At 58.2% G+C, this 56,595-nt stretch carries 56 protein-coding genes and 1 riboswitch (2 of these 57 only partly in view); of the genes, 26 read left to right on the forward strand and 30 right to left on the reverse strand.

What is annotated here, in order from left to right; genetic code table 11:
* From BXY66_RS13980 to BXY66_RS14020, 10 genes are all read right to left on the reverse strand, one after another.
* Positions 1-1,021: the 5' portion of a sigma-54-dependent transcriptional regulator gene (locus BXY66_RS13980; protein WP_132860938.1), read on the reverse strand. 362 nt of this gene lie to the left of the window's left edge; 1,021 of the gene's 1,383 nt are visible here — the first part of the coding sequence; its start codon is at positions 1,019-1,021; the stop codon falls past the left edge of the window.
* A gap of 4 nt (positions 1,022-1,025) precedes the next feature.
* Positions 1,026-1,151 carry a hypothetical protein gene (locus BXY66_RS20700; RefSeq protein WP_279432503.1) on the reverse strand — a complete coding sequence of 42 codons (126 nt, stop codon included), beginning with the start codon at positions 1,149-1,151 and terminating at the stop codon, positions 1,026-1,028.
* Positions 1,152-1,153: 2 nt separating this feature from the next.
* A complete protein-coding gene (locus BXY66_RS13985; RefSeq protein WP_132860940.1) occupies positions 1,154-2,452 on the reverse strand; it encodes a c-type cytochrome in 1,299 nt (432 codons plus the stop codon).
* Positions 2,453-3,664, reverse strand: coding sequence for a formate dehydrogenase subunit gamma (locus BXY66_RS13990; RefSeq protein ID WP_132860941.1), 1,212 nt, complete (start codon positions 3,662-3,664; stop codon positions 2,453-2,455). It lies immediately after the preceding gene.
* Between the two features lie 127 nt (positions 3,665-3,791).
* Positions 3,792-4,385 carry a formate dehydrogenase FDH3 subunit beta gene (fdh3B, locus tag BXY66_RS13995; RefSeq protein WP_054004314.1) on the reverse strand — a complete coding sequence of 198 codons (594 nt, stop codon included), beginning with the start codon at positions 4,383-4,385 and terminating at the stop codon, positions 3,792-3,794.
* Between the two features lie 12 nt (positions 4,386-4,397).
* A complete protein-coding gene (locus BXY66_RS14000) occupies positions 4,398-7,292 on the reverse strand; it encodes a formate dehydrogenase subunit alpha (protein WP_132860943.1) in 2,895 nt (964 codons plus the stop codon).
* 108 nt (positions 7,293-7,400) lie between these two features.
* Positions 7,401-7,595, reverse strand: coding sequence for a ubiquinol-cytochrome c reductase iron-sulfur subunit N-terminal domain-containing protein (locus tag BXY66_RS14005; protein WP_132860944.1), 195 nt, complete (start codon positions 7,593-7,595; stop codon positions 7,401-7,403).
* Between the two features lie 53 nt (positions 7,596-7,648).
* On the reverse strand, positions 7,649-8,257 hold the full coding sequence (locus BXY66_RS14010; RefSeq protein ID WP_132860946.1) for a TorD/DmsD family molecular chaperone: 609 nt from the start codon (positions 8,255-8,257) through the stop codon (positions 7,649-7,651).
* Entirely contained in the window at positions 8,254-8,880 is a 627-nt protein-coding gene (locus tag BXY66_RS14015; protein WP_132860947.1) for a DUF3306 domain-containing protein, read from the reverse strand. The genes BXY66_RS14010 and BXY66_RS14015 overlap by 4 nt, the downstream gene beginning before the upstream one ends.
* Positions 8,877-9,434, reverse strand: a complete 558-nt coding sequence (locus tag BXY66_RS14020) for a DUF3305 domain-containing protein (RefSeq protein WP_132860949.1) — start codon at positions 9,432-9,434, stop codon at positions 8,877-8,879. Before BXY66_RS14020 ends, BXY66_RS14015 begins: the two co-directional genes overlap by 4 nt.
* A 336-nt stretch (positions 9,435-9,770) precedes the next feature.
* Between BXY66_RS14020 and BXY66_RS14025 the strand changes: the two genes are divergently transcribed.
* Entirely contained in the window at positions 9,771-11,732 is a 1,962-nt protein-coding gene (locus BXY66_RS14025; protein WP_132860950.1) for a 4Fe-4S binding protein, read from the forward strand.
* Here the strand turns inward: BXY66_RS14025 and BXY66_RS14030 are convergent.
* Entirely contained in the window at positions 11,726-12,337 is a 612-nt protein-coding gene (locus tag BXY66_RS14030; protein WP_165929189.1) for a cytochrome c family protein, read from the reverse strand. The two genes, BXY66_RS14025 and BXY66_RS14030, sit on opposite strands and share 7 nt — an antisense overlap.
* A 200-nt stretch (positions 12,338-12,537) precedes the next feature.
* Here BXY66_RS14030 and BXY66_RS14035 point away from each other — a divergent pair, with 200 nt between their 5' ends.
* From BXY66_RS14035 to BXY66_RS14050, 4 genes are read left to right on the forward strand one after another with little or no spacing between them, the layout of a single operon-like run.
* Positions 12,538-12,738, forward strand: a complete 201-nt coding sequence (locus BXY66_RS14035; protein ID WP_132860953.1) for a DUF6494 family protein — start codon at positions 12,538-12,540, stop codon at positions 12,736-12,738.
* On the forward strand, positions 12,739-13,803 hold the full coding sequence (locus BXY66_RS14040) for an Mrp/NBP35 family ATP-binding protein (RefSeq protein WP_132860954.1): 1,065 nt from the start codon (positions 12,739-12,741) through the stop codon (positions 13,801-13,803).
* On the forward strand, positions 13,800-14,525 hold the full coding sequence (locus tag BXY66_RS14045) for a biotin/lipoate--protein ligase family protein (protein WP_132860955.1): 726 nt from the start codon (positions 13,800-13,802) through the stop codon (positions 14,523-14,525). Before BXY66_RS14040 ends, BXY66_RS14045 begins: the two co-directional genes overlap by 4 nt.
* Positions 14,525-15,004, forward strand: a complete 480-nt coding sequence (locus BXY66_RS14050; RefSeq protein WP_132860957.1) for a DUF6505 family protein — start codon at positions 14,525-14,527, stop codon at positions 15,002-15,004. The genes BXY66_RS14045 and BXY66_RS14050 overlap by 1 nt, the downstream gene beginning before the upstream one ends.
* A 37-nt stretch (positions 15,005-15,041) precedes the next feature.
* On the opposite strand, the gene BXY66_RS14055 is transcribed toward BXY66_RS14050, so the two are convergent.
* Genes BXY66_RS14055 through BXY66_RS14065 form a run of 3 tightly spaced genes read right to left on the reverse strand, consistent with a single transcriptional unit; the run spans position 15,042 to position 17,256 of the window.
* Positions 15,042-15,842 carry an ABC transporter substrate-binding protein gene (locus tag BXY66_RS14055; protein WP_132860958.1) on the reverse strand — a complete coding sequence of 267 codons (801 nt, stop codon included), beginning with the start codon at positions 15,840-15,842 and terminating at the stop codon, positions 15,042-15,044.
* Positions 15,839-16,558: an ATP-binding cassette domain-containing protein gene (locus tag BXY66_RS14060; RefSeq protein WP_132860959.1), complete on the reverse strand. Its 720-nt coding sequence runs from the start codon at positions 16,556-16,558 to the stop codon at positions 15,839-15,841. Before BXY66_RS14060 ends, BXY66_RS14055 begins: the two co-directional genes overlap by 4 nt.
* The gene (locus BXY66_RS14065; RefSeq protein ID WP_132860961.1) at positions 16,552-17,256 is read right to left on the reverse strand and encodes an ABC transporter permease; all 705 of its coding nucleotides are present in this window, start codon (positions 17,254-17,256) and stop codon (positions 16,552-16,554) included. The genes BXY66_RS14060 and BXY66_RS14065 overlap by 7 nt, the downstream gene beginning before the upstream one ends.
* A 336-nt stretch (positions 17,257-17,592) precedes the next feature.
* Here BXY66_RS14065 and BXY66_RS14070 point away from each other — a divergent pair, with 336 nt between their 5' ends.
* Positions 17,593-18,636 carry a TRAP transporter substrate-binding protein gene (locus tag BXY66_RS14070; protein WP_132860962.1) on the forward strand — a complete coding sequence of 348 codons (1,044 nt, stop codon included), beginning with the start codon at positions 17,593-17,595 and terminating at the stop codon, positions 18,634-18,636.
* Between the two features lie 60 nt (positions 18,637-18,696).
* Here the strand turns inward: BXY66_RS14070 and BXY66_RS14075 are convergent, their stop codons facing one another.
* Positions 18,697-19,620, reverse strand: coding sequence for a DMT family transporter (locus BXY66_RS14075; protein WP_132860964.1), 924 nt, complete (start codon positions 19,618-19,620; stop codon positions 18,697-18,699).
* Positions 19,621-19,739: 119 nt separating this feature from the next.
* On the opposite strand from BXY66_RS14075, the gene BXY66_RS14080 reads away from it, so the two are divergent.
* On the forward strand, positions 19,740-21,251 hold the full coding sequence (locus tag BXY66_RS14080) for a malonate--CoA ligase (protein WP_132860965.1): 1,512 nt from the start codon (positions 19,740-19,742) through the stop codon (positions 21,249-21,251).
* A gap of 31 nt (positions 21,252-21,282) precedes the next feature.
* Entirely contained in the window at positions 21,283-22,446 is a 1,164-nt protein-coding gene (locus tag BXY66_RS14085; RefSeq protein ID WP_132860966.1) for a cytochrome P450, read from the forward strand.
* Here the strand turns inward: BXY66_RS14085 and BXY66_RS14090 are convergent.
* Positions 22,443-23,096, reverse strand: a complete 654-nt coding sequence (locus tag BXY66_RS14090) for an HD domain-containing protein (protein ID WP_132860968.1) — start codon at positions 23,094-23,096, stop codon at positions 22,443-22,445. The genes BXY66_RS14085 and BXY66_RS14090 overlap by 4 nt on opposite strands.
* Positions 23,096-24,202: a chorismate synthase gene (gene aroC, locus BXY66_RS14095; protein ID WP_132861088.1), complete on the reverse strand. Its 1,107-nt coding sequence runs from the start codon at positions 24,200-24,202 to the stop codon at positions 23,096-23,098. The genes BXY66_RS14090 and aroC overlap by 1 nt, the downstream gene beginning before the upstream one ends.
* A gap of 150 nt (positions 24,203-24,352) precedes the next feature.
* A riboswitch (TPP riboswitch) is annotated at positions 24,353-24,457 on the forward strand.
* 35 nt (positions 24,458-24,492) lie between these two features.
* Here aroC and thiB point away from each other — a divergent pair.
* Genes thiB through thiQ form a run of 3 tightly spaced genes read left to right on the forward strand, consistent with a single transcriptional unit; the run spans position 24,493 to position 27,711 of the window.
* Positions 24,493-25,491: a thiamine ABC transporter substrate binding subunit gene (thiB, locus tag BXY66_RS14100; protein WP_132860969.1), complete on the forward strand. Its 999-nt coding sequence runs from the start codon at positions 24,493-24,495 to the stop codon at positions 25,489-25,491.
* The gene (locus BXY66_RS14105; protein WP_132860970.1) at positions 25,467-27,023 is read left to right on the forward strand and encodes a thiamine/thiamine pyrophosphate ABC transporter permease ThiP; all 1,557 of its coding nucleotides are present in this window, start codon (positions 25,467-25,469) and stop codon (positions 27,021-27,023) included. The genes thiB and BXY66_RS14105 overlap by 25 nt, the downstream gene beginning before the upstream one ends.
* Entirely contained in the window at positions 27,010-27,711 is a 702-nt protein-coding gene (thiQ, locus tag BXY66_RS14110; protein WP_132860972.1) for a thiamine ABC transporter ATP-binding protein, read from the forward strand. Before BXY66_RS14105 ends, thiQ begins: the two co-directional genes overlap by 14 nt.
* Before the next feature lie 87 nt (positions 27,712-27,798).
* On the opposite strand, the gene BXY66_RS14115 is transcribed toward thiQ, so the two are convergent.
* On the reverse strand, positions 27,799-28,668 hold the full coding sequence (locus BXY66_RS14115; protein ID WP_132860973.1) for a branched-chain amino acid aminotransferase: 870 nt from the start codon (positions 28,666-28,668) through the stop codon (positions 27,799-27,801).
* A gap of 168 nt (positions 28,669-28,836) precedes the next feature.
* On the opposite strand from BXY66_RS14115, the gene BXY66_RS14120 reads away from it, so the two are divergent.
* A complete protein-coding gene (locus tag BXY66_RS14120; protein WP_132860975.1) occupies positions 28,837-29,334 on the forward strand; it encodes a MarR family winged helix-turn-helix transcriptional regulator in 498 nt (165 codons plus the stop codon).
* A 9-nt stretch (positions 29,335-29,343) separates the two neighbouring features.
* Positions 29,344-30,045: a response regulator gene (locus tag BXY66_RS14125; RefSeq protein ID WP_132860976.1), complete on the forward strand. Its 702-nt coding sequence runs from the start codon at positions 29,344-29,346 to the stop codon at positions 30,043-30,045.
* Between the two features lie 5 nt (positions 30,046-30,050).
* Here BXY66_RS14125 and BXY66_RS14130 read toward each other — a convergent pair whose 3' ends face one another.
* On the reverse strand, positions 30,051-32,333 hold the full coding sequence (locus BXY66_RS14130) for a Hint domain-containing protein (RefSeq protein ID WP_132860978.1): 2,283 nt from the start codon (positions 32,331-32,333) through the stop codon (positions 30,051-30,053).
* A 206-nt stretch (positions 32,334-32,539) separates the two neighbouring features.
* Here BXY66_RS14130 and BXY66_RS14135 point away from each other — a divergent pair, with 206 nt between their 5' ends.
* From BXY66_RS14135 to dxs, 4 genes are read left to right on the forward strand one after another with little or no spacing between them, the layout of a single operon-like run.
* Positions 32,540-33,475 carry a histone deacetylase family protein gene (locus tag BXY66_RS14135; RefSeq protein ID WP_132860980.1) on the forward strand — a complete coding sequence of 312 codons (936 nt, stop codon included), beginning with the start codon at positions 32,540-32,542 and terminating at the stop codon, positions 33,473-33,475.
* A complete protein-coding gene (locus tag BXY66_RS14140) occupies positions 33,472-33,714 on the forward strand; it encodes an exodeoxyribonuclease VII small subunit (protein ID WP_132860982.1) in 243 nt (80 codons plus the stop codon). Before BXY66_RS14135 ends, BXY66_RS14140 begins: the two co-directional genes overlap by 4 nt.
* Before the next feature lie 36 nt (positions 33,715-33,750).
* On the forward strand, positions 33,751-34,620 hold the full coding sequence (locus BXY66_RS14145) for a polyprenyl synthetase family protein (protein WP_341785809.1): 870 nt from the start codon (positions 33,751-33,753) through the stop codon (positions 34,618-34,620).
* A gap of 15 nt (positions 34,621-34,635) precedes the next feature.
* A complete protein-coding gene (gene dxs / locus BXY66_RS14150; RefSeq protein ID WP_132860984.1) occupies positions 34,636-36,564 on the forward strand; it encodes a 1-deoxy-D-xylulose-5-phosphate synthase in 1,929 nt (642 codons plus the stop codon).
* 83 nt (positions 36,565-36,647) lie between these two features.
* On the opposite strand, the gene BXY66_RS14155 is transcribed toward dxs, so the two are convergent.
* Positions 36,648-37,499 (reverse strand): SDR family oxidoreductase, encoded by an 852-nt coding sequence (locus tag BXY66_RS14155; RefSeq protein ID WP_132860985.1) that lies wholly within the window; start codon positions 37,497-37,499, stop codon positions 36,648-36,650.
* A gap of 80 nt (positions 37,500-37,579) precedes the next feature.
* Between BXY66_RS14155 and BXY66_RS14160 the strand changes: the two genes are divergently transcribed.
* Complete coding sequence (locus BXY66_RS14160; protein ID WP_132860987.1) at positions 37,580-38,212, forward strand: class I SAM-dependent DNA methyltransferase; 633 nt, start codon at positions 37,580-37,582, stop codon at positions 38,210-38,212.
* On the opposite strand, the gene BXY66_RS14165 is transcribed toward BXY66_RS14160, so the two are convergent.
* From BXY66_RS14165 to BXY66_RS14185, 5 genes are all read right to left on the reverse strand, one after another.
* Positions 38,213-38,998: a carnitinyl-CoA dehydratase gene (locus tag BXY66_RS14165; RefSeq protein WP_132860989.1), complete on the reverse strand. Its 786-nt coding sequence runs from the start codon at positions 38,996-38,998 to the stop codon at positions 38,213-38,215.
* Position 38,999: 1 nt separating this feature from the next.
* Positions 39,000-39,608: a DJ-1/PfpI family protein gene (locus BXY66_RS14170; RefSeq protein ID WP_132860991.1), complete on the reverse strand. Its 609-nt coding sequence runs from the start codon at positions 39,606-39,608 to the stop codon at positions 39,000-39,002.
* Positions 39,608-41,626 carry an acetate--CoA ligase family protein gene (locus tag BXY66_RS14175; protein WP_132860992.1) on the reverse strand — a complete coding sequence of 673 codons (2,019 nt, stop codon included), beginning with the start codon at positions 41,624-41,626 and terminating at the stop codon, positions 39,608-39,610. The genes BXY66_RS14170 and BXY66_RS14175 overlap by 1 nt, the downstream gene beginning before the upstream one ends.
* Before the next feature lie 136 nt (positions 41,627-41,762).
* A complete protein-coding gene (locus BXY66_RS14180) occupies positions 41,763-42,038 on the reverse strand; it encodes an Rdx family protein (protein ID WP_132860994.1) in 276 nt (91 codons plus the stop codon).
* A gap of 66 nt (positions 42,039-42,104) precedes the next feature.
* Positions 42,105-43,268: an acyl-CoA dehydrogenase family protein gene (locus tag BXY66_RS14185; protein ID WP_132860996.1), complete on the reverse strand. Its 1,164-nt coding sequence runs from the start codon at positions 43,266-43,268 to the stop codon at positions 42,105-42,107.
* 54 nt (positions 43,269-43,322) lie between these two features.
* Here BXY66_RS14185 and BXY66_RS14190 point away from each other — a divergent pair, with 54 nt between their 5' ends.
* On the forward strand, positions 43,323-44,285 hold the full coding sequence (locus BXY66_RS14190) for a GlxA family transcriptional regulator (RefSeq protein ID WP_243694391.1): 963 nt from the start codon (positions 43,323-43,325) through the stop codon (positions 44,283-44,285).
* A gap of 3 nt (positions 44,286-44,288) precedes the next feature.
* Here BXY66_RS14190 and BXY66_RS14195 read toward each other — a convergent pair whose 3' ends face one another.
* Positions 44,289-45,284 carry a sterol desaturase family protein gene (locus BXY66_RS14195; protein WP_132860999.1) on the reverse strand — a complete coding sequence of 332 codons (996 nt, stop codon included), beginning with the start codon at positions 45,282-45,284 and terminating at the stop codon, positions 44,289-44,291.
* 34 nt (positions 45,285-45,318) lie between these two features.
* Positions 45,319-46,074 carry a class II aldolase and adducin N-terminal domain-containing protein gene (locus BXY66_RS14200; protein WP_132861001.1) on the reverse strand — a complete coding sequence of 252 codons (756 nt, stop codon included), beginning with the start codon at positions 46,072-46,074 and terminating at the stop codon, positions 45,319-45,321.
* 311 nt (positions 46,075-46,385) lie between these two features.
* On the opposite strand from BXY66_RS14200, the gene ade reads away from it, so the two are divergent.
* The 3 genes from ade to BXY66_RS14215 all read left to right on the forward strand — a co-directional run bounded on the left by ade (position 46,386) and on the right by BXY66_RS14215 (position 50,086).
* Positions 46,386-48,194: an adenine deaminase gene (gene ade, locus BXY66_RS14205; RefSeq protein ID WP_132861003.1), complete on the forward strand. Its 1,809-nt coding sequence runs from the start codon at positions 46,386-46,388 to the stop codon at positions 48,192-48,194.
* On the forward strand, positions 48,191-49,666 hold the full coding sequence (locus BXY66_RS14210; protein WP_132861004.1) for an AMP nucleosidase: 1,476 nt from the start codon (positions 48,191-48,193) through the stop codon (positions 49,664-49,666). Before ade ends, BXY66_RS14210 begins: the two co-directional genes overlap by 4 nt.
* A gap of 132 nt (positions 49,667-49,798) precedes the next feature.
* Complete coding sequence (locus tag BXY66_RS14215) at positions 49,799-50,086, forward strand: HU family DNA-binding protein (protein WP_132861006.1); 288 nt, start codon at positions 49,799-49,801, stop codon at positions 50,084-50,086.
* A gap of 145 nt (positions 50,087-50,231) precedes the next feature.
* On the opposite strand, the gene cysK is transcribed toward BXY66_RS14215, so the two are convergent.
* The 3 genes from cysK to BXY66_RS14230 form a co-directional block, all read right to left on the reverse strand.
* Entirely contained in the window at positions 50,232-51,299 is a 1,068-nt protein-coding gene (gene cysK / locus BXY66_RS14220; RefSeq protein ID WP_132861008.1) for a cysteine synthase A, read from the reverse strand.
* Between the two features lie 190 nt (positions 51,300-51,489).
* Positions 51,490-51,858 carry a VOC family protein gene (locus BXY66_RS14225; protein ID WP_132861010.1) on the reverse strand — a complete coding sequence of 123 codons (369 nt, stop codon included), beginning with the start codon at positions 51,856-51,858 and terminating at the stop codon, positions 51,490-51,492.
* Complete coding sequence (locus BXY66_RS14230; protein WP_165929190.1) at positions 51,855-52,511, reverse strand: potassium channel family protein; 657 nt, start codon at positions 52,509-52,511, stop codon at positions 51,855-51,857. Before BXY66_RS14230 ends, BXY66_RS14225 begins: the two co-directional genes overlap by 4 nt.
* 116 nt (positions 52,512-52,627) lie before the next feature.
* On the opposite strand from BXY66_RS14230, the gene BXY66_RS14235 reads away from it, so the two are divergent.
* The 4 genes from BXY66_RS14235 to BXY66_RS14250 all read left to right on the forward strand — a co-directional run.
* Positions 52,628-53,731 carry an AI-2E family transporter gene (locus BXY66_RS14235; RefSeq protein ID WP_132861014.1) on the forward strand — a complete coding sequence of 368 codons (1,104 nt, stop codon included), beginning with the start codon at positions 52,628-52,630 and terminating at the stop codon, positions 53,729-53,731.
* Complete coding sequence (locus BXY66_RS14240; protein ID WP_132861015.1) at positions 53,731-54,795, forward strand: HlyD family secretion protein; 1,065 nt, start codon at positions 53,731-53,733, stop codon at positions 54,793-54,795. The genes BXY66_RS14235 and BXY66_RS14240 overlap by 1 nt, the downstream gene beginning before the upstream one ends.
* Entirely contained in the window at positions 54,785-55,840 is a 1,056-nt protein-coding gene (locus BXY66_RS14245) for a DUF2955 domain-containing protein (protein ID WP_132861017.1), read from the forward strand. The genes BXY66_RS14240 and BXY66_RS14245 overlap by 11 nt, the downstream gene beginning before the upstream one ends.
* Before the next feature lie 152 nt (positions 55,841-55,992).
* Positions 55,993-56,595, forward strand: partial view of a DMT family transporter gene (locus BXY66_RS14250; protein WP_132861019.1) — the 5' portion only. 273 nt of this gene lie beyond the right edge of the window; 603 of the gene's 876 nt are visible here — the first part of the coding sequence; its start codon is at positions 55,993-55,995; its stop codon lies beyond the right edge, outside the window.

Below are 56,595 nucleotides of genomic sequence, written 5' to 3' on the forward strand. Positions count from 1 at the left end.
TCCGGTCTTTCAACTTCGGCATCTGCACGTTGAGAACATTGATCCGATGATAAAGGTCCGCGCGGAACCGACCGGCTTCAACTGCCCCGTCAAGATCTCCGTTTGTCGCGAAGATGAACCGAAGATCCAACGGCACTTCACGCGATGAGCCAACTGGACGTACGCGCTGATGTTCAATCACCCGCAAAAGAGATGCCTGAACCGGTAAGGGCAATTCGACAATTTCGTCCATGTACAGTGTACCGCCATTGGCATTCATGAACAGACCATCCTGACGCACGGTGCGTCCGGCAGGATCTTGCAGGATACGACCAAAAAGTTCGGCTTCGATTGTGTCTCCCGCAATCGTAGCGCAGTTGATGGGAACAAACGGCTTTTCAGCCCGATCGGACATCATATGAAGTGCCCGTGCGCCGACTTCTTTCCCCGTGCCTGTGTCGCCCGTCAAAAGAACAGGTGTCGGCAATGGCGCCGCCCGCCCCAATGTGCCACGAATCCGGTCAATCTCCGGTGAACTCCCGAGCAACCGGGAACGCACTTGTGCATTGCCACTCGCCAGTTCGTATTTCAGCAAATAGTTCTCGCGTCGCAGATTCACTCGATCCACACAACGCGCAACCGCATTCAGAATCTGGTTTGACCGAAACGGCTTCAGAACGAAATCAACGGCTCCGGCCCGCATCGCTTCGATTGCGGTGTCCATATCTGCAAAAGCTGTGATCAGGATCGTGTCCGCAAAAAAGCCGAGTTTGCGTTGTTCACTCAACCATTCCAGCCCAGTTGTACCGGGCATCACGTTGTCCAGTATGACTATGTCATAGTGATTGGCGTCCAAAAGGCGTGTAGCCGCATCGGTATTAGCCGCCTGTTCAATTCGGCCCACCACGGGCTTCAGGATTTTCACGATGAAGTTGCGGATACCCGGTTCGTCATCCACAACCAGAACCGAGGCCGTTGCCAGCCCAATTCCAAATTCCGACGCCGCCTTGTCTTGCGGGCGGGCGCGTACAGTCTGCGTCATTCCGTCAATCCAGTCGCACCGCCGGACCGCTGCCCTTGTCGCTGGCAGAGAAGCCAGCCGCGTGCAGGCCATAGTAGGCGGCGATGGCAATGCCGATGACGGCAACGCAGGCCATGAGAAATGCTTTCATTTTCAGTTTTCCCTGGTTTCGCTGTAGTGGCGCAGAAATTCGATCAGGTCGGCGCGGTCCTGCGGGGCCTTGATCCGCTGAACCGGCATCTTGGTCCCCCGAATATACACATCCGGCCCCAAATCAAAAAGCGCATCAATGGTTTGCGCATCCCATACGATCTCGCTTTGCAAAAGCGTATCGGAATAAGAGTAGTCAGAAACGGTCCCAGCCCGGCGCCCGAACAAATTCTTGAGCGTCGGTCCGGCTCGGCGTGCACTGTCGCCTGTCAACGTGTGGCAAATAGAGCATTTGCGCTGAAACTGCCTCTCGCCGTTAGAGGCAGTCTCGCTTCCGTTCAGAAAACTCCGTTCACCTTGCACCATCTTTGGCGCATCTCTGGGGTCGCTCATCGGCCAGCTGAACATCGCATCATCCAGTCCGCCCGCGTGAATATTTTCGCCGTCAGCCGAAAATGCGAGGGCCCAGATCGGCCCCCTGTGCGTGGCACGAAAATCCGCATGAATGGACCAGTCCGATGTATCCAGAAGCAAGATAAACCCCTCTCCATCGCCGATCGCGAGGTACCGGCCATCGCGACTTTGCGCCATAGCTAGTATAGGCCGTCTCTCGAGCGTCACATCCCGGATCGTCGCCACAGTTGTAACATCTACAATGCGGGTCACTCCGTCGACGGCTCCGAATGCCAACCAGCCCTTTGCCGGATCGTGAACCATCGTATTTACGCCAAAACCGTTGCTCAAAAGAAGGCGGTTCTGGGTGCCTGTTGCCGTGTCCCACTCGCGGATATGGCCATCCGATCCGGCGGATAAAACCGCTGTGCCACCACGCACAAAGACGACATCGTTGACGTTGCTATCAACCTTTATGCCACGCGGCTTACCACCGTTGAGCGGCCAAATCCCGATGGTGCCGTCCCAGCTTGCCGACGCGACGCTTTTCCCATCAGGCGAAAGTTTGAGAGAAACCACTTTGCCTTTATGGCGGCCCAGTTCTCTGCTCGTGCCAGCGGCCAAATCCCAAAGCCGCACAGCAAAATCGTCCCCCGACGACACCGCAAGGGTATCGTCAACAAAAACGACTGCGTTAACAGCGGCCTCGTGACCTTCCAGCCATTCCAACGTGCCCGCCTGCCAATGTCCGAGCGAATAGTCAAAACTTGCGGTCAGAATACTCTCGCCATCCGGTGAGACGGCGATGCCCTTGATGGGACCGCCATGCCCTTCAAGCGTGAAGAACTCTCCAGCCCATGCGACCGAAAACCAAGAAAAGGCCCAAAAGATCAGAAGCGCGCGCAGCATTCATTCCGCCGGAGTTGCCTGATCAGCGGATTGCGGGGCACCCTTGGCTTTGGCCATCTCTTCCTCGTACCAAAGCGAATGGTGTTCCTTGGCCCATTGTTCGTCGACTTCACCTGTGCCCATCGTTTCGATGGCACCTTCCATGCCGAACGAGCCCAAATAGATGTGGGCGATGATGATGCCCATGAAGACAAACGCGATGATCCCGTGCCAGATTTGCGCCAGTTGCATTTCGGCATACGGCGACAAAACTTCTGGCAACGGCGCACCGCTGATCAACTGCGGCAGCCCCGTGATGTTGATGATTTGGAACGTCTTGGCAAACATCGAAAATTCGAACGGGAACAAAAGCGCCAAACCGGACAGCGAAATCGATACCCCAAGGATGATAACCGACCAGAAAATGATCTTCTGACCTGCGTTGAATTTCTTGGCTGGAGGATGCACACCTTCAGAAAACAGTCCGCCGGCTTGCGCCATCCACTTGATGTCGCCGCGATCCGGAATGTTGTGTTTTATCCATAGGATGAAAACAAAAATCACGCTCAGCATGAACGCCCAGCTCATATTGTTGTGAGCCCATTTCCCGCCCTGTGCAATCACCGCATAGGCGTCGTGTCCCATCCACGGGATAAGGAATTTGCGTCCGGCGATCAGGAACAAACCACTGAGTCCAAGGATGACAAAACTGACGCCCATTACCCAATGAACAAACCGCTCAAAAGCATCAAAACGGATGATATTGCGTCCGGTTTTTGGTCCTTCAATCATGATCTTGCCGCGATACGCGTAGAACGCACCAATGATAACCACCATCGCGCCAAGGAAGTACAGACCATAGGTCAGAAGTGGCCCTTCTCGGAAAGTAAGCCAACGCATGCCCCCGTCCTGGATCAAAAGTCCGGTCGTGGGGCCGCGCGCCGAAGTGGACGTATCGGCGCTGCCGTAGCGAAGCGCGCGATAAACGTCGGAATCCGACGCCACACCACGCGTGCCAAGTTGGCCCATCAAGGCCTCCACATTGCCTTGCCCGGTGTTTTTACGACGCTCGGCGTCGTCAATTTTTTCGCCCCTTTGACGGGCCATGATGTCTTCAAGCGTTTGCGCACCGCCCGTGGCGGCACGAGGTTGCTCCGCATCTGCCGAGACGTCCTCGGCCGCGGCGGGAAACGCCAGCATCACACTCAAAACAATCCACAATAGCGCGCGCATCAGGAACCTCATCCTGTCGAAATCCAAACGGGCATTTGCGCTCCAGTACAAAGAGCGCCCCGAAATTTAGGTCGAGTTTGCAACAGAAGTGGCGGCAAAGAGTCTGCCGCCACTGTCATTAGCGGTCTTAGCCGCCTTTCTGTTCATAGGCTGTGCCCCAGCCCCAGGCTCCGGTACCGAAACCGCGCGCGACAACCCGCTCGCGATAAATGCCGGAGACAACGTCGCCGTCACCGGCAAGCAAGGCCTTTGTGGAACACATTTCCGCACACAATGGCAGCTTGCCTTCGGCAATCCGGTTGCGCCCGTATTTTGAGAACTCCGCGTTGGAATGGTTCTCCTCGGGACCGCCTGCACAGAATGTGCATTTGTCCATCTTGCCCCGGCTGCCAAAGTTGCCAGCCTGTGGATACTGCGGCGCGCCAAACGGACACGCATAGAAGCAATAGCCGCAGCCAATGCAAAGATCCTTGGAGTGCAACACCACACCTTCTTCGGTCTGGTAGAAGCAATCCACAGGACAGACCGCCATACAGGGCGCGTCCGAACAGTGCATACATGCCACCGAGATCGAGCGTTCACCCGGATTGCCGTCGTTGATCGTCACAACACGGCGCCGGTTGATGCCCCAGGGCACCTCGTGCTCGTTCTTGCAGGCGGTGACACAGGCGTTGCATTCGATGCAGCGTTCGCTGTCGCAGAGAAACTTACTTCGTGCCATTTCTCTTCCTCCTTATGCTGCCCAGATTTTGCAGAGAGTCGTTTTCGTCTCCTGCATCTGGGTCACGCTGTCATAGCCGTAGGTCTGCGCCGTGTTGGTGCTTTCGCCCAACACATATGGGTCGGCTCCGGCGGGGTACTTGCTCCGCAGATCCTCTCCCTCGAAATGTCCGCCAAAGTGGAAGGGCATAAAGGCAACGCCTTCGCCAACGCGATTGGTGACCATGGCCATAACCTTGACCTTGCCGCCTTCAGGCCCTTCGACCCAGACCTGCGCCCGGTCACGTACGCCAAGATTATTCGCATCGCGCGGATTGATCTCGACAAACATGTCCTGTTGCAGTTCTGCCAACCATGGATTGGAGCGGGTTTCGTCGCCGCCGCCCTCGTATTCCACCAGTCGACCAGACGTCAGAATGATTGGATAATCCTTGCTGAAGTCCTGCTTCTGGATCGAGGCATACATGGTCGGAAGACGATAGAACTTCCGATCCTCGTAAGTCGGATAGTCCTCCACCAGATCGCGACGCGGCGTATAGAGCGGCTCGCGATGCAGAGGGATCGGATCCGGGAAGGTCCAAACGACGGCCCGCGCCTTTGCGTTACCAAACGGCGCACACTCGTGCTTGATCGCAACCCTCTGGATGCCACCAGACAGGTCGGTCTTCCAGTTGGTCTTTGGACCGGCCACAGCGTCAATTGCCGCGCGCTCCTCATCCGTCAGGTCGCTGTCCCAACCGAGGTCCATCAGCATCTGCATCGTGAACTCTGGGTAGCCATCCTGAATTTCGGAATCTAGGCTCGCAACACCCTCCGCAAGAAGGTTTTGACCGTCCCTTTCCACACCAAAGCGGGCACGGAAGGTCAAACCGCCCTCGCTGACACGTTTGGACATGTCATAGAGGTTCGGGGTACCGGGGTGCTTCATTTCGGCTGTGCCCCAGCAAGGCCAAGGCATACCGTAATAGTCACCATCCGCCGGCCCGCCATTTGCGCGCAACGTGGTGCGGTCAAACGTGTGCTGGTTCGCCATATGCATTTTGATACGCTCAGGCGACTGACCGGTATAACCGATCGTCCACAATCCGCTGTTTAACTCACGGGTGACGCTTTCGACATTCGGCGTGTTTTCGTCATCCATTTCAATGTTACGGAAGAGCCGATCGCCAAACCCGAACTTGTTGGCAAGCAAACCAATAATTTCATGGTCTGTCTTGCTTTCGAAAAGCGGTTCCATGATCTGGTCACGCCACTGCAAGCTGCGGTTGGACGCGGTTACGGACCCACGGGTCTCAAACTGCGTAGAAGCTGGCAGAAGATAGACGCCATCGGTCCGGTCATGAAGCACCGCAGAAACAGTCGGGAACGGATCGATCACGACCAGCATGTCCAACTTTTCCATCGCGGTTTTCATTTCCCTGCCGCGGGTCTGGGAATTCGGCGCATGCCCCCAGAGAACCATGGCGCGAACCTTGTCGGGGTTGTCCATGTTGTCCGGGTCTTCCAAAACACCGTCGATCCAGCGAGACACCGGAATACCGGTGAGGTTCTGAAGCGACTTTTCCTTGCCGTCGGCACCGGTGGTCTTGGCGAATTGCCCCGCCAGCCAGTCGGGATCTTCACCCCACACCCGCGCCCAGTGTGCCCAGGCGCCGTTGGACAGGCCGTAGTAGCCCGGCAGTGTGTGAGACAGTACACCAAGGTCCGTTGCACCCTGTACGTTGTCGTGGCCGCGGAAAATATTGGTGCCACCACCCGAAGTACCCATGTTGCCAAGGGCCAGCTGCAGAATGCAGTACGCGCGGGTGTTGTTGTTACCGTTGGTGTGCTGTGTACCACCCATACACCAGATCACGGTGCCGGGTCGGTTGTTCACCATAGTACGGGCCACACGGCGCAATTGCTCGCCCGGCGTGCCTGTTACACGTTCAACTTCCTCAGGGTTCCACTTTTTCACTTCTTCACGGATCTGGTCCATGCCCCAGACACGGGTGCGAATGAACTCTTTGTCTTCCCAACCGTTCTCGAAGATGTGCCACAGAATTCCCCATACTAGAGCAACGTCTGTACCTGGACGGAAGCGCACATATTCATCCGCATGTGCCGCCGTGCGGGTAAACCGCGGGTCGCATACGATCAGGGGAGCGTTGTTACGCTCTTTCGCGCGGAGCACATGGAGCAGCGAGACAGGGTGCGCCTCAGCCGGGTTACCGCCGATGATGAAGATGGCTTTGGAGTTGTGGATGTCATTGTAGCTATTTGTCATGGCGCCGTAGCCCCATGTGTTCGCCACGCCGGCAACCGTAGTGGAGTGACAGATACGTGCCTGGTGATCCACGTTATTGGTGCCCCAATAGGCAGCAAACTTGCGGAACAGATAGGCCTGTTCATTGTTGTGCTTGGCCGAACCAAGCCAATACACGCTGTCAGGGCCGCTCTCTTCGCGGATGTTCATCATGCCGTCGCCGATCTCGTTGATCGCCTGTTCCCAGCTGATGCGTTTCCACTCGCCGCCTTCTTTCTTCATCGGGTACTTCAGTCGGCGCTCGCCGTGGGCGTGTTCGCGGACCGCTGCGCCTTTGGCACAATGCGCACCCAGATTGAAGGGGCTGTCCCAACCGGGCTCCTGCCCGATCCAGACGCCGCTTTGCACTTCGGCGACGACGGTGCATCCGACAGAGCAGTGGGTGCAGACAGATTTGACAGTTTGAACAGCAGAGTTCGCAGCATCCTGCGCTTGAGCCTGAGTGACGGTGCCACCCGTGGCCCCGATCGCTGCCAGCCCGCCGATGGCGAGGCCGGAGCCGCGCAAAAACGTGCGGCGATCCACTGATTTTTCAGCGGCGGCAGACAGGATACTTGTCCGCTGGGGGCGTCGCGCAACCCCGTTGGTCTTTTTCCTAAGCATTGTTTTCCTCCCTTGCTGTCCCGCTTCGGGGACTGGCTCGGTATTCTCGTAATCCCGACCGGTGGGCGTCACGCAACCGGTGGTCGGGGGCGGGGTAACGTCGTCCGGTCAGAACCGGGCGCTGTCGAGGTAGGCGCGGGTATGCGCTGTGTCCTGCATTTTGGTGCTGGACAGATCGGCAGGCTGTGCTTCGGCGCTTTCCGGCGCCAAAGTCGCCGCAACCGCTGCTGCTGGCGCTGCCGCTGTGGCGAGTTTCAGGAAATCCCGCCGCGAGGTGGCTTTGTCATCCGCAGGTTTGCTCATTGCTTCCTCCTTTGTCTGGCCGGTTGGGGTCCGGCGGTTTGCGTCAGTTCCGGTCACTCCGCCCCCATGCGGAATGCTTGCGTTTCAATTTCCATGAAGGCTTTGCCGACCGAGCCGACCGGCGCGTAGAGCACCGAATTTTGTGCCGCTTCCAGATCGGAGAAAAAGTGCTCCGCCCAAGGCGCTATATGCCGGAAGAAAAAGTCTTTCTGCTTGGCGACTGGCACCGTTTGACCGAACCGGCCACGGATCATGCCCGACATCATTTCCATCAGGCTCGCGATATTGTCTTCGGGCTCATACACATTTGGCGCACGGGTGATGCGCAACCCTGCCATGTCAGTGCGCAAGGTCGCGAGCGGCTTTTCATTCAAGAACCCTGTCAGGTAGTAACTCGCGAAAGGCATCAGTTCTCCGCGGCCAATACCGATAAACAGCGCATTGAACTCACTCTCAACCGCCTTGGCGTTGGTCACCTTCGCTACACGGGCCAGAGTGCTGACCGCTTGTCCCAACTCGCTGCTGTCCCCGGACAGGGCTGCCGTTCGCGCCAGCAAGTCCTTGTCCGGCGGTCCTGCCAGCAACGCAGACATGAAATCATACAGATCAGCCCGCAGCAGGTCTTCTTCTGCGATCGCTGTTTGAGTGGCAGTTTCCGTCATTGGCGCTCCATCGCGGGTTGCTCAAATTCAAATCTCATCCGACGACGAGGTGACGGCGCAATTTCCTCCGCCGCAGGGTCAGTCTCGCCAATTGCGATCTCGGCAGGCGTTGCATCTTCGACCTCCGCCATCGCGATCACGTCTTCTGGCACGTCAGCCTCATCGTCGGCTGCTGGCTGTTCGGCTGCCTCGCCCAGTACAGGCTGATCCATCGCCTCTGCTTTTCGGGCCATTTCCTCAACGTGCTTCAGCATGCCTTTCCCGATTTGATAGGCGGTCTGCATGCCTTCGACGACCATGGCGCTATCCGTGAAGTCTTCACCGTAGTCCACAAGACCATCTACGTTGGCCAGAGTCGGGTTTGTCAGCCACAACTTGCGTAGGGCCCGGCGTCTCAGGCGCTCTGGGACCGCTGTTTTTAAAAAAGCCGAGAAATCGTCACCTGGGCCTAATTCATCCGGATCTGGCAAATCGAGCTCCGCAAGAATTTCGGCGTCAGGCTTGTCTTCGAGAGACGCCTGCTCCTCGGCTGCAACTGCGCGTTCTTGCGCAATCATCTCGGCCTCTGCTTCCGCAGCGACGGCCGCCTTCCGGCGTGCCCAGAAATCTCCGCCGCGACTCAATGTGGCCTCCCTGCACGCGGCGCACGGTACACATCCGTCAATTGGGAAATTCGCGGATCGCCTCGTCCGTCTTCAACGTCATCGACCCGCTTCTTGTCGCGTCGGCGCTTCACAAAAACCTCTTCCTCGTGATGCTCATCAACAAAGTCGCGAAGCAAAGCCACCAAACCCTCTGGCATCGGGACAAGCTCCAACAACTCTTCGCCGCTGTCGGCATAATCCTGGCACTCATACGGAGACGCTGTCGCCAACAAAACCTCATAAGGACGGGAGCTGTCAGGATCGGTGTTTTCACGCATGACGACCCCAATCGAAGGAACACGCGCAGATAGCCCGGTCAGGTAAGCTTCAGTATCAGTGCGCCACAACTCTAACGCGACTGTTGCTGCGTGGTATTCGACAACGTCACCCTCTTCGCGCAACACTTGCCAGTCCGCTTCACCGGCACCGGGAATAACGCTGACAGCTTTGTACGCCCAAGGCGCCCATCGGCTAACCGAAGGCGTCCTTCGCACCACGATGCCCAAAGGCAAAGAGACCGGCGCTTGCCGCATAATAGTTGTCTTCCTCCCAAACCGGCCAATTCGCCGGACGTCAAAAAAAGTTTTGATCAAGAATATGATCCCAGCGTAGCGCGGATTTGCCAAAGTGTTTCGGAAAAAATGCTGCAGATCGGCAAAAAACTGGACATTTTGTGCCTGCCACCTCTGCCCCTAGGGAAAGAGCGGACAGTTTGTCCAACTCCGGCAATAACCCATAGAATCACTTGGTTTTTTCGAATCACGCCGCTCGACCCTCAAGCAGGGCGAGAGGGGTTTACGCAGATCGGGAAACATGCGTTTCTAGGACGCGCAAACGGGAGATTGCAGCCGGAGGAGCCAGACGATCCAATGCCCAAATCCTTGATTCTTTGTGATTGTTCAAACACTTCTAGCGTGCATCCTGACGCACTCGAACGCATTGAGGGCGTGACGTGTTCCAAGATTCACACAGGTCTTTGCACCCATCAATCAGCGATCGCTGCAAAGGCCATTTCGAGCGGCGACGTAATCATCGGCTGCCAACAAGAGCGCGCCTTTTTCACCGAAATTGCCGCCGAAATAGATGCCCCCGAGCCGCAATTTGTCGACCTTAGAGATCGTGCTGGATGGTCCGATGAATCCGCTGGGGCCGGCCCGAAACAGGCCGCCCTTCTGGCCGATGCACTACGCACTCCTCCTCCTGTCAAAACCTTTGATGTTGTCTCGGAAGGGTTGTGTCTGATCTTGGGCGACTCCGAAGCCGCGCTTGCGGCGGCGAGTGAACTCAAGGAGCACCTAAACGTCACCGTTTTGCTTCAGGACGCAGAAGAAGTTCCGCTGGATCGTGGCTTCGAAGTCGTTTTGGGTTCTCTGAAATCCGCGCAAGGGGCGCTCGGCGGCTTCGACGTTCGCATCGACGCGCTGCAACAGCTGATGCCGGCGGGTCGCGGCCCCCTGACATTTGGCGAACCCCGTGACGGCGGGCGCACAGAATGTGACATAATCCTCGACCTGCGCCGCGAAACGCCGCTCTTTCCCGCACACGAAAAACGAGAAGGTTACCTACGGGCTGACCCCAACAGCGCCTCGGCCTTGCGCGCCGCCATTGTCGAAGCGTCCCACCTGGTTGGAACGTTTGAAAAACCGTTCTTTCTCGCGTTAGACCCCACGATCTGCGCGCATTCCCGCGCCGAGCAGGCGGGTTGCTCCAAGTGTCTGGACAACTGTCCAACGTCCGCAATCAGACCCGAAGGCGACCACGTCGACATCGACCCGAACATTTGCGCGGGTTGTGGAAGCTGCGCGGCTCTCTGCCCGTCCGGCGCAATCACCTACGATGACCCGCCCACCAGCTTTCTGTTCGCGCGAATTTCCGGCTTGGCGAACGCCTACCGCGAGGCCGGAGGCGCTGCACCTCGTTTGCTCGTCCACGACCGTGACTTCGGCGCTGAAATGATCTCGCTGTCCGCTCGGTTTGAACGAGGTCTTCCTGCCGACGTTATCCCGCTGGATCTTGAGAGGGTCTCGGGTTTCGGTCACGCCGAGATTCTGGCCGCTTTGGCCTGTGGCTTTGCCGCGGTGGATGTTTTGGCGGCTCCGTCCACAGACCGAAGCGCGCTCGATGCAGAATTGCCGCTTGCACGCGCTTTGTCCGGGCAGACCGACGCCATCCGCTTGCTGGAACCTTCGGATCCTGCCGCACTGTGCGACGATCTTTTTTCCAGCTCCGCCACCGCGCCTGACGTTGCCCCGATCTTGCCGCTCGGTACGCGCCGCCAGGTCACACGCCTGGCTGTAAAAACCCTGCAACCTGACCTTGACGCTCCGCTTTCTTTGCCGGATTCCGCGCCATATGGCGCAGTCGTTGTCGACAAAGTCGCCTGCACGCTTTGCCTTTCTTGTGCCTCTCTGTGTCCCGCCGGTGCGCTGGGTGACAATCCCGACAAACCGCAGCTGCGTTTTCAGGAAGACGCCTGCCTGCAATGCGGTCTTTGCACCCAGGTCTGTCCAGAAAATGCGATTTCTCTTCTGCCTCAGTTCAACACCGCCGACAGCGCTCTGTCCCAACAGGTTTTGCACGAGGAGGAACCGTTTGCCTGCGTAGAATGTGGCAAGCTTTTTGGCGTGAAGTCCACCGTGGAACGCATCATCGAAAAGCTTGAGGGTAAACACGCGATGTTCGCGACGTCGGATGCGGCCCGCATGATCCGCATGTGTGACGATTGTCGGGTCAATGCGCAGTTTCACCAACAGAACAATCCGTTTGCAGCTGGCGAACGCCCACGCGTGACAACCACAGACGACTACCTGTCAAAACGCCGGGATCACTGATGCGCTATCGGTGCTCCAAGGTCAGCGGGGTCCATTGCGGCCACGTAAGCAACGATGTCCTCGATCTCCTCCAGCGTTACGGTCACCGGCGCAATCGGACTCGGACGCGTTTCATCAAACTCCTCGATGACCTCGGGAATGATGGTGAAGGCAGGATGGGGATTGAGAACATAGAAAATCTCGAACCGTTCCTGCCAATCCGCCATGGTACGCAACACCGCAAAGGAAGGTGTCGAACCGATTCCCGCCATCCGGTTGATTTCTCCAACCACATGGCAACGCCCACAGGCCCGCAAACTCGCGTCCTGCCCCTTAAGTGCATCGCCGGTCAACACAACGGCGATCGCTTCTTCCTCCGGCGCCGCAGGCTCCGCAAATACGGTCACACCGTCAACTTTGTAACTCAACACGGTGCGCAGACCGATTTCGCTGGAGAGCCACACAACGAAAGTCTCTGCATGCGGGCTGTCAGCGGTCGACCGCACGCCGTATCCCACGTCTTCTCTGGCAAATACCGGCATTTCACCGACTTCGATAACCACTTCTGCATCCGTGTCGACAACCGTCACCCGGATACCGTGTTTGAGCGCGAACCGCGGCAACATGAACTTCAAAAGACCGCTATCCGTAATCTCTTCCGGCGCGGAGAGCGTGAGCGTCTTTCCCTGTGCGCCCGCCGAACCGGCCAACCACACAACGCATGCAAGAACGCAAAAAAGAAACCGAACAAAACCCATGCACAAAGCCTAGATGCGGCGCTCTCCTTGCGTCAACATGGGTCAACCGTCGCGAAAGGACTCTGACGATGAGCGAAGACTTCAACATGACAATGCGTAAGTTCCTCAAACAGGTCGGCGTGACCTCCCAGCAGGCGATCGAAGACGCAATGCGGACCGCCGGTGCAGAAGCCACCGCGGGCAAGGAATTCACCGCCAGGATGGTTCTGACTATTGACGGCCTGGATATCGAACACGTTGTCACCGGACAGATCAAAGGGCGCGAATGAATGGCAACTCGTGACGAAGTTCTGAATGTTCTCAAAGACTTGAAAGATCCCGTATCGGGAAGCGATCTCGCGTCTTCCGGTATGGTCCGCGCCCTGAATGTGGACGGCGGAGAAGTCCGGTTCGTGATGGAAATTGACCCGGCGAACGCCTCTGCGCTTCAATCGGTCAAAGCCGAGGCTGAAGACCGGATCGCAGCGCTCGACGGGGTCGACAAAGTGTCGGTTGTGATGACCGCACACGCCACGCCAAAGGCACCACCGGATTTGAAACCGAACCGTCCGGCTCAACCTCAAGGCCCTCAAAAAATACCGGGAATCGACCGCATTCTCGCTGTTGCGTCCGGCAAGGGCGGTGTCGGCAAGTCGACTGTCTCCGCCAATCTGGCCGCTGCGCTGGCCGCCGAAGGCCGCCGCGTTGGATTGCTGGACGCAGACGTCTACGGCCCCAGCCAGCCCAGAATGCTGGGTGTTTCCGGACGCCCATCAAGCCCTGACGGAAAGACCATTCTGCCAATGCGCAATCATGGCGTGACAATGATGTCCATCGGCCTGATGACCCGTGAGGAAGAAGCGGTCGTGTGGCGCGGCCCAATGCTGATGGGAGCGCTCCAACAGATGCTCAATCAGGTGCAATGGGGTGCTCTGGACGTGCTGATCGTGGACCTTCCGCCCGGAACTGGCGATGTCCAGATGACGCTCGCTCAAAAAGCGGAACTGACAGGAGCCGTCATAGTCTCTACGCCGCAGGATATTGCCCTTTTGGATGCTCGCAAGGGCATCAATATGTTCGAGAAACTTGGCACGCCGATAGTCGGAATGATCGAAAACATGGGCACGCACATCTGCTCAAATTGCGGCCATGAAGAACATGTCTTTGGTCACGGCGGTGTCGCAGCGGAGGCTGAGAAACTTGGCGTCCCCCTGCTTGCCGAGATCCCACTTGCCATGGATATCCGCATTGCCGCCGACGGGGGCGCACCAATTGTCGTCAGCAAGCCTGACGCACCGCAGGCGCAGGCCTTCCGATCCCTCGCACGTTCTCTGATCGAAAGCGGAAACGCATGACGTCGACACCACAATTCCCTCCCCTGTTTGAGGGGATGGAACTTACAGGCATGACCGACCCCTTTGCCAAGGCTCAGCTTCAGGCAACAGTCGGATGCGACGCCGGGCTCGTGGTTTACAACATGGCCGCGGATCAACTTCGCGCGGCCATTGTATTCGCTCCCGAAGTAGGGCTGGAACAGGCGATGCCTGTTCTCGTTTGTTGTGCGATAGGCTTTCAAAACGCTCTTGGTGCGCTGGCACCGCCCGAAGTCGGGGTGCATCTGGACTGGAACGGTGGATTGTATGTGAACGGAGCTTCCTGCGGTCGGATACAGGTCGCGGCATCAACGCATGACTCCGGAGAAGATCCTGATTGGATGGTCGTCGGGTTGGAGCTTCCGCTGCTGCCAATAGACCCTAACACACCCGGAAATGCACCAGACCAGACGTGTCTGTTCGAAGAAGGTTGTGTTGATATCGCCTCCGAAGACCTTCTGTCCGCGTGGGTTCGTCATACGCTTGTATGGATCAACCGCATGGAAGATTCCGGTCTCAAACCGCTTCATGACGAATGGAGGGGTCTCGCCAAGAACGTCGGGGAGGACGTCTCCTTTTCCATCGGCGACACGCACTATGAAGGCGTATTTGTCGGAGTTGACGAACACTTTGGCATGTTACTACGCGACGGCAATGAAACCCGGCTGATCCCTCTCTCAACCCTTTTGCAAGGAGCCGCCTGATGCATCTCGCACGCGCCATTCATTTCGACGAAAGCGACCAACGCATCTTCTTTAATCCGGCTCGCACCGGTGAATGGGCGATCAGCGGAGGTTTCGAATTTTCGAACTGGGGTGAAGGCGACCTGACGGGAAAATCTCGTCAGGCCTTCGCAAACGGCTGGCTCGGTATCGAAACTTTTGGACGCGTCACTTTCGTGGCTGTCACCTCGATTGAACAAGCAGAACTGGACACCTTGGAACAGGCCTTGGCGCAGCACTTTGTTGCTTTATATGGAGCGCCTTCACTCGAGGCTGCCTTGCCGGTCGCAAAAGACGAACTGCGCCACATGATGGAATTGTGTGACGAACATGACCCCAACACGCTTTTGACCGTCAGCAGAGAGCTGACTGACACAGGAGTGAAAGAGCAATTTCGTTCGATAAAGCCGGCCGAGGCCGAACTGGAACAGTTTGCCATTCACTCTGTTCCGGATGAATGACGACCGCCAGTTCAGTCTCTAACTCAGCCTAAACATCCTATTCCGCGTTAAACGTAAAAAGCTGTTCCCCGTTTAACTGATACCCGTTGATCAGCTCTTTTGAGCGATCACTCACCAGCCAGGTCTCAAGCTTCGTCGCCAGCTCGGCCGCAACATGCCCGTGCTTCTCTGCGCTCACAGGCAAATAGGCATACTGGTTGAACAGCTCCGGATCGCCGGCGAACAGCAGCGCCAGATCACCCTTGTTGCCAAACTTCAACCAACTCGCTCGGTCCGACATGATGTAGGCATTCATACCGGACGCGGTATTGAGAGCCGCCCCCATGCCTGCGCCTACTTCGTGATACCAACCAGAGCTCCGATCCCGAACGCCAGTGGCGTCCCAAAGCGACAACTCTTTCTTGTGCGTTCCGCTGTCGTCTCCGCGGCTGACAAACGCCGTTTCCGAGTCAGCAACAGCTGCCAACGCATCAGGAGCGGTTTCGGCAGCGGCCACTGCGGCTGGATCATCGGACGGGCCGATCAGCACAAAATCATTGTACATGATTTCGGTTCGATGGGTTCCATAGCCGCCTCGTACAAAAGCTTCTTCGGCCTTTTGAGAATGCACCAGAATCGCATCAACGTCACCGGCCTCACCAAGCCGGATCGCTTGCCCCGTGCCGACCACCAATAGCTGCACATCCAAACCAAGATCGGCCTTGATTTCGGGCAATAGAACATCTGCAAGACCAGAGTTGTGAAAAGATGTGGTCACGGCCATTTTCATGGTGTCCGCCGTCGCCGTTCCACCGGACACAACCAAAGTTGCGGCCATCACGACTGCTCTTAATGTCATTCGACAATATCTCCTTCAATGAATGCGCGCGCTTCCGGAGTTTTCGGGTTTTCAAAAAATGTCGCGGCAGGCGCCGCTTCGTGGATAAGGCCATGGTGCACAAACCAGACATCATCTGCCAGCCGTCTCGCCTGACCAAGGTCGTGTGTGGCCATGACAACCCGCGTGCCTTCTTCACGAGTGGCAAGCAGCAGCTCTTCGAACTCGCGCGTTGCGCGCCCGTCCAGATTGGCACAGGGCTCGTCCAGAAAAACAATCTGCGGGTCGCGGATCAGGGCCCGTGCGAGGGCCATTTTTTGGCGCTCGCCGCCAGACAGGACATGTGCGGGTTTACTGCCGCTGTCACTCAGACCGACGCGTTCCAGCCAATCTGCCGCCTTAGACCGAGCCGCTTCCCGACCGACACCGTGCACGATCAGGGGGTAGGCCACATTGTCCAGTGTCGTGCGCCGCATCAGAATTGGTGTCTGGAACACAAAGGCCTGCTCTGCACGCGCCTCGGGTTGCGGTACCTGCCACTTCAACGTGCCTTTCGAAATGCGCTCCATTCCATGAAAGAGCCGAAGCAGCGTTGTCTTGCCTGCACCGTTGGGTCCCATGACAATCGTCAGTCCGTCCGTCTCTAATTCTGCGGAAATCGGTCCGACAAGTACTTTGCCCCGGCGTCGCACCACAGCCTCACTTACACGAAGCGGAAGGATAGGCGTTTTCACCATCGGCCACTCCTTTCTGTCCGCGACAGGCTGTGAATGATCAGGTTCACCGCCACGGCCAGTCCAATCAGGACAAAGCCCAGCGCAAGCGCCAGAGCAAAATTGCCCTTGCCAGTCTCCAGCGAAATCGCCGTTGTCAGCACACGCGTTGCATGGTCGATATTGCCGCCCACGATCATGATGGCTCCCACCTCGCCGATCCCGCGTCCGAAGCCGGCCAGAGAGGCCGTCAGCAGCGCCCTGCGCCCGTCCCAGAGCAAAGTACAGATCCGTTGCCATCGCGATGTGTTCAGCGAAATCAGAAGGTCATGGTACTCAGCCCAGAGGTCACGGATCGCCTGATGTGAAATCGACGCTATCAGTGGCGTGAGAATAATCACCTGCGCGATGATCATCGCCGTTGGCGTAAACAACAAGCCAAAGACACCAAACGGTCCCGACCGGCTCAACAGGATATAGACGATCAGCCCGACCACCACAGGAGGCAGTCCCATAAGCGCGTTGAGTGTGGCGATCACAAACCGACGGAACCGGAACCGCCGCACCGCAAGCCAGCATCCCAGAGGCAGCCCGATCAGCGAGGAAATCAGCACAGCTGTCAGCGTCACTCGCAGCGACCGCAACGAGATCTCGATCAGATCGGCATCTAAAGTGAGGATGAGTTGCCCCGCCTTGAGCAACCCTTCGACAATCTCGTTCATTCTGTGCCGGTTTTCCCCGTCCCTGTGTCTGTCCGCCCGCGCTCTCCCCGACGCAAATGGCGTTTTGACCTTGATTGTTACATTTTGCTGGTTTGACAAGGGAGGGAACCATGAATTCGCGACCTTGCCAATGCGGAGGGACAAACAGACCAGAATTGCACTCGCTGTCCGAACGGACAGAGACATTCTGTCCAACGCTGCCCTGAACAGTTGCCAGTCAGCTGCAATTTGGGGTTACATGCAAAAAATAGCATTTCACGATTTTCAGGTTTGCATCCGGAGGGCCACCCGGCGTTCACGCCCCGCCCTCGTCTGTCTGTGTAAAGGGAGGACCACATGACGACACGAAGAACCATTTTGAACCTTATCGGGGGCGTCGCTGCGCTGGCGATGACCGCGGGCGCTGCCGCAGCGCAAGAAGTCACTCTACGACTGCACCAGTTCCTGCCACCACAGGCAAATGTACCGAAACATATTCTCGACCCCTGGGCCGACAGCGTTGAAGAGGCCTCCGAAGGCCGCATCAAAATCGAACGCTACGGCGCAATGTCTCTGGGTGGTGCACCGCCCGCCCTGATGGATCAGGCCAAAGACGGCGTGGTCGATCTGGTTTGGACTGTGGTCGGCTACACGCCGGGCAGGTTCCCGTCGACCGAAGTTTTTGAACTTCCCTTCATGGTCGAGGACGCCCGCGCGGGGTCCTACGCCTACTGGAAGATGTTCGAATCCCACATGGCCGACACCGAGTTCAAGGACCTCAAAATCTTTGGCGCATGGGTCCACGGTCCGGGCATGTTCCACACAAACAAACCCGTCGCCAAGCCTGCCGACCTTCAGGGTATGAAAATCCGCGGCGGATCCCGTCTTGTGAACGAGCTTCTCAAAGCAACCGGCGCCTCACCTGTCGGTATGCCAGTGCCGGCCGTGCCAGAGGCTCTGTCCAAGGGCGTAATCGACGGCACCACAATTCCATGGGAAGTCACCGCAGCCCTCAAAGTGCCGGAGCTGGTGGAAAACCACACGGAGTTCGAAGGCACTGCGCTTTACACGCTGACATTTGTACTCGCGATGAACAAAGCCAAGTGGGACAGCCTGCCGGCAGATTTGCAGTCGGTCATGGATAGCCAATCCGGCCTCGATTTCTCGGTCTTCGCCGGAGGCACCATGCAAGACTACGACGCGCCGGCCCGCAAACTGGCCGCGGATCGTGGCAACAACATATTCACAGTGTCCGAGGCAGACGCGGCAGAATGGGCAACCGTCGTAGATCCGATCTACGCCAGCTGGATTGCCGATATGGAGAAGCGGGGAATCGACGGTCAGGCACGGATCGACGAGGCCAAAAAGCTCATGGAAGAGTATAAGAAAAACAATATGTAAGCTCACTTTCCGCTTACGGATTCCGGCCGTCTCCCTCGGGGCGGCCGGTCTCTTTTTGTCTTAACCCTGTGGTGTCACGTTTGGTCGTGCCTTGCCACGCTTGAGACCAAGTTGGCGTTCCCGCCAGATAATCATGACCCCCGCGAGGATCACGATCGACGCGCCCACCAGCATGGCCGCTGTCGGGATCTCGTCAAACCAGACATAACCAATCAAAAGTGCAAATAGCATCGATGCATAATCGAACGGGGCCACGACACTGGCCGGCGCAAACCTGTAGCAAGACGTGAGCATGATCTGCGCTACCCCACCAATCAGCCCGGCTGTCACCAGCATTGCGATCACGTCCAGTCCCGGCACGACCCAGCCAAACGGCAATGTCAGCAGCGACAGGCAGGTCGCCGTAAGAGAGAAATAAAACACGATTGCCGATGTCTGATCCGTCTGCACCAACTGGCGAATGTGGATTTGAGCCAATGCGCGAAACACGGCCGAACCCAAAACCAGCATGACGCCCAGCGTAGCCACTGTTGCTTCAGGAGAGTCCTCGAAAATCGTCAACCGCGGCCAAAGGACAATGACCACCCCAACAAGCCCCACACCGACCGCCGTCAAACGAAATGCACGAACCTCTTCTCCAAGGAACATTGCCGCGAAAATGACAGTCAAAAGGGGCGCGGTAAATCCAATCGCTGTGACTTCCGGCAAAGGCAACATACCAAGCGCGGCGAAGTTCATCGCCATCGCCGACGTGCCAATCAACCCGCGCCAGACATGGCCCATCTTGTTTTGCGCCTTGAGACCCGATTGCAACTCGCCGCGTTGCGCTAGCCAGACCAAAATCACGATCATCGCAAAGAAAGACCGAAAGAACACCGCCTGGCCTGGCGGGACACTGTCTGCCGTTGCTTTGATCAAGGCTGCCATAACTGAAAACAGCGCAATCGCCGTGACCTTGAGCGCGATACCGCGAACCGGGTTCATCTCCACCTGCCTCTCGTGATTGCCGCGACTGTGCAACCCGACGCGCAGAATAACAACCCGCCGCTATTGATCTTTTAAGGACAAACCGAAACAGTCCAGCGACCAGTTCCGGAGGCCTCATGTACGACACAAACCATCTGCTAAATGCCCTGCGTACCGCGTCTCTGGGTCGTGAAGATGACGTTTTCGCCAGCCTGCCGGATAGGCTCGATGTCACTTTTGGTGATCTGTTTGCAGGCGCGGAAAAGATTGCGGCCGCCTTGGTCGCACTGGGTGTCACGCCCGGTGATCGGGTGGCTGTGCAGGTGGAGAAAACCATTGAAGCGATCCAGCTTTACCTCGGCACGGTAATGGCAGGAGGCGTGTTTCTTCCTCTCAACACAGCTTACACGACGCCCGAAATCGCCTTTTTCCTAGGCGATGCTGAACCGCGCGTTGTGATTTGTGATCCTACCCGCGAAAACGAAACCCGCAGCATTGCCGGCAACGCATCGGTCCTGACGCTCGACGCCGCAGGTGTCGGCTCACTGACCGAAGCCGCCAAAGTTCACGCCAGCTTTACGCCAGTCGCACGCAATGCCGACGACCTCGCCGCGATTTTGTACACCTCAGGCACAACCGGTCGCTCAAAGGGTGCTATGCTGAGTCACGGCAATCTCGCGTCCAATTCGATGGTGCTTCGTGATTGCTGGCGGTTTTCGCCGGACGACGTCCTGATCCATGCCTTGCCGATTTTTCACACCCACGGCCTGTTTGTTGCCACGAATGTCGCACTTCTCGCGGGCGCAGCTGTAGTGTTTCTGCCGAAATTCGACACCGACGCCATCATCGAAGCGATGCCAAATGCGACATCCCTCATGGGAGTGCCCACCTTTTACACCCGCCTGCTCGACGATCCGAGACTCAGTCGGGAACTGGCGTCCAACATGCGTCTGTTTGTGTCCGGGTCCGCGCCATTGCTGGTCGACACGCATGAGGCATGGGAAGAACGCACAGGACATCGCATTCTGGAACGCTATGGCATGAGCGAAACCAATATGAACACCTCAAACCCTTATGAAGGGGAGCGGCGCGCTGGCACCGTCGGCTTCCCGCTTCCAGGTGTTGAGACACGCATCAGGCAGGACGGAGTGGAGGTTGAACAAGGCGACATCGGTGTGCTCGAAGTGCGCGGTCCAAATGTCTTCAAAGGATACTGGCAGATGCCGGAAAAAACGGCCGAAGAACTTCTTCCAGACGGCTGGTTCATCACGGGCGACATGGCGCGCGAAGATGCAGACGGCTACATCACCATCGTTGGTCGCTCCAAAGATCTGGTGATTTCGGGGGGCTTCAATGTCTACCCGAAAGAAGTCGAAGGTCTGATTGATGACCTTGCAGGAGTAAAGGAAAGCGCCGTTATCGGCGTTCCGCACCATGACTTCGGAGAAGCTGTCGTGGCCGTTGTCGTACGCGCTGACCCGTCTTTGACCAAAGCCGATGTTACCGACCCGCTCGCAGACAGGTTGGCAAAATTCAAACAACCCAAAGAAGTGATTTTTCTTCCCGAACTGCCGCGCAACACCATGGGCAAAGTCCAGAAGAAAGCGCTGCGCGAAGACTATGCAAAGCTGTTTGCAGGGCTAAGCTGAGAAGACCGCAACAGCAACGCCTTCGCCACTCATGTCCAACGCACCCGTTTTCGAGATCGACCCCAAGGCTTTTTGGTCCGATCCCTATCCGGATCTAGCCAAAATGCGTGCAACGGCGCCGATTGCCTTCGTCCCGCAACTGGGCGCCACGCTAATCACACGGCGCAACGACATTTTCGAGAACGAAAAGAAAATCGACGTCTTTTCCTCCGACCAGCCCAACGGATTGATGACTGTTCTGATGGGTCAGAACATGATGCGCAAAGACGGCGCTGCACACCAAGCCGAACGCCGCGCCATCTTTCCGACCGTATCACCCAAGACAGTGCAAAATGTCTGGAAATCAAAGTTTGAAGCCGCGACCTCCGATATTCTGAGCCGCCTTCATCCTCGAGGTACCGCAGATGTCGTCGCCGACATTGCCCGCCCGATTTCCGGTGAAGCACTCAAGGCGATGACAGGGCTGACAAATATGACTTGGCAAGAGATGGACCGCGTTTCCCAGGGAATGATCGACGGCTGTGCCAACTACGCAGGCGACCCGCAAGTCGAAGCGCGCTGCCATGACTGCACTGCTTCGATAGACGCCCATATCTCGGCCCGCAAAGCGGCATTGATCAACGCGCCGGACCATTCTCTGCTTTCTGTCATGATGCAGGCGGGACTCACCGACCATCAGATCAGCGCCAACGTCAAACTCGCCATTTCCGGCGGCCAAAATGAACCCCGCGACGCAATCGCTGGTGCAGTTTGGGCGCTACTGACCCATGACGACCAACTGGCGGCCATCAGAAACGGCGGCGCGACATGGCTCGCCGCCTTCGAGGAATATGCCCGTTGGATGTCTCCTATTGGAATGTCCCCGCGTCGGGTCGCGAAAAGTCACAATGCCAACGGTGTAGCGTTCCAACCCGAAGATCGCGTTTTCCTGATGTTTTCCAGCGGCAACCGCGACTCCGAGTGTTTTGCCAACCCTGACGCCTTTGACATTTTTCAGGACGTGAGCAAAGCCATAAGCTTTGGCGCTGGGCCTCACTTTTGTGCGGGTGCATGGGCATCCAAATGTCTGATCGCCGAGGTTGCCCTGCCCATGATATTCGAACACTTCAAAGGACTGGAACTGGCCGGCGACGCGCCATTTGGCGGTTGGGCCTTCCGCGGGCCGCTACAAGTCCCCGTTCGTTGGCAGGTCTAGCGCCAACTGTCTGGCAAGGAGGTTCCAATCTCTGAAGCCAGATTTTCCGCGAACACACGCATTTCAGCGACCCGATTGGTTGCAATTGCGCGTCCGGTCTTGGTGGTCATTCCTTCGGGCAGACGAAACAGTTTCATCGGCCAATGATCCAGAGCCCATGCGCGATCGTCCAGACTCCGGTAAACCGCGAAAGGATCCTGCGGATCATAAAGCGCCAGCTTCAATGATCCCGCGACAGCAAAGGTTCGCCCAATGCCAATCGCACCAATAGCGTCAAGCCGATCTGCGTCTCTTAAGATACGGGCCTCCAGCGTTTCAGGCTCCAATCCTGCCGAAAAGCTATGTGTCGCGATCGCGTGTTGCGCTCCGGCGACCTCCGGATCCGCAAATCCGAGATTTGTCAGGATAGGACCCGCCTGCTCCGCGGCCCGTCGAGACGCCTGGTTCCGATGCGGATCGTCTTTCGGCAAGTTCACCAGATCGTGCAGATAGGCCGCGCCCAACAATATGCGCAAATCAGGCGCATGTTCACCCTCGGCGATATCCTGACAGTTTGACCAAACCCGGTCCAAATGCGCCAGATCGTGCGCCGCATCAGTTTCCATCTGCTCTGAGACAGCCTTCCGCAACGCCGCGCGCAACGCTTCCATCAGCCGATTTGGCCTTGGTTCTCTCCGACCTGCCCACGATGTAGCAGCAAATGATCAAGGATCACACAAGCCATCATCGCTTCGCCGACCGGCACAGCACGAATCCCCACACATGGGTCGTGACGCCCCTTGGTAATTACCTCTGTCGGCGACCCATCGATCCGGATGGACTTGCGCGGAGTCAGAATCGAGCTTGTCGGCTTTACAGCAAATCGCACAACCACATCCTGTCCTGTTGAAATGCCCCCCAGGATACCGCCTGCGTGATTGGAACTGAACTCCGGCTGACCGTCAGCGCCCAGGTAAATCTCGTCAGCGTTTTCCGACCCCTTCAGAGCCGCGGCGGCCATGCCTTCACCAACTTCGACCCCCTTAACAGCGTTGATGGACATCATCGCCGCCGCCAGATCAGTGTCTAACTTGGCATAAATCGGCGCGCCGATGCCTGCTGGCACGCCACGCGCCACAACTTCGATGATCGCACCGACGCTGTCATGTTCCTTGCGCAAAGCCTGTAGGTAATCTTCCCATTCTTGCGCCACCTGAGCGCCCTGCGGGATCCAGAAATCATTCTGTTCGATCGCGTCCCAGTCAAAGGCGCCCCGATCAATTTCCAGCGACCCCATTTGAGTCATGTACCCTTTTATTTCTAGTCCGGGCACAAGGGCCTTTATCGCTTCGCGGGCAATGCCACCAGCCGCAACCCGCGCCGCGGTTTCGCGCGCAGAGCTACGCCCACCTCCGCGATAGTCACGATTGCCGTATTTCAGGTGATACGTCAGGTCGGCATGACCGGGCCTAAATGTCTGGCTGATCTCGCCATAATCCCGGCTGCGCTGATCCGTGTTCTCGATCATCAGCTGAATAGAGGTACCGGTGGTTTTGCCGTCAAACACGCCGGACAGGATTTTCACCGCGTCCGGTTCATTGCGCTGGGTGGTGTTCTTGTTCTGACCGGGGCGGCGTTTGTCCAGCCAATGCTGCAACATCGCCTCGTCCACCGGCACACCGGGCGGGCAGCCGTCAACGGTCGCGCCCAGCGCGGGCCCATGGCTCTCACCCCAGGTGGTGACCCGAAACATATGTCCAAAGCTGTTCATCGACATTGCACGACCTTTCAAACCGTTCTGCCGCGCAGCAATAAACGGATTACGCCGCTTGGGAAAGGCTCGAAGAACAAAAGCCCCTGTGCTGTGGCCAAGTCCTCCCTACCCTCGGAATCCAGCTTGCGAAAGCTGTCGGTCGCCACTACGGTCGCGCCCACCTCGGGGTGTCTGCAAACGCAGGCTGAGATGCACGAATGCGAACCCGTTGAACCTGAACCGGTTAAGACCGGCGGAGGGAAGGCCGACATGACGTCCTCGCTCACTCCGCCCGTCGCAATTTGGAGGATGCCATGAAGTATCTGAGTTTTGCCGCGGGACTGTTTGCTGCCACTGCTGCTGTGGCCGAGACACCCGTTCTCACAGTCTACACCTATGACAGTTTTGTTTCTGACTGGGGCCCGGGCCCTGCTGTCAAAGCCGCTTTCGAAGAAACCTGCGGATGCGAGCTCAATCTCGTTGGCGCAGGCGACGGCGCCGCGCTCCTTGCCCGTGTCAAACTGGAAGGCGCACGTTCTGTTGCCGACGTTGTTCTCGGACTGGACACAAACTTAACGGCCGCCGCCGCCGAAAGCGGCCTGTTTGCCGAACACGGTCAAACAGTCACAGTCGACGTCCCCAATCCGTTTGGCGAGCCGGGCACATGGACCGATCCGAATTTCCTGCCGTTTGACTGGGGGTATTTCGCCTTTGTGTATGACAACACCAAACTCGACACCGCTCCTGCTTCTTTCGACGAACTGGCCGCATCCGATCTGAAAATCGTGATCCAAGATCCGCGCAGTTCGACGCCGGGGTTGGGTCTGCTTCTCTGGGTCAAGGAACAGTACGGTGCCGACGCCCCGAAAATGTGGGAAGCGCTTTCGGACAATATCCTGACCGTCACCAAAGGCTGGTCCGAGGCCTACGGTCTCTTCCTTGAAGGTGAGGCGGACATGGTGCTGTCCTACACCACCTCTCCTGCCTATCACATCGTGGCAGAGGAGGATCAAAGCAAATCCGCGGCGGCCTTTGACAGCCACTACATGCAGATCGAAGTCGCAGGAAAACTTGCCAACAGTGATCAGCCGGACCTGGCGGATCAATTCCTTGCCTTCATGGTCAGCGATGCCTTCCAGTCGATCATTCCAACCACCAACTGGATGTATCCGGCTGTGACCCCGGCGGCGGGAGTACCCGACGCCTTCGCAGCACCCATCGCACCGGAGCAAGCTCGACTGCTCGCACCGGCTGATGTGCCCGCAATCCGCGACGAAGCACTGGCCGAATGGCAAGCGGCCCTGTCGCAATAAAACGCGCCCTTCCGGGCTGGATCGCGGCGGCCTGCGTCGCCGCGATTGTGCTTGGCACCCTGCTTGCAGTCGCGCTTCGCGCCGAGTCGGGCCGCGGTCTCGGACCCGCTGAGTGGGCCGCAATTCGATTCACGGTTTTTCAGGCGATCTTGTCCGCCGTGTTCTCGGTGATGCTGGCCGTGCCTGTCGCCCGCGCCCTCGCAAGGCGGCGCTTCAAGGGGAGAGGCTTCCTGATCTCGCTGCTCGGCGCGCCCTTCATTTTGCCAGTCATTGTCGCGGTCATGGGCCTTCTCGCCGTTTTTGGCCGAAGCGGCCTGCTCAATGAAACCCTGAGGATGCTGGGCCTCACCGAAGTGTCCATCTACGGCTTGCACGGCGTCGTGCTGGCCCATGTGTTCTTCAACCTCCCTCTTGCCACCCGCCTCATTCTGCAGGGTTGGCAGGACATCCCCTCAGAACGCTTTCGACTGGCTGCGCAGCTCGGCTTCGCCAGCAGAGACGTCTTTCGGACACTCGAAGCCCCGATGCTTCTGCGCACCCTTCCGGGCGCAGCAGCCATCATCTTCGCCATTTGCCTCAGCAGTTTTGCTGTGGCGCTGACCTTGGGTGGCGGCCCCCGCGCGACCACCGTTGAACTCGCGATCTATCAGGCCTTCCGCTTCGATTTTGATCTTGGCCGAGCCGCTCTTCTGTCCTGCGTCCAGATTGCGCTTGTCGGCGCGGCTGCCCTTGCGGCCCTCAAGCTCTCCAGCCGCGATGGATTTGGTTCTGGGCTGGACCGTCCGGTGCAGCGCTGGGACGCGCAAGGCCCGTGGCCACGCGCCCTTGACGCTGCAATCATCTCATTGGCCGCACTCTTCCTCATTCTTCCAATCGCGCTCGTTATCTTGAAGGGCGCGCCGGCGCTTGCCGATTTGCCAACCTCCGTATGGACCGCGGCCTTGACTTCGGTTCTGATTGCGCTGTCCTCTACCGTGCTGATGCTTGCGCTTTCTCTGCCCGTCGCAATTGCCGCCGGCACCCAAAACGCCCGCCTCGAGGCTGTTGGTCTTTTGGGCATCGCCGCAAGCCCACTGGTCATCGGCACCGGCCTCTTTGTCATCATCAACCCGATTGCCGACCCCTTTGCCCTTGCCTTGCCGGTTACAGCGACCGTGAATGCCATCATGGCGATGCCTTTCACTCTGCGCATCATGGTGCCCACGGTGCGCGACACCCATGCCAGCTATCACCGCCTTTCAATGTCGCTAAACCTCTCCGGCCTATCTTGGCTGCGCCTCGTCCTGATCCCGCGCCTGCGCCCGAACCTCGGGTTTGCCTGCGGCCTCACTGCAGCAATGTCCATGGGAGACCTCGGCGTGATCGCGCTCTTCGCCGACCCGCAAACCGCAACATTGCCGCTTCAAATGTACCGCCTCATGGGAGCATATCGGATGGAACTTGCCTCAGGTGCCGCCGTGCTTTTACTAGCCATGTCTTTTGGCATCTTCTGGCTTTTTGACAAAGGAGGCCGCGCCCATGCTGACGCTTGACGCCCTCACGCTGACCCAAGACAGTTTTCACCTTACAGCCGATTTCACAATCAAATCCGGCACCCGCACAGCGGTCATCGGCCCGTCCGGCGCAGGCAAATCCACGCTGCTTGCAGCAATTTCCGGCTTTCTGAGCCCGACACGGGGATCCATCCGCTGGTACGACACAGACCTGACCCGAACAGCGCCGGGCGAGCGGCCAATCGCGATGCTCTTTCAGGACAACAACCTGTTTCCGCATCTGACGGTCGCACAGAACGTCGGTCTGGGTCTGCGTCCCAACCTGCGCCTGAATTCGGAGGAACAATCTACTGTCACCGCCGCCCTCGCCCGCGTCGGCCTCGACAGCATGCAGTCCCGGAAACCCGCGCAACTGTCCGGAGGACAACAAAGCCGCGTCGCCCTCGCCCGTGTGCTGGTGCAATCCCGTCCCCTGATACTGCTCGACGAGCCCTTCGCCGCCCTTGGTCCGGCCCTCAAGTCCGAAATGCTGGACCTGGTATCCGAACTGCAGACCGAAACCAGCGCCACGCTCCTGATGGTCAGCCACGATCCGTCCGATGCCCGCCGGATCGCCGGGCAAACCGTTCTCGTGGCGGATCGCGTTGCCCATGCCCCACAGGAAACGTCGGCCTTACTCGACGATCCCCCCGCAGCGCTGAAATCCTATTTGGGCGAAAGCTTCTGACTGGGTCCAAATACCCGAAACACGACGGGGCCCCGAAAGGCCCCGTCTCAAACTGCGCGCGTCCAAGACGCGCTCATTTTCAAAAAATCACTGTCGCACGAGATCTTCGTAAGCTTGCGAAATTTCGCGCGCGAGGTCACCAACCTCAAAGGTATAGTCACCGATCTGACCAACCGGGGTCACCTCTGCGGCGGTGCCGGTCAGCCAGCACTGTTCGAAATCCGCCAACTCTTCAGGCATGATGTGGCGCTCGATCACGTTGACACCGCGCTCCTTGAGCATCTCGATGACGGTTTGGCGGGTGATACCGTTCAAAAAGCAATCCGGCGTCGGCGTGTGCACCTCTCCGTCTTTCACGAAGAAGATGTTTGCTCCGGTCGCTTCCGCGACATAGCCCCGATAGTCCATGAAAAGGGCGTCCGAACAGCCCTTTGCCTCTGCCTTATGTTTGGAGATCGTGCAGATCATATACAGACCGGCCGCCTTGGCATGTACCGGGATGGTTTCCGGGCTCGGGCGTTTCCACTCGGCAATGTCCAGCTTTGCACCCTGCATTTTCGCGTCCCCGTAATAGGCGCCCCAAGGCCAGATCGCGATCGCGACCCTGACAGGGTTGGCAGCGGATGCGACACCCATATCTTCGCCGGACCCACGCCACACAACGACGCGCACATAGGCATCCTGCAAGCCGGATTTCTTCAACGTCTCCTGTTTGGCCGCTTCCAGTTCGTCCAGCGATATGGGCATCGGCATGTCAAGCGCCTCGGCGCTCTTGAACAGGCGTTCGTTGTGCTCGCGGCTTTTGAAAATCTTACCGTTGTAGGCGCGCTCGCCTTCAAAGACGGAGCTTGCGTAGTGCAGAGCATGAGAAAGCACATGCACCTTGGCCTCGCGCCAATCAACAAACTCGCCATCCATCCAGATGACACCGTCACGATCGTCATATGCACCAGCCATGGTCGCTCCTTTCGACGTCTAAAATTTTCATTTGTTGCGTCAATTACGTCCGGTTCGGACATAAAGTTGCGCAAAACCTGCGATTCGCTACCAGTTTGGCCTTGGAGTGTCAACAAAGCTGACGTATTGTGACGAACCAAGAGGCAATTTGTGAATTCCGGAGGCCATATGGGCGAAGGCATCAGGAGCGACAGCCTGCTCTATCTGACTGATGAGCAGCTTAGGCAGGGGATCGAGGCAATGTATTTTGCCTATAGGGGCTTCACTGCAGATCCGGACAGAATCCTTGAAAGCATGGCTTATGGCCGTGCACATCACCGCGCGATTCACTTCATCAACCGCGCGCCAGGCACCACTGTCACAAACCTGCTGGCCATTCTCGGAGTCACAAAGCAGTCGCTGAACCGTGTCCTGCGCACCCTGATCGAGGACGGTCTGGTCGAAAGCCGCGTTGGGACTTCCGACCGCCGCGAACGCAACCTTTATCTCACCGAAGAAGGAATCGCGCTGGAGCACCGGCTGTCCGACGCCCAGCGCGCCCGCATGCGCTCCGCCTTTCGAGACGCAGGCCCCGAAGCCGTCTCAGGTTTTCGTCAGGTGTTGGAGTCGATGATGGACGGCGAGCTGCGCCGGCAGTACAAAACATTACGCGAAAACGGCCAATAAGAACGACGCATGAACGACGTAGACCCACATCTCCTGATCGTTGACGACGACGAGCGTATCCGCAGCCTGCTGCGCAAGTTCCTCATGCGCAACGGCTTCCTTGTGACTGCCGCTCGCGATGCAGCCCATGCCCGACGCATCCTTTCCGGACTGGATTTTGACCTCATAGTTCTGGACGTGATGATGCCGGGAGAGGATGGCACATCCCTGACCCGCCACATTCGGGAAACCTCCGACACGCCGGTTATGCTCCTCACAGCCAAAGGTGAAACCGAAGACCGCATCCGCGGGCTTGAGGCCGGCGCCGACGACTACCTCGCCAAGCCGTTTGAGCCCAAAGAACTGCTTCTGCGCATCAACGCCATTTTGCGTCGCATGCCGGAACCCGAAGGCGATCAGGCCGTCCCGAAAGTTCTGCACCTTGGCTCTATCCGCTATGATATCGACCGTGGTGAGATGTGGCAGGGCGAAGAACCCCTGCGCCTGACAGCCACCGAAAGCCAACTGATGCGCATCTTCTCGAAAACACCCGGCGAACCGGTGACCCGTACGAAACTGGTCGAGGAACTGGGCCGCGACAAAGGTCAGGCACAGGAACGCGCCGTCGACGTGCAAATCACGCGTCTGCGCCGCAAAATCGAAGAAGATCCGAAACAGCCACGGTATCTGCAAACCGTGCGTGGCGCCGGCTACATGCTGGCACCTGACTGACGGTCTCAGGCCACGCGGAACCTCCGCGCGGTTTCGCCGTAGAATGCCATCGTCTCGTCCCTGTCGGCACACCCCAACACACCTGGAAACAGCGTATCGATTTCTTCGCGGGTTTCAGGCGCCATTGCCTTCATGGCCATAGGGCCGGGATACAGGCTTTCTGTGGGATAGCCGTTGGAAAACACGATCTGATGGCTTTCGAACATCATGTGGTAGTAGGTAACGCCCCGCTTGCCGCGCGCCACACGCGACCCCGCCATGAACCGTTCCAGGTGTTTCGCGCGCACCAGCACGTCATCTGTGCCGGGCAGGATAATTCCGTGTTGCGGTGACACCAGCAGTGAGCGCTCCGTCCCCAAGGCCGCTGCGCTGACCAGTACCGGCAACAACTTGGGCTGCGCCAACAACTCGGCATGGCTCAGAGTTGTCGAGCCGATCCACACGATCTTTTGCGGTCCGTTATCAAGAGTGGACACAAGATCGCCCGCCTGCAGGTCTTCGACCGCGCGCTCACCGAATGGCGTCAGAATACCGGTTCCGGTGGTAAAACAAACAACGCCGGTGTTGTCTGCCGTCAACTGTGCATTGCCCGAGAACGTCAGGCTACCATCGCCGAACTGAACGTTGTCGGAATAGTCCACGGCATTACCGCGGATATCAAAAGCGTTCGACTGGTTCAGAACCCCGTCATCCGCAAGGTCCGCCTTCATCTCACGGAGATTGTCGTAGTGGCCGGAGAGATCAACAAAGTCGTTGTTGGTTGGATCGCCATCGCCGATGGCGCCCGAGTTTCCGGTATTGAAGTCCGCAATCGTGTCGTTGCCGCCGGACACAACAAAAATGTCGTCTCCGCGCCCGCCAAAAAGGATATCGTCGCCGTCTCCGCCGAACAGGCTGTCGTTGCCTGCATCACCCTTGATGGTGTCGTCGCCAGCACCGCCGATAACCGTATCGTTGCCTTCGCCGGCAGCAATGTGGTCGTTACCGGCCTCGGCACCGTCCTGAAACGTGAGGTCCATCCGGTCAGCCGCCAGGTTGGTGCTGTCTTTTGCCACGGATACAAGCTCGATCGACTGAATCGGCTTGCTTTCCATGATCGCCGCGTCGTCGTTGAAGCTCATCTCGGGAGCGAGGAACAGGTCGCCGTCTTCCGTCTGGAAAACCACAGCCGTGATCATCTCGGTGGTGCCATCCTCAAAGGTCACCTGTGCGTTGAACACAGCCACAGCATCCAAAGCGGTGGGCGTTCCGTCGATATCAACGGTTTCGGGATCACCACGGTTGTTGCTGTCCGCAATACCGTCGCCATCGGCGTCATCCACCTGCACGCGCACCTGATTTGAACCCAACGGATCCATGTCGCTGCCGTAAGATCCCAGAACCACCTCGGCGCCGTCCGCAAGCGAATCCATGTCGAGCGCCTTGCCCATGTGCAGGGCGGTCCACTCTGACTGGATCGTGCCCGTGCCGACGGTTGTAGAGGCGCTATCGCCATAGATCAGGTCGTCGCCTTCACCCGCATCAATTCGATCGTGACCTGCACCACCGTCAATCGTGTCGTTGCCGCTGCCGCCCGAGATCACGTCGTCGCCGCGCCCTCCAAGCAGACTGTCCGCGCCATCGTTTCCGGAGATCACATCGTTGCCAGTGCCACCTTCGATGGTGTCGTTGCCACCAGCACCTTCGATCGTGTCGTCACCCAACCCCGCAACAACCGAGTCGTTTCCACCAGTGATCTGGTCCCCGTCCCGATCCGTGCTTCCAAGCTTGATGACATCATCACCGGCAGTGCCGTCAAACTCGCCATCGGGTTGCATGAAATCAACGTCCATGCGATCCGCTGCAAGATCGCTTGTGGCTGTGGCGACGCTGTTGAGCGTGATCGATTCGATCGCGCCTGATTCCATCGCGGCATGGTCCGCGTTGGCGGACATCTCAGGAACCAGATAGGTCTCGCCGGTCGTCGACTGAACAATCACGGCCGTGATGTCAGCCGTCGTGCCATCCGCGAAGGTCAACGTCGCGTTATACTCCACCAGCGCGTCGTAAGTTTGTGGCGCTCCGCCATCGATCGTGAACTTGTCGTTGGCCTGTGTGTTGTCCGTCAAGTAGTTGGAATAATTAGAATTATACTGCGAGAAGCTCTGCACCTGCTGATGGAGCGGGCTAGTGCTTTCACCGAAAGTGGATCCGACAAGTATAGAGGCATTCTCCGCTGTGGAGTTGCCTTCGTTGGGATCAAGCGTGGGAAGCACGCCAAGCGAAATGACGTCAAAAGTTCTGGCCATAATTTCGGTACTCGTTCAGGTCATCGCACCGCTATCCGACCAAGGTAAATTCGCCCCTAAATTATTGGTTCAAATACATTTCAAGCTCTAGCAAACCCGACCTATGCAAAGACCACGTCGTCGCGCCTTGCCCCGCGATTTCTCTCGCAAATTCCCCTTTGCGCATGTCAAACTGACAGCAACCGATTTCAGCACACGGACCCCAGATGCCCACCGTACTTTTCACGCACCAGAGTTCCCTCAATCACCAAACGCCCGCGGGCCATCCGGAGCAAATCGCCCGCATCGAACATATCAATGCCGCGCTCAACGCTCCGCAATTTGCAGCGCTTGACCGGCGCGATGCTCCGAACTGCGACGACACCGATATTCTGCTGTGCCACCCACAGGCCCATCTGGATGCAATCACCAACGCAGAACCAGCGTCGGGCACCGTCGCGCTGGACGGAGACACCCATATGTCCCCGGGGTCGACCACGGCCGCCCGCCATGCCGTGGGTGGCTGTGTGGCCGCGGTCGATGCGGTTCTTTCCGGTGATGCAAACAACGCATTTGTCTCGTGCCGCCCACCGGGTCACCACGCGGAACAGACCACGCCAATGGGGTTTTGCCTCTTTGGAACCGCGGCCATCGCTGCCAAACACGCGCTTGAACGGCATGGCCTTTCGCGGGTTGCCGTGGTCGACTTCGACGTCCATCACGGCAATGGCACACAAGCCCTTTTGTGGGACGAGCCCCGCTCGTTGTTCATCACGTCTCACCAAAATCCGCTTTGGCCCGGAACCGGAATGCCGGGCGAGACAGGCGCCTCCAATAACGTGCAGAACTGGCCCCTCCCGCCGCACTCCGACGGCCGCTTGATGCGCGCCACGTACGAGGCCGAAATTTTTCCCGCATTGCGCCATTTCAAACCTGAGTTATTGATCATCTCTGCCGGTTTTGACGCCCACGCCGACGACCCGCTGGCGCAACTCAACTGGGCCACCGAAGATTTCGCATGGCTGACGCGCGAACTCTGCGGCATCGCTCGCGAATGTTGTGACGGCAAGGTGGTCTCGACTTTGGAAGGCGGATATGATCTGAACGCCTTGGCGGCTTCGGTCGCCGCACATGTCCAAGTTTTGATGGAGTCTGCCGCATGAGTGACACGCCAATCAGCGAAATGAGCTTCGAAGCCGCCATGCGCGAGCTTGAACAGGTTGTCGGTCAACTGGAACGCGGCGATGTGGAACTCGAAAAATCCATCGCGCTGTACGAACGCGGCGCCGAGCTGAAAAAGCGCTGTGAGGCAAAGCTCAAGGAAGCCGAGGAAAAAGTGGCCGCGATCACGCTGGACGGCGACGGTAACCCCAAAGGGCTGACCCCCGTCGAAGGCATGTAACGCACCCGTTCGCTGACTCGAATACAGGACCGTTCGGTGTTCCAGACCCGTCTCAAAGAAACTGCATCCCTGATTGAAGCCCACCTGCAAGCCGTGATGGCTCCGTTGGGCGATCTTCCAGTTGTCGAAGCCATGCGCTACGCAAGCGCCGGAGGCAAACGCCTGCGCGCGTTTTTGGTGCTGGAAAGCGCGCGTTTGCATGGAGTGGCACAGGCAAACGCCATTTGGCCGGCCGGCGCCATCGAAATGATCCACGCATATTCTCTAGTGCACGACGATCTTCCCTGTATGGATGACGACGAGTTGCGTCGCGGCCTGCCAACCGTGCACGTGAAATGGGATGAAACGACCGCCGTATTGGCGGGGGACGCGCTCCAAACTCTTGGCTTTGAAAGCGTGTCGCGATCAGAGTGTCATCCCGATCCGCTGGTTCGTGCTGACCTCACCGTGACACTCGCCCGCGCGGCAGGAGCCCAAGGGATGGTTCTGGGCCAAGCGCTCGACATTGCTGCTGAAACGGCCCCCACCCCGCTCACTCTGGACGAGATAACGCACCTTCAGGCGGGAAAGACCGGAGCATTGATCGCATGGTCTGCAACCGCTGGCGCCATGATGGCACGGGCAGACACCGCACCACTGATGCGTTACGCAACCGACCTCGGTCTCGCCTTCCAGATTGCAGATGACATTCTGGATATCGAAGGCGATGCGGACAAGGTCGGCAAGGCCGTCGGCAAGGACGTCGACGCGGGCAAAGCCACCTTTGTTTCCTTGCTCGGACTGGATGGCGCCAAGGCGCGAGCCCGCGACCTTGTGACGGATGCATGCGACGCGCTTTCGCCTTATGGTCAAGATGCTGATACCTTGCGGGAGGCCGCCCGTTTCGTTATCTCGCGGGACAGCTAGCAAAAGGCACGCGCGATGTCCGCCAGACCAGAGACCCCCCTGCTTGATCAGGTCACTTCTCCGGAAGACTTGAAACAGTTTTCAGACGCCCAGCTGACCCAGTTGGCGCACGAGCTGCGCTCCGAAACTATTTCTGCCGTGTCCGAAACAGGCGGCCACCTCGGCGCGGGTCTCGGCGTGGTGGAGCTGACGGTTGCTCTACACGCTATTTTTGATACGCCCCGCGACAAGATCGTCTGGGATGTGGGTCACCAATGCTATCCGCACAAAATCCTTACCGGCCGCCGCGATCGCATCCGGACCTTGCGTCAGGAGGGCGGCCTTTCCGGTTTCACCAAACGCTCCGAGTCGGTCTACGACCCCTTTGGCGCCGCCCACAGTTCCACCTCGATTTCCGCCGCGCTTGGTTTTGCCACCGCCCGTGACCTTGGCGGCCAATGCGACGGCGGGCTTGGTGATGCCATCGCCGTTATCGGCGACGGCTCGATCACCGCGGGCATGGCCTATGAGGCAATGAACAACGCGGGCCACCTGAAAAAACGCCTCTTTGTGGTTCTGAACGACAACGACATGTCCATCGCGCCGCCGGTTGGCGCAATGTCGGAGTATCTGAGCCGCCTTTATGCGGGCGAGCCGTTTCAGGAATTCAAAGCCGCGGCCAAAGGCGCAGTCTCGCTTTTGCCCGAACCCTTCCGCGAAGGTGCCAAACGCGCCAAGGAAATGATCAAGGGCATGGCCGTGGGTGGCACTCTTTTTGAAGAGCTCGGCTTTTCCTATGTCGGCCCGATTGACGGGCACGACATGGACCAGCTTCTGCCAATTCTGCGCACCTTGCGTCAGCGCGCAACCGGTCCGGTGATGCTGCATATCATCACCAAAAAGGGCAAAGGCTATGCTCCGGCCGAAGGCGCACCGGACAAGGGCCACGCCACCGCGAAATTTGATGTGGTGACCGGCAAACAGCAGAAAGCACCCTCAAACGCTCCGTCCTACACTTCTGTTTTTGGCAAAGCACTGACCGAGCTCGCAGCCGACGACCCGCGCATCTGCGCCGTGACCGCCGCCATGCCTGACGGTACAGGCCTGAACCTGTTTGCCGAACGTTACCCAAGCCGGTGTTTTGACGTCGCCATTGCCGAGCAACATGGCGTGACCTTCTCCGCTGCATTGGCTGCGGGCGGTATGAAACCTTTCTGCGCGATGTATTCGACGTTCCTGCAACGCGGATACGATCAGGTTGTCCACGATGTCGCCATTCAACGGCTGCCAGTACGCTTCGCCATCGATCGCGCTGGTTTGGTTGGCGCCGATGGAGCCACACACGCTGGCAGTTTCGACATCGCCTACATGGCCAATCTGCCGGGCATGGTGGTCATGGCTGCAGCCGATGAAGCCGAGTTGAAACACATGGTTGCCACAGCAGCCGCCTACGATGACGGCCCGATCGCGTTCCGCTATCCACGCGGCGAAGGCGTAGGGGTGGAACTGCCGGAAAAGGGCGATGTGCTGGAAATCGGCAAAGGCCGCATAGTGACCGACGGCAAGCGAGTCGCGCTTCTGTCTTTCGGTACCCGTCTTTCAGAAGTCCAGAAAGCCTGCGAAGCTCTGTCCTCCAAAGGCATCTCTCCCACAATCGCAGATGCCCGCTTTGCCAAACCCTTGGACGAGGCAATGATCCTCGATCTGGCCGCCAATCACGAAGCGCTGATCACCATCGAGGAAGGGGCGATCGGTGGCTTCGGCAGCCACGTGGCCCAGCTGCTTGCGGAAAACGGTGTGTTCGACCACGGCCTGAAATTCCGCTCGATGGTTCTGCCCGACATCTTTATTGATCAGGCCTCGCCCAAAGCGATGTACGATGTCGCTGCGATGAACGCCGAACAGATTGAATCCAAAGTACTCGACACATTGGGCATCGCCCAAATCGGCGAAAAATCCGCCTGACTTCCAAAGGTTGCGGGTTTATGCAGCTTCGCTGCACGGAACAGCCAAGCTGTTCCTATGGGTATTTGGGACCAGTAAGAAACTCAGTCGCGTTCTTCGTCCAACATCGCTTTGAGCGCGTCGCGATAGTTGGGATACTTCAGAACCACGCCCAGCTCCTCTTTGATGCGCGTATTCCTCACCCGCTTGCTGTCAGAATAGAAACTGCGCGCCATCGGGCTCATCTCGGCGTCTTCGAACGCCACTTCGGGTGGCGGCTCCATGCCTAACAGCTCGGCCGCGTAGGTCAGAATGTCCTGCGGTGGCGCGGGGCTGTCATCACACACGTTGTAAACCCGTCCCGGGTCGGGCCGATTCATCGAAGCTTCAAGAACCTGGGCGATATCGTCGACATGAGCACGCGAAAACACCTGGTTCTTCTTGATGATCCGCCGTGCCGTACCGCGTCTGAGCTTGGCAAAGGGCCCTCGTCCCGGTCCATAGATGCCCGCAAGCCTGAACACATGTAAGGGCAATCCTTCGACGGTCTGCCATTCAGCCTCGGCCTTTACCCGCATCTTGCCGCGCATCCCGCCCGGGTCCAGCGGCGTGTCCTCGTCGACCCAACCGCCGTCCATGTCGCCATAGACGCCCGTCGTGGACAAGTAACCGACCCATTCCAGACCACCTGCCTTTGCCAGAGCGTCTCGCCCAGCGCGCAACACAGGATCACCGTCTTCGTCCGGACGGATCGAACTCAGCACGTGTGTCACACCCTCAAGGGCCGCCTCAAAGTCAATCGGCCAGAGCATCGGCGTAACCCCTCCGGAGCGCAATTCATCCATTTGGGTCTCATCGCGAAGCGTCCCGACCACGGTCCACCCCTGCGGCACCAGACGACGCGCCAATGCACGTGCCGTGTAACCATGTCCTAACGAAAGCAGTGTCTTTGTCATGGCCGCACCCTGCAGCCGCAGGCCAGCGCCCGCAAGGCCGTTCGCTTGATTTTTCAGCAACGCTCCCTTTCAGTGAAGGCATGTGCCCAAAAAACGATCCCTCTCTAGAAGCAGCTTATGCGCTGAATACACCCGAAGACTCCAAACGCCTTTATGCGGAATGGGCAGAAACCTATGATCACGATTTTGCAGCGGCCTCTCACTACATTCTGCACCTGCAGGTCGCCCGCCACTTTGCCAAGTCGGGTGGCGCAGGACCCATTCTGGATGTGGGTGCCGGTACGGGACTTCTGGCCGAAGCACTGACCCCCTTGATAAAAGCGGAGATCGACGGAACCGATATATCGGCCGAGATGCTGAAAAGGGCCCGTGCAAAAGGCGTTTACAGGCACCTTTTTACCGGCGATCTGACCCGCGCGTTGCCCTTGGCAAACGGTACGTACCGCGGCGTGGTCAGTTCGGGAACCTTCACCAACGGGCACGTCGGACCGGAGGCATTCGACGAATTGTTGCGGGTCACTGATTCACGCGGGTTGATCGCCGTGTCGATCAACACAAAGCATTACGACAATGCGGGATTCGCCGAAAAACTAGACTCTATTCAGGCCCAAATCTACGATTTGACGCTGCAAGAGGTACGCATATATGACGACGGCGCAACCGGTGCGCACAAGGACGACACCGCCTTCGTCGCGCTCTTTCGCAAAGGGTGATTACTTGCCTTTCCACACCGGATCGCGCTTCTCAGCAAAGGCCTTGGCTCCCTCAAGCTGATCCTCGCTGTCATAGAGAACGTCGACTGTCCGCAGCTGCCGCTTTGTGATGCGGTTCATCGCATCCTGGAACTTCGCATCTTCCGCGTCGCGAACAATTTCCTTGATCGCCGCGTAGACCAGGGGCGGACCCGAAGCCAGCAAGGCGGCCAGATCCCAAGCCCGTTCCATCAACGAGTCGGCAGGAACGATCTCGTTCACCAATCCCCAGCGGTGCGCCTCTTCCGCGTCAAACCAACGTCCTGTCAGCAGTAACTCCATCGCGATATGATACGGAATGCGCTTGGGGAGTTTCACGCTTGCTGCATCTGCCACAGTACCGGACCGGATTTCCGGCAGGGCAAATGTCGCATGATCCGCTGCAATGATCATGTCCGCTGAGATGGCCAGTTCCAGCCCACCGCCGCAGGCTATGCCATTGACCGCCGCGATCACGGGTTTGTTCATATCGCGCATTTCCTGCAGCCCGCCAAAGCCGCCAACGCCATAATCGCCGTCGACTTCGTCGCCATCCGCTGCCGCTTTCAGATCCCAGCCGGGGCAAAAGAACTTCTCCCCTGCGCCGGTCAAAATCGCCACCCGCAGGTCTGGGTCATCGCGAAATTCCCGAAAAACGTCCCCCATGACGCGACTTGTCACCAAATCAATCGCATTGGCCTTGGGCCGGTCCAGCGTCACTTCCAGAATCGCACCGTCGCGCCGCGTTTTTACAGGGCTGTCACTCATATCATCCTTCCCCGACCGCGAACGGATCATTGTTCGCGTCTCTGTTTGCTTCGTATTCGGCCCAAACGGCCGCTTGCTTAGCTGCATCGTCGCCCAACAAGTCCGCAATCACCTGCAGGCTCATGTCAGTGCCCGCAGATACGCCCGAACTCGTGTAGAATTTTCCGTCCTTCACCCACCGTGCGCTCCGCCGCCAATCCACGGTCTCGGTTTTGCTGATCTCGCAGACCCAATCAAAAGCAAGTTTATTGGTGGTTGCCGCCCGCCCGTCCAAAAGACCAGCACGCGCCAATAGAGCGGATCCCGTGCACACACTCGTGACAACTTGCGCCTCTGCACTGGCCGCACGCAGCCAGTCCAGCATCGCGCCATTGTCCACCTCGACCCGCGTGCCCTTGCCACCCGGCACAAGCAAAATGTCGTAAGCCGTTCCATCTGCAAAAGTCGCATCCGGCACCACCGAAGGTCCGCCGGAGGATTTCGCAGACCTTCCGGTTTCGCCCACGGCTTTGACCTCGAACTGGTCCCGAAACATCGAGAACATCTCGAGAGGACCGAAATAGTCCAGCATTTCGAAACCGTCAAAAATAACCGCGCCAATCGTTCGCATCACAAGGCCCTTCTAATCAAAGCATCCGCCGCCACAGCACGCTCTGGCGTACAAATCAGGGGATTGATCTCAGCCTCTTCAATGCTGTCCAAATTGGCAAGCACATAGGCCTGGAGCGCCTCGATTGCGTCGAGAACAGCCTCCAAATCGGCTGCGCCGGCGCCACGATAGCCGGAAAGAATTTTGTGAGTTTTGAGCCTTGTTAGTGACTGTTTTACCTGATTTCTGGATACCGGAACCAGCAGGGAGACGCGATCTTCCAACAGTTCTGTCAATACGCCACCTGCGGCGATCGTAAGCACAAAGCCATGTGCAGGGTCGCGCGTTATTCCGACCAGTAGCTCGGCAACTCCGCGGTCTATCATTTCTTCTACAAGGAACGTTTCGGTCGGCATTGATGTGGCGGCGGCGTCCAGCACTTCATGCGAAAGATGGAGTTTGACAGCACCGGCTTCGGTTTTGTGGGCAATGCCACGCCCCTTGAGAACCAAGGGAGCCTGAAGGTCTCTGGCGGCTTCAGAAAGTCCGTTTTTGGCTTTAATAGAGACTGATTTTGGCACGTCCATCCCATGCTCGGCCAGAGCCGATTTGGCCTCTCCTTCGTCGAGGACCATCGTCTCTTGCGCAGGCGCGGGCAACGCCAGTGCCAGCGCATCTGGCGCGGTAATCCGCGCGGTTGCCGCCGCTGCCTCAACGGCCTCACGCAGCCCGTACATCGGCACGACTCCCCCGGCGACCAGTTCAATCGCGGTATCTGTGGGCATCAACTCCGGAAGGCTCGCAACCACGGCCATTGGCCTGCCTGTCGCGGCTCTGGCCATTATCGCGGCCCGCGTCGCGCAGTCCCAGTCCTCTCGGTTTTCAGGTGGGTAGTCCACTACGGAAAATGTCAGGCCGATGTGATCCGCCATCATAGCGCCCCAGGCCTGAGCCATCGCGTTCTCATCCCGCCAAATGTAGGTGTGATAGTCCAACGGATTGGCCAAAGCGACCATTGGCCCAAGAACGTTGCCAAGCGCGTCCTTTTGCGGTCCGGTCAACTTTGGAAACGTCAGCCCGGTGCCCAGCGCCGTATCGGCCATCAGACTTGCCTCGCCACCGGAACAACTGATCGAAGAAACCGTTGGCGCCTCGAGCGGCCCCACCATGTGCAACAGCTTCAAAGCTTCCAGAAAAACGGTCAAATCCCTGACCCGAGCGAAGCCCAGCCGCTCTATCAAGGCCTCGGCCCCTGCATCGCTCCCCGCGAGCGACGCAGTGTGGCTGACTGTCGCCGCCTGAGCCTCATCGCTCGCGCCTACCTTAAGGGCCACAACAGGAACCCCTTTCTCAAACGCTTTCGCCGCCAGGGTCTCCCACGCCCTAAGGTCTGTGAATCCTTCGATGTGCAATCCGATTGCCGTCACCCTCGGATCATCCAGGAACGCGCCCGCAATCTCTGCCTGACTCAGCTGCGCCATGTTTCCGCACGTCGCAACATATGCGATCGGCACACCGCGCTGCTGGTTGGTCAGGTTGATCGCGATATTTGAGCTTTGAGTCAGGATCGCTACCCCTCTGTCGACCGGCGCACATCCGTGCTGATCCGGCCACAAAACGGCGCCATCCAGCGCATTGATCACGCCATAACAATTAGGCCCAAGGATGGGCATGTCTCCCGCAGCCGCAACCAAATGCGCCTGCAAATCATCCCCCGAGGCATCTTCGGCAGCGGCTTCCGAAAAGCCCGAAGCAAAGCACACCGCGCCGCCTGCACCGACCTCGGACAATGCGGCCACGGCCTCTATTGTCGCATGCCGGTTGATACCCACGAAAGCGGCATCTGGCGCGGCGGGCAAATCCTCAATTGTTGAAAACGCTGGATGGCCGCCGACGTCTGACGCCTTGGGGTGCACTGGCCAGATCGCACCGGTGAAACCCATCTTTTCCATCTGACGAACAACTTCACCGCACCAGGCGCCGCCACCAATCACCGCAACCGATTTGGGCTGTATTAGTCTCGAAAGATCACGCGTCATATTCCGGATGTCTCCATGGATTCTGACCGTAGGTGCTGGGGGTTTTGGTCCATTAGGTTCGCATCGATACCGACAACCTCGACCCGCCACGCAGCGTCGGTTACCCAAGATTGACCGTTGCAAGAGCCGCGACGATTTACCGGTCGAGGTGTCCCAAATCCCGTTCCGGATCGATCACGTGGCGCAGTCGCTTCTTGATCTCTTTGGTCTCCGGAAAACCGCCGTCGCGTTTGCGATCCCAGATGGTCTTGCCATCTACTTCGATCCGATAGGTGCCTGGCACCTCCGCCGGCGCTATCGTCACGCCATGCAACGCGTCGCCGAAGGTTTGTAGCAATTCCTGCGCCATCCATCCGGCACGCAACAGCCAGTTGCACCCGACACAATAGCTGATCGTCACCGCCGGTTTCATTTCGCGCCTCCAATGGGGTTTCGCCCCACTTGTGCCGCGCGACGGTGCAGGACGCAACGCCCCTCATCAGGCGCCAAGCGGCCGCAGCATTTCGCGACTGATGATGTGACGCTGGATTTCGCTGGTGCCTTCCCAGATGCGCTCGACCCGCGCGTCCCGCCAGATTCGCTCCAGAGGCAATTCATTCATCAGACCCATCCCGCCATGGATCTGGATCGCTTCGTCGGCGACGAAAGCAAGCATTTCGGTCGCCTTCAGTTTCGCCATCGCCATATCCGCTTCGGTCACAGTGCCCTGATCAAATTTCCAACCCGCTTCCCATGTCAGCAGGTTTGCCGCTTTCAGCTCGAGCGCCATGTCCGCAAGTTTGAAGCTGACACCCTGAAACTTGCCAATCTGCTGCCCGAACTGCTTGCGTTCCGCCGCATAAGACAGCGCGTGATCCATCGCTCGTTCCGCGCGCCCCAAACACGTCGCCGCCACCTGAAGCCGTGTGGCACCCAGCCACTCGTTGGCAACCTGAAAGCCTTTGTCGACCTCGCCAAGAACCGCGGAGTCAGGCAGGCGACAGTCGTCAAACTCCAGTACGGCGTTGGTGTAGCCACGGTGACTTACGTTCTCGTATCCGTCCCGCACCTCGAAACCGGGCGTACCTTTGTCCACAAAAAACGCCGTGATCTTCTTCTTGGGGCCCCGTGGCGTGTCTTCCACGCCCGTTGCCATGAAACAGATTGCAAAGTCCGCAATATCCGCATGGCTGATGAAGTGCTTGGTGCCGTTCAGTACCCAATCACCCCCATCTCTGCGGGCGGTCGCTTTCATGCCGCGCAAATCGGACCCCGCGTCCGGCTCGGTCATCGCCAGGCAATCCCACTTCTCACCCTTCATACAGGGCACAAGGTATTTCTCACGCTGCTCTGGAGTGCCTGCCATCAGTATGTTGGACGGTCGCGCAACACCCGTCCAATGCAGTGCGTAGTTGGCGCGCCCCAGTTCTTTCTCGTACATCAGCCATGTCAAAGTATCGAGACCGGCCCCGCCGACCTCTTCGGGCATGTTGGCAGCATAGAGCCCGGCGTCCATCGCCTTTTTTTGCACCTCGCGGATCACATCCATATCAAGGCGGCCGGTGCGCTCGATTTCCGCCTCATGCGGATAGAGTTCGTTTTCGACAAAGGCCCGTGTGGTTTCCACGATCATGGCCTGCTCTTCGGTCAGGGCAAACTGCATAGCGCGCTCCAAGTTTCAGCTACACAAAGCTCACCGCACTTGACCGCCAATATCATGCAGAATTATCCCTCTAGCATGCAGAATTGGGAAAAAACCTCCGCCGCACCGCAGCACATTGGCGTGCTTCTATTTGAGGGTTTCTCAAACCACTGCCTTGCCAACACAGTTGAGCCCATGCGCGCTGCCAACATGTTATCGGGCAAAACCCTGTATGACTGGTCGTTTCTATCGTTGGATGCCTCGGCGGTCCAAAGTTCCTCCGGCCTGCCCGTTGCTCCGCATGACCGGCTGGATGCCGCCCGCGGCGACATGCTGGTCGTTATGCCTTCGTACGGTTTTCGCGACCACGCCGGCTGGAGAACCCAGGCCGCGCTGCGCGCCGCAGCATCCCGCTTTCCAACCCTCTGCGCGATGGACACCGGCAGCTGGCTCTTTGCGGAGGCAGGGTTGCTCGACGGACACAAGGCAACGATCCACTGGGAAGAACTCACCAACTTTGCCGAACGCTTCCCTGATGTAGAAGCCGTGCGGGAGCGTTTTGTCATCGATAAAGACCGCCTGACCTGCTCCGGTGCCATGGCAGCGTTTGATCTGGTTCTGCATCTAATCGGGCAAACCCAAGGCCAAGCCCTCGCGCTAGAGGTCGCCCAACTATTCATGACCCGCGACAGCGCCCGCTCCCACTCCGGCGGTGCCACGCCAGCGGGTCGCATCGTAAACCGCGCGCTGGCCGTGATGCAGGAACATGTTGAAAACCCGCTTCCCATCCCGGAAATTGCACGCCGCGCCGGCGTTACCCAGAAAACCCTTGATGCACGGATGAAGGCCGAACTTGGTGCCTCGCCGACGACCGTCTACCGCCGTCAACGCCTGACACTTGCCCGCAAACTGATTTCGGACACGGATCTCTCGATCGCCGAAATCGCCTTGCGCTCTGGCTACATGGATCCCGCCGCAATGACGCGGGCTTTCAAGACAGCTTTCGGAACCACGCCGAGCCGAATCCGGCAGGGTTAGTCTCTATTTTGTATACATTTGCTTCTTGTGCGCACGTGTCCGCGCGGTGCCTTCCGCCGAGCCGTCATGAAAGGTCCCGAACCACTTGTCGAACGGAATTTCGGACGTGCCGTAGTTGCACTCGAAATACCGGTGATGCAGTTGGTGGAAAAAGTCGCCCGATTTGGCAAACTCCGCATCTTTGGCGATCAGCTTCTCGAACCCACAATGGGAAAATACCGGGCTGAGCTGCTGAAAATAGACATGAAACATCAGGTGAAGCGTGCCGGAAGGCACGATCAGATGCACGAAATACGTCGTGAAATAAAGCAAGTTCTCATACCAGTGGTTCGAAATTCCGGACCACGGACCAACATTGACGTTGCGATGGTGTACGGCATGCACGTGTTTGTAGAGTTTCGGATGGTGTTCAAGCCGATGGACCCAGTAAAAGTGTAGTCCCGACCACATCGGGATGAGCGCCAGCCAAGCAACAAAAAATACCGGCGTTTCGGCAAAAGTGATCACCGGCACCCAACCGTTGGCCATCACCCAGAAAATCAGACACTGGTATACGGTCGCCACCGTCATTGCACTGCCCAGCGTCCACCAAATGTTGTCCAAAACCTGATTGTTGAAGGTGAAAGTCCCGTTCTTTCGAGTCAGGTCGCGCTTGTCGAACTTCTTGCGCATGCCTTGACCCTTGCGCATGTAAAGCCACCAGTGCAGCCCGCCCGCAACCAAGGTCTGCGGCACCACATTCATGAGCCAGACGGTTCCGACCCAGCGCCAATGAAACATCTGCATCTGATCAAGCGGAGGCAACACAAATGCCCAGATCAGCACAGCCACCAGAAACGGAATCGTAAGAGCCGTCAGCATCAGCCACGCGCCGCGATACCAACGCAGGACCGCGACCGGGCGCGGCGGCCAGGAAAACAGCGGGTTCAATCCGACCGGCTCCGCAGGCCGGTAATGCCAGCGCTCGGCTTCGGGGTCATTGACGAAATCATGTGGCAATACGCAAACCTCCCGGGATCAGGTTCCAGCAGGCCTAGCTGGCATAATTGGATCCTTCGTCGTCCAGAATGGCCTTCAGCTCCGCCAGATGGCGCACATCCTGTTCCGGATATTCCTCAAGCTCTCGGGCAGTTTTTTCGGCGATGTCATCCGGCAGAACCCGCAACGGCTGTCCGGTTTGCAGGGCCCGTATGTAGGTTTCTGCGGCGCGCTCGAAGTAATACAGTCGGTTGAACGTATCCGCGACGCTGTCGCCAATCACCAAAACGCCGTGATTGCCCATAATCATGACCTTCTTTTTGGGATCGGTCAGCAATCCCGCACAGCGCTCGCCTTCATCCTCAAACGCCAAACCGCCATACCCGTCATCAATCACATACCGGTTGTAAAACGTCGCACAGTTCTGATCGATCGGCGGTAGGTTGCTGTCGGCAAGGCTCGCCAGCACGGTGGCGAAAATCGAATGCACATGCATTACGCATCGCGCATGCGGGCAATGGCGGTGAATCCCCCCGTGCAGACCCCATGCTGTCGGATCCGGCGCATCCGGTCCCGACAAGGTTTCGGGGTCATTGGCATCAAGCAGCAACAGATCGCTGGCCTTGATGCGCGAGAAATGCACTTGATTGCGGTTCATGAGGAACTGCGTGCCGACTTCGTTGACTGCGAGACTGAAATGATTGGCCACACCTTCGTGCCAGTTGAGCCGCTCGGCCCAGCGAAACGCTGCCGCCATATCCACGCGTTCCTGCCAGTGCTCCATATTGGGCCGCAACTCTGTGACACTCATGATCCCGTTCCTTCTGCTGTCAGCCCCAGATCACCACCGGCCGCAGGCTCCGGTCTATCCTCTTTGCGACGTCGCATTTGGCGCGGAGGCGCTCCCGCCATCTTCGATGCCTGACGGCATCTGCCAGATGTTGGGCCGGGCTCAGCTGCGCTGAGCCTTCGGGTATTTGAAACCAGAAAGAAGTCATAAATGGTGACAGGCCGGCGGGTCGGGCAATCGAGGTCAGTTTCAAAGCTCCATTGAAACTGTTTTTGCAAAAGCTTCATCGAAGCCGTGGTTGAACCTCGCCAAAACGCATGGCACCTTGGGCCATGGAACATAAGCATTTTCAGAGCTGGGCCGACGTGGCCCCACAACTGGTCGCAGTGGCTGCCGGACGCGCGCCCGCAGACCTCGTGATCCGCAAGGGGCGTTGGGTCAACGTCCACACCCGCGAAATTCTAGACAACCACGACATTGCCGTCGTAGCCGGCCGCATCGCCTATGTCGGACCGGATGCCGGCCATTGCACTGGCCCCGATACCGAAATCATCGAGGCGGAAGGTCGCTACATGATTCCCGGACTGTGCGACGGGCACATGCACATTGAGTCCGGTATGCTGACTCCGGCGGAGTTCGCCCGCGCGGTGATCGGTCACGGCACAACCACTATGTTCACCGACCCGCACGAGATTGCCAATGTCCTTGGGCTGGACGGGGTTCGGATGATGCACGACGAGGCGTTGTTGCAGCCGATCAATATCTTCACACAGATGCCGTCCTGTGCCCCGTCGGCACCCGGCCTTGAGACCACCGGTTATGAAATCGGACCTGACGACGTGAGCGCGGCAATGCAATGGCCCGGAATCATCGGGCTGGGCGAGATGATGAACTTTCCCGGTGTGATCAACGGCAGTCAGCAGATGTTGGCAGAGATCGCAGCAACGCAAAACGCGGGCAAAACGGTTGGCGGGCATTATGCCAGCCCTGACCTTGGCATCCCGTTCCATGCCTATGCTGCGGGCGGTCCGGCAGACGACCACGAAGGCACCTGCGAAGCCGACGCCATCGCCAGGGTGCGTCAGGGAATGCGCATGATGATGCGCCTCGGGTCGGCCTGGTATGACGTGGAAACCCAAATCACCGCGATCACCGAAAAGGGGCTGGATCCGCGCAACTTCATTTTGTGCACCGATGATTGTCATTCGGGCACGCTGGTCAACGACGGGCATATGAACCGCGTGGTACGTCATGCCATCGACTGTGGTTGCGATCCTGTCGTGGCGCTGCAAATGGCGACCATCAACACTGCCTCGCACTTCGGCCTCGAGCGGGATCTCGGCTCGATTGCTCCCGGCCGCCGCGCCGATGTGATCCTGACGTCGGACCTAAAAACCCTGCCGATCGAGCACGTCGTTGCCCGAGGCCGGACCGTTGCACAGGATGGTGAGGTACTCGTTGAGTGTCCCCACTATGACTGGCCCGACAGCGCGCGCCAGACGGTGAATATGGGCCGCGCGCGTACCGCTGCAGATTTTGAAGTCCGCGCCCCTGAAGGGGCCACCAATGTCACGGCCAATGTGATTGGTGTGATTGAAAACCAGGCTCCAACCAAGGCGCTTACGGCGGATCTCAGGGTCGAAAACGGTGTCGCTTGTGGGGACATAGAGACTGATGTGGCCCAAATCGCGCTGGTCGAGCGTCACCGGGCGACCGGCGGTGTGGTGAATGGGTTTGTGTCGGGCTTCGGCTACAAGGGACGCATGGCCATGGCCTCGACAGTGGCTCACGACAGCCACCACATGATCGTGGTCGGGACCGACCGCGAGATGATGGCCAAGGCTGCCAACCGGCTTGGGGACGTTGGCGGTGGTGTCACCGTTTTCAAGGACGGCGAGGAGATCGCGCTGGTCGAGTTGCCGATTGCGGGTCTGATGTCAGACGCCCCGGCGACAGAGGTCGCGGCCAAAGCCGAAAACATGGTGCAGGCGATGGAGGCTTGCGGATGCACGCTCAACAACGCTTATATGCAGCACTCGCTGTTGGCGCTGGTGGTGATCCCCGAACTTCGGATTTCTGACCTCGGCCTTGTGGATGTGACCCGTTTCGAAATGACTGATGTGATTAAGGCTGCCGAATGACTCCACAACAAATCCCCGTGCACTCCCCTGCCGTCCCAGGGCCGGAAGCATTTACAGACGCCGCCGCCGCCGTGGACCGGCTCGAAGAGCTTTACCGGATCGGCACCACTTATTTGTGCGACCAGTTCAGCCGCGCCCTGCGCAAGGGACCGGATGGCCACCGCATTCGCGCCTACTATCCCGAAATCCGCATTTCCACGACGTCGTTCGCGCAAGTGGACAGCCGCCTGAGCTACGGGCACGTGTCCGAACCGGGAGTGCATTCGGCAACAATCACGCGACCGGATCTCTTCAGAAACTACCTGCAACAACAAATCGGCTTACTGCTGGAGAACCACGGCGTTCCGGTGACCATAGGTGTTTCCGATACGCCGATTCCCGTGCACTTCGCAGTGGCCGCGCAAAGCGACATGACCGTGCCACAGGATGGCGCCGCGGAATTCACCCTGCGTGACATCTTTGATGTGCCGGATCTATCGACCACCAACGACGACATCGTCAACGGCATGTACAAATCCGCAGACGGCGTCGAACCTCTCGCACCGTTCACTGCACAGCGCATTGATTATTCTCTCGCGCGCCTCAGTCACTATACGGCCACTGATCCGGAACACTTCCAGAATCACGTGCTCTTTACGAACTACCAGTTCTACGTGACCGAGTTCGAAGCCTACGCCCGCGCCATGCTGGCCGATCCGAAATCCGGCTACACCAGCTTTGTCAGCACCGGCAATGTCGAGATCACCGATGCCGAAACCGCCATCGCACCGGTGGACAAGCAGCCCCAGATGCCGACTTACCACCTCAAACGGGCTGATGGCTCAGGCATCACGTTGGTCAATATCGGCGTCGGACCGTCCAATGCAAAAACCGCAACAGACCACATCGCCGTGCTGCGGCCTCATGCCTGGATCATGGTAGGCCACTGTGCCGGCCTGCGGAATTCGCAATCGCTTGGCGATTTTGTTCTGGCACACGCCTATCTGCGCGAAGATCACGTTCTGGACGACGATCTTCCCATCTGGGTTCCGATACCGGCGCTGGCCGAGGTACAGGTGGCGATGGAAGACGCAGTTGCAGAAGTCACCAAGCTTAAGGGGTACGACCTGAAACGCGTGATGCGTACCGGTACCGTGGCCACGATCGACAACCGCAATTGGGAACTGCGCGAACACACCGGACCGGTGCAGCGCCTGTCTCAATCCCGCGCCATTGCACTGGATATGGAAAGTGCCACGATCGCGGCAAACGGGTATCGGTTCCGCGTTCCCTACGGCACGCTCCTCTGTGTCAGCGACAAGCCGCTTCATGGCGAATTGAAGCTTCCAGGCATGGCCTCGGACTTCTATAAAACGCAGGTAGCCCGCCATCTGATGATTGGTATTCGGGCCATGGAGACCCTGCGAGAAATGCCGCTGGAACGGCTCCATTCGCGGAAATTGCGCTCTTTTGACGAGACCGCATTCCTCTGACCCTGCGGAAACTTGCCAAAAACCCCACTTTTTAGGGGTTTTTGGGCACACAATTTATTGTGTTCGCCTACCATATCCCGTTAAATGCCGGACACGAGGCCCAATACTCGGGCAGACCAATGGAGACCTGAAATGGCAAAACCGATGACCAAGACCCAACTCGTTGCCGCTCTGGCCGAAGAAATGGGTTCGGACAAGAAATCCGCCGGCGCAGCACTGGAAGCAGTTTGCGCCCTGATCACCCGCGAAGTTTCCGCAGGTGGCGCAGTGACCCTGCCCGGCGTTGGCAAAATCTACTGCCGTGAGCGCCCCGAGCGCATGGTGCGCAACCCTGCCACCGGCGAGCAGATCAAGAAAGACGCAGACAAGGTTGTGAAAATGACCATCGCCAAAGCGCTGAAAGACAGCGTAAACGGCTGATCGCGTCGATCACTGATTTACGGAAAGGGTCGCTTCGGGCGGCCCTTTTTGTTTGGAACAACCTGTGCTGCGAAGCGTGTTTTCCGACCGGATGGAAAGGCGCGGCCCGGGACCTGTCAGTCTGATCCGGGCCGACGCATTGGCATCACAGTTGCGCGCTGGGCGTAGACCGCGAGATTTCCAATTCCGCGTCATCCATCTCTTCACCAATGCCATCAAACAAAGGTGTCGACAGATAGCGCTCGCCGGTGTCTGGAAGCATCACGAGGATGTTGCTGCCTTTCGGCGCTTTTTCCGCCACTTGCATCGCTGTCGCAAAGGTCGCCCCTGCGGAGATGCCGGTGAAAATGCCCTCTTCTGCTGCAAGGCGGCGCGACCAGGCAATCCCGTCAGCCCCCGGAACCGTGAGCAATTCGTCATAGAACCCCTGATCCAGCGCTTCCTGCAGAACCCATGGAATGAAATCCGGCGTCCAGCCCTGAATCGGGTGCGGCTCAAAGTTCGGATGGCTTTCGGTTGCTTGATGGTCGTCATTGCGGGTGTTCACGTAGCCGGAACCGATAAGCGCGGCATTCGCGGGTTCGCTCAGGATAATTTTGGTGTCAGGGCTTTCCTTGCGCAGTACGCGACCAACGCCGCTCACCGTGCCGCCCGTGCCATACCCGCTGACAAAGTAGTCCAACGTTTCGCCCTCAAAATCCGCCAGAATTTCGCGGGCGGTGGTGGCCTGGTGGATATCCGCGTTGTCTGCGGTCTCGAACTGACTCGCAAGGAACCATCCGTTGGCCTCAGCTAACTCCTTGGCCTTGGTATACATGCCAAATCCTTTTTGCCCTTTGGGGGTCAGAACCACCTTCGCGCCAAGGAAGCGCATCAGACGGCGACGCTCCACGGAAAAGGCCTCCGACATGGTAATCACCAGCGGATACCCTTTCGCGGCACAAACCATTGCCAGCCCGATGCCCGTATTGCCGGATGTCGCCTCGACAACGGTTTGGCCGGGTTTTAACCGCCCGTCACGTTCGGCAGCCTCGATGATATTCAGCGCCAAACGGTCCTTCACCGACCCTGCGGGGTTGAATGCCTCGAATTTCACAAAGACGTTCACATGCTCCGGCGCAATCCGGTTGATACGGACCACCGGCGTGTCGCCTACGGTTTCCAGAATACTGTCATAGCGCTGGCCACGCCCTTTGGTTTCACGAATGCTCATGGTTTATCACCTTGCTGATTTGCAACTGTTCTTGGTCAAAAACATAAACCCTGCTGCGCCCCGCAAAAGACGTCGACAGGCAAATAGGACCGCCATCGCGCACCACATCAGGAATCAGAAACGCAGTCCGCAATTGCCACACCAACCCTAAACCGGATTGGCGCTTTTTCTGAAATTCAAAACCGACGTTTCAAAGAAAGCACTGAACTTCGATCAGATACCCGTTCGGATCCTGCACAAAGAAAGAGTAAATCCCGAACCGTTCCATTTTTTCCGGTGGGCCCTGCGCCACCACGCCAGCCGCCTCAAGCCTTGCAAACCAGGTATCCACAGAGGCCTCCCCGTCAACCAACAGGGTGATCATGCCGCCTTTCGGTTCCACCACGCGGTCCGCGAACACTTCGCAGACTCCGATCCGCGCGCCGTCACCGGTTGCGAAAATCATGGCCGTTCCGGCATCGCGCACCACATCAAGGCCCAGTGCATCCCGATAAAAAGACACGCAGGGCGCAAGCTTCTTTGTATAGACCCAACTGATCTGACCTGTGACGGCACTCACTTCAGTCGTCCGACGATCCGCCCGATGAAGATCGCGACGAACATGGTGCCGACAATCGCCTGCATTCCTGTCAGAATGCGCGGCAGGCTCGCCGCAGGGGTTATTTCCCCATAGCCCACCGTCGTCATTGTGATCATCGAGAAATAGACAAACGGCGCGCGCTGAGAGCCTACATCCTCCGGCAAGTTAAAGCTTCCCGGGTTCATGATCTCGATCCGCCAATAGATCAGCCCCCAAAGCATCGCCATCAAAAGGTAGCCGAATATGCCGCTCGACAGTCGCTCATATTCGGAATGCACTGGCGTGAACAATTGCCGGAAACTGATGATCATCGACCCAAACAGCAAAATAGCAGCCAGACCCGAAAGACTTCCGTCAACTTTCACGTCGAGAAACTCGCTCATCGAAATCAAAATAAACCAGGCAATCACAGGGACCGCCATCACAAGGCGCAATGCCGTGTTGCGTTCGGTGGCCCCCACCACGCCCAGAAACAGAAAGCTCAGCCCCCAAAGCGCAACCTGATCGGCAATTTCCACGCGATCGTCGAACCCGTCCATCAGGATTAGGGCAGCCAGCACACCAAGCAGGATCGACCAGCGATGTGTCCGGAAAAAGCCGTCCGGTACCGGCACTTCATTCACTTCATTCATTTTTTTGTCCTCAAATTCCGTCAGCTTGTGCAAAGATGCTCCCATAACAAACGCGTGAGCCAAATTATTGGGTTCAAGCGTAAGCCGAATTGAATTGATTAGGGAAGGACTTTGACATGAGCGGGATGGACGAACGGCGCTTGATCGATCTGGGTATCAGATTGCTGTTTCTGGCAGTTTTTGCGTACGCCGCCTTCACGATCATCATGCCCCTGTCGGGCATTGTGGTCTGGGCAATAATCCTCGCGGTGGCCATTTACCCGGTCTTCGACTGGCTTCAGGTCAAACTCGGCGGCCGTCGTGGCTGGGCCTCTACCATCATCACTCTGCTTGGTCTGGTTCTTACAATCGGCCCACTCTGGGCATCGATCGGCCAACTTGCCGAATCACTCAACAGCTTCTCGGACAAACTGCACAGCGGCACACTCAAGCTGCCACCTCCGCCCGAGGGTCTTGACGAGATTGCACTGGTCGGACCCAAGGCTGCGGAAATCTGGTCCCTGTTCAACACCAACCTCGATCTGGCCTTCCAACGCTATGGTTCGGTCATCCTCGAATTCGCAGGCTCGGTCGGCGGCGCTGTGGCCGGCATCGGCTTCCAGCTCCTCGCCATGGCGCTCTCCGTCATCGTCATGGGCATGATGCTCTCGCCCGGACCAAAGCTTGGCGAAATGCTGCAATCCTTTGGCAACCGTGTCTTTGCACCTAAAGGCGGCGAGTTTGTTGAAATGGCTGCTGCGACCGTACGCAACGTATCCCGAGGCGTTTTGGGCGTCGCTGCCCTGCAAGCGGCTCTGATGGGCGTCGTCATGAAAGTCTTCGGTATTGAAACCGCCGGCATGCTGGCGGTGATTGTCCTGATCCTCGGCATCATTCAGGTCGGCCCCACCATCGTTGTGATCCCACTGGTGATCTGGGCATGGGGGTCTATGGGCACCGGCGCTGCGCTGTTGTTCACAGTCATCATGATCCCGCTCATGCTGATGGACAATTTCCTGCGCCCGATCTTCATCGCCAAAGGCCTTAACACTCCGATCCTCGTGATCCTCGTGGGCGTGATCGGCGGCGTTCTCTCCGGTGGCCTCATCGGCATCTTCGTCGGCCCGGTCATCCTTTCGGTATTCTACGAACTCTTCGTTGCATGGATGAACGCGGACATCGCGGAGGAAGTTGAAGCCGACGCTGAAGCGCTCAACGCTGCTAAGAATGGAGACGCCTGATGAAACGAGCCTTTTGGTCCACTCTTGGCATTCTGCTGGTTATCGTGGCGTGGTATCTCGCGGCGGACCGCAACACGCCTTTCACGTCGAACGCGCGCGTCAAGGCAATCATCACGCCGATCACGCCGCAGGTCAGTGGCACGGTTGTGGAAATCAACGCCGGAAATGGCGAAATCGTCGAAGCGGGGGATGTCATCGCCCGCATCGACTCCCGCCAGTTCGAAATCCAGAAACGCAGCGCAGAAGCCGATCTTGAACGCGCCACACAGGACGTCGGCGCTGATTCCGCAGACGTTAGCAGCGCTCAGGCGCGCGTGACCCGCGCGGAAACCGATCTGGAAACGGAACGGTTGCAGTCGGCCCGTGTCTTTGATCTTGAAAAGAAAGGCCTGATCGCGATCGCCAATGCCGATGAGTCGCGCCGGCGCCTCGCCGATGCAGAAGCGGAACTGGAACAGGCGCAGGCTAATCTGGAAAGCGAAAAGCAGGCCCTTGGCAGTACCGGTCAGGACAACCCTCGCATCCAGGCAGCATTGGCAAAACTGGCGGACGCCGAACTCAAGCTCAGCTGGACAGAACTGGAAGCGCCCGCGCGTGGCGTCCTCTCTGATCTGGACATTGCGGAGGGCAACTATGCCCGCTCCGGCCAAAGCCTGATGACTTTTGTCGACAGCACGAACATCTGGATCGAAGCCTATATGACCGAGAACAATCTCGGGAACATCAAGATCGGCGATCCGGTGGACATCGTTCTGGACATGCATCCCGGCCGCATCTGGAAAGGCGAAGTCGCCAGCCTGAGCCCGGCAAGCTCGGACGGCACATCCACCAAACCCGGTGAACCGACCGCGATCCCGCGCGTTTCCGGCTGGCTACGCGACCCCCAAAGGTTTGCGCTGCGCATCATCATACCGGAATTCACCAAGGGCGACGAAAACGACGAAATCCGCTTCAACATGAACGGGCAGGCCGACGTGATCGTCTACACAGGAGAAAACTTCTTTCTTAACACCGTAGGACGCATCTACATCAAGATCGTCTCGTGGTTCTCCTATGCCTACTGAGCCGAACAATCGTGGCATAAGGCTGGCCGTCGGGGTCGCGGTGCACTTTGCATTGGCGATTCTGATCGGCTGGCCATTGTCCACAATCTGCACCGTTTTTGTGGTGCTGTTCCTTCAGGCCCCGGGCCCCATGCCAGGCGTGGCAATCCGGACACTCTTTCAACAGGCGGTCGTCTTTCTCGCGGCAAGCTGGCTGATCTCCTCCGCGCTTTCACCTTATCCGGTGGCGTTCCTTCTGGCGCTGGCACTCGCCGTTGCCACCTGTTTCTACTGGTCAACGACAGGGGCAGGCGTACTGTCCGTCGTTCTGGCGCTAATGGCCGCATTGATGCTGCCAACTCTGGTTATGACTTCTCAGGAACTGGCTCTGGTCCTTGTGATCTGGTTGCCACTCAATCTTTTTCTCGCGTGGTTGTGGACCGTCTTTATGTTCTACGTCTACCCACCCACAGCAGCAGGCATTGCCGCGGCCAAGAAACCCGATGGACCGGAACTTGATCCGAACCGCCTCGTTCTGCGCATGTCCCTCGTAACCATTCCGTTCGCGATCTATTTCTATCTGATCGGCTCCGCGGCTCTCGTGACTCTGCTCTTTGTCGCAATTCTGTCCCAACAGCTCGCCGCGGCCACGGCCGCAGGTCCAACCGTTGCCAAGACCATGCTAAAGGCCAACTTCTTTGGCGGGTTGGCGGCGATTGCCTGTTACGAAATCACTGTAATTGCGCCGATGCTGATCGTGGCCATGTTCGCATTCGGCACAGCCGCCTTCCTACTGGCGGGTTGGCTGGTGTCCGACAGGGCAGACGCCTCTATGGCTGGCTCGGCCCTGACAACGACCGTTATCCTCTTTGGCGGATCCATCGCCCCGTTCGGAGATGACGCCGACGTAAAAATGATCGACCGTCTCGTTCAGATCGGCAATGCGCTGATCTTTGTCCTGATCGCCTATATCGTCGTAGACGCCTTTTTCCCACTTCGGGAAAAAGATGCCCCCAAAACCCAAAGAAGAGGCCTGCGCTCATTACTGCGTCGCACCCAAGGATAAACACAGCCCGCACGGATTGACACCGACGCAATACCGACGGGTTGCCGACACGCAAAACCGCGTCATCTCAATACTTTACCCGAGACCGGTTGTCACCGCCCCCGCGATCCGCTTAGATCGCTCCGAATGGGACCATCGCCGGGGCTGGGAAAATGGATTTACGCGCAATCGGCATGGGGCTGCTCTTTGCCTTCATTTGGTCTTCGGCCTTCACTTCTGCCCGCATCATCGTCGCTGACGCACCGCCGCTCGCCATTTCGTCGATCCGCTTCGCTATTGCGGGAATGATCGGTGTCGCCATCGCCCGCGCACTAGGCCAGTCGTGGCACCTGACACCAGCCCAATGGCGCGCGACACTGATTTTTGGCTTGTGCCAGAACGCCCTGTATCTGGGTCTGAACTTCACCGCCATGACCACAGTTGAGGCCTCTCTCGCCTCTATCATCGCATCCACCATGCCGCTGATCGTCGCCTTTCTTGGCTGGGCCGCCATGGGAGAAAAACTCACCGCTCTGGCGGCCATCGGATTGATCGTCGGCTTTGCCGGCGTGATCCTCATTATGGGCGGCCGAATGGATCAGGGGGTGGACATGTTCGGCGTGTTGCTTTGCGTCATCGGCGCACTCGCGCTGGCCATTGCGACCCTGACGGTGCGCAACGCTTCGTCCGGCGGAAACGTCATGATGATTGTCGGTCTTCAGATGTTTGTCGGCGCAATAGTGCTCTTCTTCGCCTCACTGGTTTTCGAGACCTGG

The sequence above is a fragment of the Shimia isoporae genome, assembly GCF_004346865.1.
GTDB classification, from domain to species: Bacteria; Pseudomonadota; Alphaproteobacteria; order Rhodobacterales; family Rhodobacteraceae; genus Shimia; species Shimia isoporae.

Bases quoted from the DNA above. Each gene is read 5' to 3' on its own strand.
- BXY66_RS20700 (WP_279432503.1), bottom strand. From the start codon at position 1,151: ATGAAAGCATTTCTCATGGCCTGCGTTGCCGTCATCGGCATTGCCATC.
- BXY66_RS13985 (WP_132860940.1), bottom strand. From the start codon at position 2,452: ATGCTGCGCGCGCTTCTGATCTTTTGGGCCTTTTCTTGGTTTTCGGTC.
- BXY66_RS13990 (WP_132860941.1), bottom strand. From the start codon at position 3,664: ATGCGCGCGCTATTGTGGATTGTTTTGAGTGTGATGCTGGCGTTTCCC.
- fdh3B (WP_054004314.1), bottom strand. From the start codon at position 4,385: ATGGCACGAAGTAAGTTTCTCTGCGACAGCGAACGCTGCATCGAATGC.
- BXY66_RS14000 (WP_132860943.1), bottom strand. From the start codon at position 7,292: ATGCTTAGGAAAAAGACCAACGGGGTTGCGCGACGCCCCCAGCGGACA.
- BXY66_RS14005 (WP_132860944.1), bottom strand. From the start codon at position 7,595: ATGAGCAAACCTGCGGATGACAAAGCCACCTCGCGGCGGGATTTCCTG.
- BXY66_RS14010 (WP_132860946.1), bottom strand. From the start codon at position 8,257: ATGACGGAAACTGCCACTCAAACAGCGATCGCAGAAGAAGACCTGCTG.
- BXY66_RS14020 (WP_132860949.1), bottom strand. From the start codon at position 9,434: ATGCGGCAAGCGCCGGTCTCTTTGCCTTTGGGCATCGTGGTGCGAAGG.
- BXY66_RS14025 (WP_132860950.1), top strand. From the start codon at position 9,771: ATGCCCAAATCCTTGATTCTTTGTGATTGTTCAAACACTTCTAGCGTG.
- BXY66_RS14030 (WP_165929189.1), bottom strand. From the start codon at position 12,337: ATGTTGCCGCGGTTCGCGCTCAAACACGGTATCCGGGTGACGGTTGTC.
- BXY66_RS14035 (WP_132860953.1), top strand. From the start codon at position 12,538: ATGAGCGAAGACTTCAACATGACAATGCGTAAGTTCCTCAAACAGGTC.
- BXY66_RS14040 (WP_132860954.1), top strand. From the start codon at position 12,739: ATGGCAACTCGTGACGAAGTTCTGAATGTTCTCAAAGACTTGAAAGAT.
- BXY66_RS14045 (WP_132860955.1), top strand. From the start codon at position 13,800: ATGACGTCGACACCACAATTCCCTCCCCTGTTTGAGGGGATGGAACTT.
- BXY66_RS14050 (WP_132860957.1), top strand. From the start codon at position 14,525: ATGCATCTCGCACGCGCCATTCATTTCGACGAAAGCGACCAACGCATC.
- BXY66_RS14055 (WP_132860958.1), bottom strand. From the start codon at position 15,842: ATGACATTAAGAGCAGTCGTGATGGCCGCAACTTTGGTTGTGTCCGGT.
- BXY66_RS14060 (WP_132860959.1), bottom strand. From the start codon at position 16,558: ATGGTGAAAACGCCTATCCTTCCGCTTCGTGTAAGTGAGGCTGTGGTG.
- BXY66_RS14065 (WP_132860961.1), bottom strand. From the start codon at position 17,256: ATGAACGAGATTGTCGAAGGGTTGCTCAAGGCGGGGCAACTCATCCTC.
- BXY66_RS14070 (WP_132860962.1), top strand. From the start codon at position 17,593: ATGACGACACGAAGAACCATTTTGAACCTTATCGGGGGCGTCGCTGCG.
- BXY66_RS14075 (WP_132860964.1), bottom strand. From the start codon at position 19,620: ATGAACCCGGTTCGCGGTATCGCGCTCAAGGTCACGGCGATTGCGCTG.
- BXY66_RS14080 (WP_132860965.1), top strand. From the start codon at position 19,740: ATGTACGACACAAACCATCTGCTAAATGCCCTGCGTACCGCGTCTCTG.
- BXY66_RS14085 (WP_132860966.1), top strand. From the start codon at position 21,283: ATGTCCAACGCACCCGTTTTCGAGATCGACCCCAAGGCTTTTTGGTCC.
- BXY66_RS14090 (WP_132860968.1), bottom strand. From the start codon at position 23,096: ATGGAAGCGTTGCGCGCGGCGTTGCGGAAGGCTGTCTCAGAGCAGATG.
- aroC (WP_132861088.1), bottom strand. From the start codon at position 24,202: ATGTCGATGAACAGCTTTGGACATATGTTTCGGGTCACCACCTGGGGT.
- thiB (WP_132860969.1), top strand. From the start codon at position 24,493: ATGAAGTATCTGAGTTTTGCCGCGGGACTGTTTGCTGCCACTGCTGCT.
- BXY66_RS14105 (WP_132860970.1), top strand. From the start codon at position 25,467: ATGGCAAGCGGCCCTGTCGCAATAAAACGCGCCCTTCCGGGCTGGATC.
- thiQ (WP_132860972.1), top strand. From the start codon at position 27,010: ATGCTGACGCTTGACGCCCTCACGCTGACCCAAGACAGTTTTCACCTT.
- BXY66_RS14115 (WP_132860973.1), bottom strand. From the start codon at position 28,668: ATGGCTGGTGCATATGACGATCGTGACGGTGTCATCTGGATGGATGGC.
- BXY66_RS14120 (WP_132860975.1), top strand. From the start codon at position 28,837: ATGGGCGAAGGCATCAGGAGCGACAGCCTGCTCTATCTGACTGATGAG.
- BXY66_RS14125 (WP_132860976.1), top strand. From the start codon at position 29,344: ATGAACGACGTAGACCCACATCTCCTGATCGTTGACGACGACGAGCGT.
- BXY66_RS14130 (WP_132860978.1), bottom strand. From the start codon at position 32,333: ATGGCCAGAACTTTTGACGTCATTTCGCTTGGCGTGCTTCCCACGCTT.
- BXY66_RS14135 (WP_132860980.1), top strand. From the start codon at position 32,540: ATGCCCACCGTACTTTTCACGCACCAGAGTTCCCTCAATCACCAAACG.
- BXY66_RS14140 (WP_132860982.1), top strand. From the start codon at position 33,472: ATGAGTGACACGCCAATCAGCGAAATGAGCTTCGAAGCCGCCATGCGC.
- dxs (WP_132860984.1), top strand. From the start codon at position 34,636: ATGTCCGCCAGACCAGAGACCCCCCTGCTTGATCAGGTCACTTCTCCG.
- BXY66_RS14155 (WP_132860985.1), bottom strand. From the start codon at position 37,499: ATGACAAAGACACTGCTTTCGTTAGGACATGGTTACACGGCACGTGCA.
- BXY66_RS14160 (WP_132860987.1), top strand. From the start codon at position 37,580: ATGTGCCCAAAAAACGATCCCTCTCTAGAAGCAGCTTATGCGCTGAAT.
- BXY66_RS14165 (WP_132860989.1), bottom strand. From the start codon at position 38,998: ATGAGTGACAGCCCTGTAAAAACGCGGCGCGACGGTGCGATTCTGGAA.
- BXY66_RS14170 (WP_132860991.1), bottom strand. From the start codon at position 39,608: ATGCGAACGATTGGCGCGGTTATTTTTGACGGTTTCGAAATGCTGGAC.
- BXY66_RS14175 (WP_132860992.1), bottom strand. From the start codon at position 41,626: ATGACGCGTGATCTTTCGAGACTAATACAGCCCAAATCGGTTGCGGTG.
- BXY66_RS14180 (WP_132860994.1), bottom strand. From the start codon at position 42,038: ATGAAACCGGCGGTGACGATCAGCTATTGTGTCGGGTGCAACTGGCTG.
- BXY66_RS14185 (WP_132860996.1), bottom strand. From the start codon at position 43,268: ATGCAGTTTGCCCTGACCGAAGAGCAGGCCATGATCGTGGAAACCACA.
- BXY66_RS14190 (WP_243694391.1), top strand. From the start codon at position 43,323: ATGCAGAATTATCCCTCTAGCATGCAGAATTGGGAAAAAACCTCCGCC.
- BXY66_RS14200 (WP_132861001.1), bottom strand. From the start codon at position 46,074: ATGAGTGTCACAGAGTTGCGGCCCAATATGGAGCACTGGCAGGAACGC.
- ade (WP_132861003.1), top strand. From the start codon at position 46,386: ATGGAACATAAGCATTTTCAGAGCTGGGCCGACGTGGCCCCACAACTG.
- BXY66_RS14210 (WP_132861004.1), top strand. From the start codon at position 48,191: ATGACTCCACAACAAATCCCCGTGCACTCCCCTGCCGTCCCAGGGCCG.
- BXY66_RS14215 (WP_132861006.1), top strand. From the start codon at position 49,799: ATGGCAAAACCGATGACCAAGACCCAACTCGTTGCCGCTCTGGCCGAA.
- cysK (WP_132861008.1), bottom strand. From the start codon at position 51,299: ATGAGCATTCGTGAAACCAAAGGGCGTGGCCAGCGCTATGACAGTATT.
- BXY66_RS14230 (WP_165929190.1), bottom strand. From the start codon at position 52,511: ATGAATGAAGTGAATGAAGTGCCGGTACCGGACGGCTTTTTCCGGACA.
- BXY66_RS14235 (WP_132861014.1), top strand. From the start codon at position 52,628: ATGAGCGGGATGGACGAACGGCGCTTGATCGATCTGGGTATCAGATTG.
- BXY66_RS14240 (WP_132861015.1), top strand. From the start codon at position 53,731: ATGAAACGAGCCTTTTGGTCCACTCTTGGCATTCTGCTGGTTATCGTG.
- BXY66_RS14245 (WP_132861017.1), top strand. From the start codon at position 54,785: ATGCCTACTGAGCCGAACAATCGTGGCATAAGGCTGGCCGTCGGGGTC.